Here is a 57671-nt window from a genome sequence, read left to right on the forward strand (position 1 = left end):
TTTGATTACTGGTTTAGGGTTTGCCTTTACTGGAGGAGAGGACAACAAGCGTAAAAGGGTACGTGCTGTTGCTCAAGGCTTATATCGTACAGCACTGCGTCATTGCCAAATTGTGTTTTTTCAAAATCACGATGATGAAGCATTGTTTTACGAATTGAATATTATCTCTTCGCAGACACATACCTGTGTAGTAAGTGGATCAGGTGTGGATGTGGATGAATTTGATGTTGTGCCTTTTGATACGCAAAAGCCGTTACGCTTTTTATTGATTGCTCGATTATTAGGCGATAAAGGTGTGCGAGAGTACAATCAGGCCGCTCAACAAGTTAAAAAACTACACCCTGAAGTGCAGTTTGATTTAGTCGGTGGTCTTGATGCTAATCCAACTAGTATTACTCAAGCTGAGCTGGATAAATGGATCGAATCGGGTACCATTAATTTCTTAGGTCTCTTAAAAGATGTGCGCCCAGCGATTCAGGCATCTTCAGTCTATGTGTTACCGTCTTATCGTGAAGGTACACCACGTACAGTACTAGAAGCAATGGCAATGGGACGAGCTGTTATTACCACTGATGCACCAGGCTGCCGTGAGACCGTTGTAGATGGTGATAATGGCTTCTTAGTACCTGTTAAAGACGCAGATGCTTTAGCGCAGGCGATGTTACGTTTCATTGAAGAGCCGGAATTGATTGGAAAAATGGGTAAACGTTCACGCGCGATAGCGGAAGAAAAATACGATGTACATAAAGTAAATGCACAAATGATGTCTGCAATGGAATTGGAGTAACGATACATGATAAAGCGACTGTTTGATATTACTGCTGCAACTACGGCATTGATAATTTTATCTCCCGTATATGGACTTGTAGCGTACAAAGTCAAAAAAAACCTTGGTTCGCCAGTCTTATTCAGGCAGGTACGCCCTGGTCTGAATAGCGAACCTTTTGAGATGTTCAAGTTTCGAACTATGACTGATGCTGTTGATTCAGAAGGTAAACCTTTGTCAGATGGGGAGAGAATCACTGATTTTGGTAGATTTTTAAGAAAAACCAGTCTAGACGAACTGCCTGAACTCTTGAATATAATTAAGGGAGATATGAGTATAGTTGGGCCTCGTCCACTACTTATGAAATATCTACCATATTATACTGAAGAAGAAAGTAAACGTCATAGTGTACGACCAGGGTTAACAGGTTTAGCTCAAGTTAATGGCAGAAACATGCTTAATTGGGATGATAGGTTGTCACTAGATAGCTACTATGTTGATAATATGTCGCTCTTGTTGGATGCTAAGATCATCTTAAAAACAGTACTAGTTGTTTTTAATCGTAAAGATATCGCAGAGGTTCCTAGCGATATATTTCCTTCTCTTGATATATATAGGAAAAGTTATGATAGCTAAAGATTTCTCTGCTCAAGATATTGATACTCGGGTGGAATGGATAAATAACCCTGCTATTAACAATTCAATGTATTTTGAATTACCTGCTACTGTTGAGAAAACCCTTAAATGGTATGAGTCTAATATAAATAATAATACTAGAAAGGATTTTTCATTTTTTAATGAAGACAGATTGGTAGCAATGGGAGGTTTGGTGTCAATCGACCATACATCCAAACATGCTGAGCTTTACGTTATGGTCAATCCAAAGTCTCATGGTCAAGGGTGGGGGAAGCAGTCCACTCAGTGGTTACTTTTTTATGGTTTCACCTACTTGAATCTGAATAAAGTTTATTTGTTTACTGACGGAGAGAACGTTAGTGGCTATAGTTTGTACGAGTCTATAGGGATGACTAACGAAGGAACAATGCGTCAGCATAAATTCAAAGATGGTAGTCTTAAAGACAGAAGGATTTATTCAATTTTGGCCACAGAATGGAAGTCTTTAGACTATATAGAGGCTTTTAAATATGCAACTTAATCTAATCCATTCTTTAAAGACAAGTAGCAATCACGATATACATGTATTTCGCGATGACTTGTATCCTTTTTTAGGAGGAGGAAATAAAGGAAGGAAAATAGACTCCATTTCCAAAGATATTGTCGCTCAAGGCTCCACAGCCATTGTAACTACCGGCGGCATTAACTCTAATCATTGTCGTGTGACTGCTATCTATGCCGCCCAAAACAATATGAAATGTACATTAGTTCTTCATGGAGAAGAAAGCACCTTTTATAGGCAACAAGGTAACTCACAAATTATGCGGGATACAGGAGCGAATTTGGTTTTTGTAAAAGACCCTAGCGAGATTTCCAGTAAGATGAACTTAGCCATGCAATTTTATGCAGATGCTAATGAAATGCCATACTATTTGTGGGGGGGAGGGCACTCAACTGTTGGTGCAAAGGCGTACATTGATGCTGTGAGTGAATTGGCAGATTACCGTGACAAAACGAATTGGGCACCCAAATATATTTTTCTTGCATCAGGGACAGGTTCTACACAAGCTGGAGTTATGGCTGGACTAGATAAATATAACTTTTATGACACAACAGTAATAGGTATATCTATAGCTCGAGATCGAGAAAGTGCTGAGAAAATTATTAGCGAGTTTTATGAGAAAGTTTGTTTGCAATATGATATTGAACCTCAACAAAAAACGATTGTTATAGATGATTATCTTTGTGGAGGCTACGAACAATACAACGCGGGCATATCTGCACTTTCTCAAAGCTCGTTACAACAATTTGGATTTATTCTAGACACAACCTATACTGCCAAAGCATTTTATGGAATGCAAAATCACCTTACAAGTAATATCAGTAGTTCGCCCATATTATTTTGGCATACTGGTGGTTTATTGAATTACTTAAAATAACAACTATTAGATGAAAAGTAGGACTTTATGAATATTTTATTCTCATGTGCTGGCCGCAGAAACTATTTACTGCAATACTTTAAAAATGCACTAGCAGGAAGTGGAAAAGTTTTTGCAACCGATTCATCACTTTTAGCACCTACGATGGCTGAGGCGGATGAAGCCTTCTTAGTGCCACCTGTTAACGCTGAGCATTATTTAGAAGTCTTATTAGGCATTTGCAAAGACAACGAGGTAGGGATGGTCATATCACTCAATGATCATGAACTACCTATATTAGCTGCTGCTAAAGATAGGTTTGCAGCAATTGGCACTACGGTAGTTGTCTCAGATTTATCTGTCATTGAGCTCTGTTTTGATAAAGGTTTGACAGAACGTTTCTCAAAAGAGGTAGGTATTAAAACATCGTTGACATTTACTTCTCTTGAGTCTGCGACGCAAGCAATCGAAGCCAAAACTCTACAATTTCCATTATTCGTTAAGCCTCGTTGGGGTTCTGGATCTGCTGGAATTGAGAAAGTTGAAAGCTTACAAGAGTTAAACCTTGCTTGGGAATTCAATAATATTAAGCTGGATCGTTGGGGCTTACGTGTTGGTGATCATCAAGAGTCTGGTTTATTGATCCAGCAAGCATTGCCAGGGCATGAATACGGCATAGACATAATTAACGATTTAGAAGGTAATTATCAAGCCACTTTCGTTAAACAAAAGCTAGGTATGCGGGCAGGTGAAACTGATAAAGCAAAAACGTTAAATTTGCCAGTATTTGAAGAAATTGGACGAAAAATATCGGAAGCCTTAGGACATGTGGGCAATTTAGATTGCGACTTTTTCGTTGATGGTGATGATATTTATTTACTTGAAATGAATCCAAGGTTTGGTGGAGGATATCCTTTTTCTGCTGAAGCAGGTGTGGATGTACCTTCAGCGCTAATTGCATGGGCTTTAGGAAAAGAGCCAAATGCTAGCTGGAAAGACATTAAATTTAATGTTACAACAGCTAAATGTGATCGTTTAGTTAAAGTGTCGGAAGTTTAAAGTAGTATATATTTAATGAATTTTTTCTTTTATAAGTAATCTAGATATGGCTTTTACATTGTCACATATGGCTGCAGCACTGCCATTCTATCGAAGTAAAAACAAAAACCATAGCATGCGTTGGTTTCAGTTTGATGCCTTACTTATTGGTACGATGATGCCAGATCTGCATTATTATATAAATATAGGCAGCTCACTTTCTCGTCAATCACATGAATGGACAGGTTTATTTACCTACAATTTACCGTGGGGTTTAGCTGTATTTACATTATGGTATTGGGGTTTGAAACCTGCCGCCTTTGCACTAGTTCGACCGTTTTTAAAAGAACTTACAGTTGGTAATTTTATCCAACCAAATAAAGAAGTCAATGAAGAGCGCAACAAAGTTCAAAGACGCTTCATTGGTTATGCTGATAAGATTTGGTCATTTGCGAACATTAGAAAAAGAGTAATGCACAAGGTAAAGTCTTTCTATTTGCCAGTAGTATTAGGGCTAATAGTTGGTGCGGCCACGCATCTGATTTGGGACGGTATTACTCATGCCGATGGATTTATTGCACAGCGTATAGATTGGTTACAGTATCCTTTATATTTTTATCCTTTTAAAGGAACAAGCATTGCTAGAATACTACAATATTTAAGCTCAATGGCAGGACTAGTGATTTTGGCATGGTTTGCTACATCACGCTTACAGATTTGGAAGCGTAGTAATAACTCATCTGAACAAGCAACAATCTCAGATGCTGCTGCAAGAACTTTCTTTACGAAGAAACAAAGTCTAACAATCATTGGTTTGATGGCTACTTTATCTTTAGTTTGGATTGTACAGACATCTCTAAAATGGTATCCATCATTGAGCGGTAGTCCATATAGATTTGCTGCGAAAGTATCGGTGAGCGTACTTCCAAATATCGCTGTATTATGTATTGGTTACGCTGTCATTTATCATTTAATTTATTTATCTAGATACGCATTTCGGAAGAAATAAAAATTTGCTATAAAAAATTTTATTTCAGGTTTTTGCTATATTAAAAATTGGATAGAACTTCGTAAACAGCACTTCAACGCAAAATGGCTGACTTATCTAGTTTTTATGTGGATAGACTGAGTATTGAAAATTTTTTCAATACTTTATAATTCAGTAGTCATTGTTAGAGCATTTAATATATATTTGCTCTGATTCTAGTTAGCTTAGTTAATTTAATGTTTGATATGGCTAGAAGTTTGTATTATATTCGGATTAAAGAATATATATAAATCCCACTAAATTATTTATATATCAACACTTGGAAATATCATGATTCTTATACACAATGCGCTTATTAATAATATCAAACGCTCTGAAGCGGCTTATAAGGTCTATCAACAGGGCTTGACCTATCATCAGGCTTTGCATATTTTTCATGCGAATGAAAAAATTTATGAAGAACTTAATTTTTTGCTGAACAATAACAATATAGATATGGCTATGAGTAAAAAAATATTTAATTATATTTTTTATCTCGAAGATTGGTTTTTACAGTTTTCGAAGCTCGAGAATGATATTGATGATATTGAAGATCGCTTTTCTTTTGTGTCATTAAAACATAGTATAGTTTATCCATCGAGCTTCTTAGATGATGTTATCCAATAGGGTATATTATTAATTGGTCGTTATTGTTGTTTCGATATTAACAATATTCTTGAAGGATTTTCAATCATTACTATTTTTCGCATACTGCATATAAAACAATGATGACTCGAACTTAGTCATCATTGTTTTGTAATAAATAACAAAGATAGAATAAAACCAAAAATTATTAATAATTAATTTTCAATACTACAATGAGGAAGTCACATGCTAAATTCACCTTTTTCACCTTGGCCAAGTTTTACCCAAGAAGAGGCTGATGCTGTCAGTAAAGTGCTACTGTCTAATAAAGTAAACTACTGGACAGGCCAAGAGTGTCGTCAATTTGAGCAAGAATTCGCTGATTGGTCAGATAGTAAGTATGCTATAGCCTTGGGCAATGGTACTTTAGCATTGGATGTGGCTTTACAAGCGCTAGAAATCGGCGTAGGTGATGAAGTTATTGTTACTCCGCGTACTTTTATCGCTAGTATCTCTAGTGTGGTCAATGCGGGCGCTACGCCTATATTTGCTGATGTTGATGAGTCTACTGGTAACATTACTCCAGAAACGATCGCTGCGGTTATAACAGACAAAACCAAAGGCATCGTGTGCGTGCATCTAGCAGGCTGGCCATGCGACATGGATGGCATGATGGCGCTTGCAGATAAGCATAATCTATACGTCATTGAAGACTGTGCACAAGCGCATGGCGCTCACTATAAAGGCCGTAGTGTTGGTAGTATTGGTCACATTGGCGCATGGAGCTTTTGCCAAGATAAGATTATGACTACTGGTGGCGAAGGCGGGATGGTCACTACTAATGACGAAAATCTATGGCGTAAGATGTGGGCATATAAAGATCATGGCAAAAGCTACGCTGCTGTATATGAAAAAGAGCACCCACCTGGCTATCGTTGGTTACATGAGAGCTTCGGTACTAACTGGCGGATGACTGAGATGCAAGCGGTCATAGGACGTATTCAGCTTGAAAGGATGTCTGACTGGACGGCTAAGCGTACTGCTAATGCGCAAGCAATCTTACAAGCGTGTACCCAATGGGAAGATAAAGGTTATTTGAATGCGCCAAAGTTAGAAGAAACCCCAGAGTTTGCAGATTCTAAGCATGCATACTACAAGTTATATGTTTATGTGAATGCTGATAATCTGCCTGATGGCTGGTCGCGTGACCGTATCATTGAAGAAATCAGTCAGCTAGAAGTGCCTTGTTTTTCTGGATCGGCATCTGAGGTTTATTTAGAAAAAGCATTCGATGGCACAGGATTGCGCCCTGAAACTAGGTTGCCTGTTGCAAAGGAACTTGGAGAGACTAGCTTAATGTTCTTAGTACACCCAACACTTACCGAAGCCGAAATCGAAAAAACGGTTCAGGCAATAAATACGGTATTTGCTAAAATAGACAGCTCAATTCAAGCATAATATTTGCCATTGTATTAATTAGAACTTAAGATTCGCCACCAATAGCTGATATATCCGGCATTGGTGGCAACTCGTCTAAATTAGTCAGTCCAAATGCATCTAAGAATTGCGCTGTAGTATGTAACAATGCTGGACGACCCAACGTTTCTTTATAGCCATCTTCCTTTATCCAGCCTTTATCAAATAGCTGACGCAATATATTGCTAGATAGGGTCACACCGCGTACATATTCGATGTCGCTGCGTGTCACTGGTTGTTTGTAAGCAATGACGCTCAGAGTCTCAAGCAATGCTTGGCTCAGGCGTTCTTGACGTTGCGGAAAAACGCGTTGTATCAACGCACTATAACTATCTGCTATTTGTAGGCGATAACCGCTGGCAGTCTCATGCAATCTCATAACACCAGCGTCTAAGCGTAGCTGTAATAACTCTAAAGCCTGCTTTAACTCTTTATTAGATAAAGATAAATGCTTCTTGATAGCGTTCGCAGTGAGTGGTGCTTCTGAGGCATGCAACAGTACTTCAATATGTTTGCTCAAATCTTCAAGATAATGATGCTGCTCTTCAAGCGAAGATGATGATGTTGCTGATACCTGGTTTTGCTGCTTAACACCCTGATTCATATCGTCAGTATCTACCATTAAAAATCTGCTCTTTTTGAAATTATAGTTCGTACAAATAAATAAGTAAAAAACGATTAAGCCAGCCACTGTAACGTTAACTGCCCGATTTGATTGTCTGTTGCAGAATGATTAACAACAGCCGTACTTGCTACGGTAGTATCTATGTCTGAATCTGCATTTACTACACCAACTAACTGACGCTTCATCAACTCTAACACCGCAACAAAGCTGACTACCACACCTATCTTACCCTGTGCTTTATCTAATAGCTCATAAAAGGAGCGCATGCCATCAGTGCTTAATTGCCTACTAATACTGGCAATACGGTCAGCAAGTGGTACCGCATCGATCTTGATGGTATGCATTTGATAGTCTGGCTGTAGCTGCATTTTAAACAAGCTATCGATTAATAAGGTAGGTGAGTAGTTCGGTAATTCAGCATTCATAATGTCTTGGCTAGGCATACTCACCATCGCTAAAAACACATCGCGTTCAAGACGGACTAGATTGTCCAAGCGCTGGCTGGCTGCTTTTATTTGCGCATACTCTTCCAAACGCTCAATCAGCTCTGCTTTTGGATCACGCTCATCGCTAGGTGTTTCAGACGAAGGTAGCAGCAGCTCCGTTTTGATCGCAATCAATGTCGAGGCCATCAGTAGATAGTCACCCGCTAACTCAAAATGCTCTGTATCCAACTCACTAATATAAGCCAAGTACTGCTCTGTGATAGGCAATATCGGCATTTGCGTCAAGTCGACGTTGTTTTTTTTGACCAAATATAATAAAAAATCTAATGGCCCAGCAAACTGTTCTAGCCAAATAGCAAACGCTTGCGGTGGCACATAGAGATCTTCAGGCAGCTGCTGCACTGGTGTCTGATAAATGCGCAGAGACATGTCGTGGATAACTGAGCCATCATGTTCGTTGTCATCAGATAGTGACTCAGAGGCTCGATTCACGGCTGCAGACAAGACAGCTTTTGGCAAAGCCGATTGTTTGTTTTCTAGCTCAGTCTGCACGTTTAATATCCGCCCTGATTACGACAAGTTATGATAATCAAATGGTTGTTTGAGCCATATGACTATTCATACAAAATAATTGTTTATATTAAGCCACTATTTAAGTTTGGCAAGCGGACGGATACCAATGGCACGGCGAGTTTTGTCTAGTTGTTTACGGCTATGGCGACGAGCTTTGTCTGCGCCCATTTGTAAGATTTCTTCCAACTCTTTTGGATTGGCCATTAGTTCTTCATAACGAGCACGGAATGGCGCAATCTCGTTATTAATTTTGTCAAACAACACTTGCTTAGCATCACCCCAGCCGATACCTGCGGCATACTGCGCACGCATATCAGCAATCTCTTCAGAAGTAGCAAAGGCTTTGTAAATCTCAAAGATAGCAGAGTCATCAGGATCTTTTGGCTCGGAAGGAAGCTGTGAGTTGGTCACAATTTTCATAATAGCTTTATGCATCTGCTTTTCAGGACTAACTTGCGGATTAGGTTCACCAAATAGAGGAATAGTATTGCTATAGCTCTTACTCATTTTGCGACCATCAAGCCCTGTTAGTAGCGGGATATCTTCATCAACGACCGCTGAGGGTAGCGTAAAGAGGGTTTTATAACGATGGTTAAAAGTACCGGCGATATCACGCGCCATCTCAATATGCTGTACTTGGTCGCGACCTACTGGCACATGGGTAGCATTAAACATCAAGATATCTGCTGCCATCAATACTGGATAACCAAACAGGCCCATCGTAACCCCTTGATCTGGATCGACGTCTGCCTTTTCTGTATTGATATCGACTGCAGCCTTATAAGCATGCGCCCGGTTCATTAACCCTTTGGCACATGAGCAATTTAAAATCCAAGCTAACTCAGAAATCTCAGGTACATCTGACTGACGATAGAAAGTTACGCGCTCAGGATCAAGGCCACATGCAATCCAAGTCGCAGCAATTGCTTTGGTTGACTCATGAATGATAGCAGGGTCATAACAGCCGATAATGCCATGATAATCTGCCAAAAAGAAAAATGCTTCATGATCACTATTTTGAATGGATTCAATCGCTGGACGAATCGCACCAACGTAATTACCCAAGTGTGGAATGCCCGTTGGTTTAATGCCCGTTAGAATACGTTTGGTTTCTTTTTTAGGTATATCTATAGGTGCGTCAGTTTGATTGCTCATGAAAAATCCGTTGTTGGTTTAATTTTTGGTTTATTCGATTATCGTTAATGTGATATCAATCACTTGAGTAAACGACTCGATTTAATGGGGCAAAGTATAGCAAATTTTCCCAGTTATTTTCTTAGGAATAAAAGCCTACTTATAGATATCGGTACGACCTTCAGGGCTATTTTTAAAGCGACGGTGAAACCACATCCACTGAGTTGGATCAATACGAACCAATCCTTCTAGCACTTCATTGACGCGTGTAGCATCAGCGACCTCATCATTACTTGGATAGTTATCCAGTTCTGGTGTAATCGTTAGATGATAATGTGGCCTTTTACCGCTTGGTAGATTATCTGGCGTTTGCCGATAGGTATGCAGTGCCATGAGCGCTGGTGGATGCTGCTTGTCGCCTAACTTGGCCATACGCCGCGAAGCCGTGATAGTGGCTGCTGGCACGCCAAAAAATGGTGCCATCACGCCTTGCTTAAGACCGTAGTCTTGATCGGGAGAGTACCAAATCACATGTCCAGCTTTGATAGAGCTGACTAAACTGCGCATATCACGACTGGAGATTTGCTTGCCAAAAATATTGGTACGACCATTATAAATAAACCAATCGAGTAGAGGATTGTTTTGTGTACGATACATACAGTCTAAGGGAAAAAATTGGGCACAAAACAAGCCACCTAAGTCGAGCATCGTATAATGTGCGCCTAATAAAATAACAGGACGATTTTCATTTTGAGCATTAACTAAATGCTGTAAGCCCGAAATAGAGACAGTGCGGGTAAAGACATTAGGGCGAAACCAAGCGCACAAAGTCTCAAACACACCAATACCTTGATTGACGAAGACTTGCTTGGCCATCAGTTCACGCTCGGCTTCTGGCTTCTCTGGAAAAGCCAGCTTTAGATTAATCAGCGTATCACGTCGCCGCGAGCCTGCAATTTTATAAATCAAAATACCGAGCTTACGACCCAACCAAAACTGCCAACGTAGCGGTAGATATATCATCGGTAAAAAAATAACCAATAATAACCAAATCCCCCAGTATTTAGGCAATAAAAATTGCCACTGAAACGGCTTTTTTTCTGCTTGCGCAGTACGTTTATGAGTTTGCGTAATTGTTGGCGTACCAATAGGTATTGCTGGCGATTTAGCAGACTGCTGCATGCTCTGCGGCGGCGTGCTACTCTTTAAGGATGGTTTACTCGGATCGTATTGTTCGGGCGCTTTCATAGTGTCCTTTTGCAGCAAAGGTTTATAGCATCGGGGCTAATGATGAAAAGTTATTATTATGATGGGGTAGCGGTAGCCTGTTTGCAAGTTAGTTTTATCAAAGCGCATTTATAGAAAGGTAAATATTTAACAGCTTTTTCCAATACGCATAAAAAAACCTTATAAGCTGTGACCAGCTTATAAGGTTTTGCAAATCTATTCTTTTACTTGCTGCTGTTACTGTAACTCTGAGATAAAGACAATAACAGCAAGAAAATAAGAGATAGCTTTGATTAACGTTTTGAGAATTGTGGACGTTTACGTGCTTTACGTAGGCCCAATTTCTTACGTTCAACTTGACGTGAATCACGAGTAACAAAGCCAGCTGCTTTTAGCGCAGGCTTGTTAGTATCGTCAAGCTCGATTAGTGCACGAGTGATACCGTGGCGAATAGCGCCCGCTTGACCACTAATACCACCACCTTTAACAGTAATAAAAAAATCATATGCGTTAGAAGAATCAAGTAGCTCTAATGGCTGACGAACAACCATACGTGAAGTTTCACGGCTAAAATATTCATCAAGTGGCTTGCCGTTAACGACAATGCTACCAGTACCTTTCGCTAAAAAGACACGAGCAGTAGACGTCTTGCGGCGACCAGTTCCGTAATTGCGTTCCATAAGTGACTCCTTAGATGTCTAGTTCTTTAGGTTGCTGTGCAGTATGTGGATGTTCAGTACCTGCATATAGCTTTAGCTTCTTAATCATCGCATAGCCAAGAGGACCTTTTGGAAGCATACCCTTAACTGCTTTGTGTAGAACATCTTCAGGCTTATGTGCAATCAGCTTTGTGAAGTTGGTTTCTTTAATACCGCCTGGGTAGCCACTGTGACGATAATACTTTTTATCTTGTGCTTTTTTACCCGTTACCGCGATTTTTTCTGCGTTGATGACAACAATAAAGTCACCAGTATCTACGTGCGGAGTATAAGAAGTCTTATGCTTGCCACGTAAGCGAGTAGCAATTTGAGTGGCTAAGCGACCAAGGGTTTTGCCGTCAGCATCTACGACATACCAGTCATGGGTCACTTCAGCTGGTTTTGCACTAAGTGTTTTCATGATAAAACCTTAAAATTAGAATTCGTTGAGAGTTTAGCTGGGAACGGGGCTCTCAAAAAACAGACTGCACATTATAAGCAGTAGCGCCTACGCTTGCAAGCTGCATTGGGGTTTATTTTCGCCTTATATACATTAAACTGCAGCGTTGGCCAGTTTTTTAGCGGTTTTAAACATTTGTAAAATTTGTTAATCGTTTTTATTAACCAGACAATTATGACGATGATAGACGATAAAGTCCAGCGACAACTTGTCCGACTTTGGTCTGCTTGAGACATTCAAACCTTTTTAAGCCTTGCATTGCAGGTAATAAGCTAAGAGACTCGATCAATTCAGCTAATTGTTTATTTAAATCTTTATCAGCTTCTAAATAAATCAGCGTTTCTGTCGTAATTAATAACTGTTCAATTAAGGCAGTTAAAATGGGTTGCCATAAATCCTTTGCATAGGGTGGGTCAATAAAAACGATATCGAACGGATGCTTGAAATTACTATTCTGAGATAAGACCTGCTCAGCGTTACCGTGAAAAACTTGATAGCTATCAGTATCGATGTTCAACTGCTGCGCGCTTTGCAGTAGCATTTGGTATTGGGCTTGATTGGTTTCAATGAAGGTGCAATGCGCCGCGCCGCGAGATAACGCCTCAAAGCCCAACACCCCGCTACCTGCACAGCTATCTAGTACACGTGCGCCATGCATGTCGGCAAGTAGCCAGTTAAACAGCGTCTCCCGCAAGCGATCTGGGGTCGGTCGCAAGCCATCAGCATCGATAAAATTTATGCTACGACGTTTAAACTGCCCGCCGATAATACGCACATTACCAGCAGAAACTGGTTTTTTATGAGTCGCATTACGCTTAGTGCTACGCGATGCTGATGCTTTTGTCGTTGTTTTTTTCATAATTGTTATTCTTTATTCGGTCGCTGTAGTGGTTGCTGCTTCCGCTTCTGTCTGTTCTTTTAATTTTTCTGCCCGTGCTTGTTCTTGGTCGCGGATGGCATCACGAGCGGCTTTGTCCAATGCCTTTTGACGTTTAATAGCTTTTAACTCATCAGGAGTTGGTGGCAAGATGGGGTCGCTTTTGCGCTGTAATACCCAATAATCGAATAGAGCACGTCCGATGGGAGCCGCTACTGCGCTACCGCCGCCACCATTTTCAACCAATACAGCGAGAGCGATTTGTGGGTCTTCAACAGGGGCAAAACCATTAAACCAAGCATGATCCCAATGGCGCTTGTCTATCGCAGATTTATCGTAGCGTTTACCTTGAGCGATAGATTTAACCTGTGCCGTACCAGTCTTGCCAGCGATACGGTAGCGCGGCGTGTAAATACCGCGAGCAGTACCAGCTTTGACCGTCTCTTCCATCGCATCATGCATACGCGTCCAGTCAGAGGGCTTGCCATTATAATCAATTTTACCATCGGGCTTGGTAATGACGTTGACCTCTGCTGCACCATCACTGTCTTTTAACAAATGCGGCGTTATATGATAGCCCTTGTTAGCCGTCATAGCAGTCGCATTAGCAATCTGTAGCGGTGTGACTAGGAAGTAGCCTTGCCCAATACTGACAGAGATAGTCTCACCTGGTAGCCAGCCTTTATCGTAGGTGTCTTTTTTCCACTTCGGTGAGGGCATAATGCCAGACTTCTCATTGGGCAAATCAATTCCCGTCTCTTCACCAAAACCAAAGCGCACCATCCAATCATGTAAACGCTGGATACCCATCTCATAAGCGAGTTTATAATAATAAGTATCGACTGACATGACGATAGATTTCTTTAAATCTACCGAGCCATGACCGCCACGTTTCCAATCACGAAAACGATGCGAGTCACCAGGTAAGCTAAAATAACCGGGATCATAGATAGTCGTATTCCAATCTCGCAATCCATAGTGTAGCGCACCTAAACCTTCAAATGGTTTAATGGTAGAGGCAGGTGGGTACATACCTTGTAGGGCGCGATTATAGAGGGGCTGATCAAGATCATCTTGTAGCGCCCCATAATCTTTAAAGGAAATGCCAGAAATAAAAGGGTTAGGGTCGTAACTTGGATTACTCACAAATGCGAGTACGTCACCATTTTTTGGATCTATCGCTACAATGGCACCGCGGCGACCGTCAAGCTGCTGCTGGGCGATCGTTTGCAAGCCATAATCTAAGCTCAAGGTAATATCGTTACCAGAAACTGGCGGCTTGGTATCTAATTGACGCAGAATATTACCATGGACATCGGTTTCTACCGATTGGTAGCCCGGTTGGCCAAGCAAGATATCTTCATAAAAGTCTTCAATACCAATTTTGCCGATAAGGTCAGTACCAGCATAACGATCTTTATCGATACGCTTAGTTTCTTTGTCGTTGATACGCCCAACATAGCCGATAACGTGTGCGAATAGCTCATCGTAGGGGTAGGAGCGGGTCAGTTTACTCTGAATGGTAACGCCACGGAAAAACGGTTTACGCTCACTAAACTGTGCCAGTTGCTTATCTGTTAAATCAATCTTGACGGTCACCGGATCATTTTTGCTTTTACTCAACCGCGCCAAAATATCAGTAATATCAGTATCTGTTAGATCAAAAATAGGGGCAAGCAAGTTTAAAGTACGTTCTGGGTCTTCTACTTCATCGGGGCTGAGCATGGCAGTGAACACAGGCTGATTGTCAGCGAGCAAAATACCATTACGATCATAGATATAGCCACGGCTTGGCGGTGCAGATATGAGCTTGATACGATTATTGTCTGCCTGAGTCTTGTATTTGTCATGCGCATACACTTGCAGGTATCCATAACGCAGTAATAACACACACATACCCAAAAAAATTAACAAACCAAAAATGAGAATACGGCGCGTAAAAATGCGGTTAACATTTTCGGCATCTGGGATAAGCGATTTATTCATGTAAAGTTAGTACCAATGAGCGCAGTGGATAAAGAAGGAATTACCCTAATAGAGAGAATAATGTTACCAGTCATTAGGTCAAGTGCTAGTCATATAAAAATGATAAAATCAACAATTTCAATTACATAGTGTAGGTAGTCTGACAATAATTAAGCATAAGTTGGAGTATATATTGACGTTGTCACTATGGGACAAATTATAACAGAATGAAATAAGTTACGCTGAATTTGCCAACTTATTTCTTATGTGCTTCTTACATGCTAGTGACAGCATTGCTCATAGGCCATTGTATGCACTCGATAATTGGTATCAGACACAAATTGGACAGATGATATTGTCATCTCTAGTCACAACTTGACTAGGGCGGATATGTGCTAATAAATGGCAAGTATGCTAAAATCAGGCGATTTATTTTATAGTGTTTAATTGTCATTAAAGCGCTATTTTTATCAGGATCTGTTGCACATTCAAATGTGGTACTGGCAGTCCTAATACTTGAATGTGTAACAGACCCTAAGCGTTTCTTAATAACTCTAACAAAAGACAACAGATTAACGATAATCGTTACGTCAGAGGTAAAAAGAGTCATGGTCGCAACCTCAATATGGCAGACGCTCGCTGAGCATCCAGAATTTTTTGCCATGCTGACCATTCCACCAGTGACCGCATTTGTCACATGGTTGCATGTATGGATGGCATTGAAAATGCTGTTTTACCCCATTAAGTTTTGGGGTATTCGTATACCTAATTTCCCTTTTTTTGGGTTACCTGGAATTGGCTGGCAAGGTATTGTCCCGCGTAAAGCTGGCAAGATATCTGGGGTTATCGTTGATCAGACGCTCTCAAAGCTTGGCTCACTAGACGAGTTTGTTCAAGCGATGGAACCTGAGCAAATGGCTGTTTTTATTACTGATACAGTAGATAAAAATATTGAGCCGCTCATCGACGAGATTATGCTCGAGCATTCAGGGGCGCTATGGGGCAACCTGCCTTATGCTCTAAAGCGCCGTATTTATGCCCAAGCGCATCAAGAGCTACCAGAGATTATGCAATCGTTGGTGACTGATCTGACTTACCATGTCGAAGATTTGGTCGATATGCGTCAGATGATCGTCAATAAGATGGAAAGCGATCGACGTTTAATGGTCAATATGTTCCTAAAAGTTGGCCAACGTGAGATCAACTTTATTTGGCATATCAGCGCTTTGATTGGGTTGATTTTTGGCATTATTCAGATGTTTATTTTCTTAGTTGTACCGCAGCATTGGACGGTACCGTTTTTCGCGGCTGTTTGGGGCTTGTTGACTAACTGGATTGCAATTTGGATGGTATTTAATCCAGTAGAGCCGCATTTTATCCCTTATGTGAAGGTTTTTGAACGTTGTGCTGGTTTTCCGTTTATTAAGCCAAGGCTGCCACATATCGCTCAGTTCCGTTTCCAAGGCGGCTTTATGAAACGTCAAGAAGAAGTGTCTGAGGTTTTCGCTGAGATTGTTGTTACTGATTTAGTGACTCTAGAGAACATTATGAATGAGATGATGTATGGTGATCGTGCTGCGCTAACGCGTGAGTTGATGAAGTCGCATCTTTATCAAGTGTTAGAGTCGCCAGTGGTCAGAACGACCTTGCGTATGGGGCTGGGTCGCCGTGAATATGGTCAATTAAAGAATACGATCATTGATAAGTCGATTACTGCTACCATGGTGCCGCTACGAGATCCTGAACTTAATGAGAGTCGTGCCAGTAAAATATTCGGTCTGTTTCGCGATCGTATCAGAGCCTTGTCACCTTATGAGTTTCAAAACTTATTACGTCCAGCGTTTCGTGAAGATGAGATGACACTAATTGTATTAGGCGGCTTGACTGGATTTTTGGCAGGTTGGTTACACCTTGTTTTGGTGTTCTTTCCAGCGGTGCAATAGCAGATAACTTGATAATAAAAAAGATATCAAGAGAAAATATGCTTTACAATTATAGACTTAGAATAATATAAGACATGAACTAACATGAAAAAAAACAGCATTAAGTTATAAAACAATATTAAGTTATATAGTCAATCCAAGATAATGTCGTTACAAGGAAGCTGAGCGCAAGCCATACATTGTTGTGGTTAGCGAGGTTACCGTTGTAGCGATTTTTAATGGGCAGGCTATAGGTGCTTTTAAACCAATAAAAAGCCCAATCCGCCACAGTAAACTATGACCGTATTAGGGTAAACAGGGTTAGATTGTATGTTAATCACAGAATTGGGTTATTTTGCCTTACTAGCCGCCTTTGTGTTGGCTATTTTACAGGTAGTATTACCAACTATTGGCGTTATGCGCAACCAAGTCGCTTGGCAGCGTCTGGCCCCAAGTTTGGCTTGGGCGCAGTTTGCCGCGATGATAGTATCGTTTTCAGCGTTGATGGCAGGCTTTTATTACAATGATTTTAGCCTTGTCTATGTCGCGCAGCACTCCAACACTTTGTTGCCTTGGTATTACAAATTATCGGCAACTTGGGGCGGGCATGAAGGGTCTCTACTGCTGTGGATGACCATCATGGCGACATGGTGCGCGCTAGTATCTTACTTTAGCCGCGGTTTGCCGTTATCAATGCGAGCACGAGTATTAGTCATCTTGGCAGCGGTACAGATGATGATGCTAGCGATGTTGATTTTTACCTCATCACCATTTAATCGTACCTTACCGAACATACCTGTTGATGGTGCAGATCTAAACCCTGTGCTGCAAGATTTTGGTCTGATTATTCATCCGCCTATGCTGTATATGGGCTATGTGGGCATGGTCGTGCCGTTTGCCTTTTGTATGGCAGCATTGTGGGAAGGGCGCTTGGATGCGGTGTGGACACGTTGGTCACGTCCGTGGGCACTAGCTGCTTGGGGGTTTTTAACCATCGGTATCGCCTTAGGCTCATGGTGGGCTTATTATGAGCTTGGCTGGGGCGGTTGGTGGTTTTGGGATCCAGTAGAGAACGCATCATTGATGCCGTGGCTCGCTGGTACTGCGCTGCTACATTCGTTAGCGGTTACTGAAAAGCGCGGTGTATTCAAAGCATGGACGATCATGCTAGCGATTTTCGCTTTTGCGCTGAGTTTACTAGGAACGTTTTTGGTACGTTCAGGGGTCATTACTTCGGTGCATTCGTTCGCCGCCGATCCGACACGTGGTTTAGTCATTCTAGTCATCCTTGGCATTATCGTGGGTGGTGGTCTATTAATGTTTGCGGTACGTGGTTGGCGATTGACGGTTGAGAGTCAATATCAGCTGATTTCACGTGAGTCATTTTTGGTTATCAATAACGCCATTATTTTAATTGCCACATTAGTCGTGCTGCTTGGTACTCTCTATCCGATCATTGCAGACGCCTTCAATTTAGGTCAGGTATCAGTCGGCCCTCCTTACTTTAATGCTTTGTTTGTACCTCTGACTTGGTTGCTACTAGTCGCAATGGGTATGGGCTCTAATATTCGCTGGAAAAAAGACAAGCGTCCATTGTTGGGCGTCGGTATGGTTATCGCAGTCAGCAGTCTGGTATTAGCAGCGATTATTGCTTATTTTGTCCATCCATCATCTATGCTTAATATCGGCGTAACCTTAGCTGTAAGCTTTTGGGTGCTACTATGGATGATTATCGATTTTAGAGATAAGACTAAGAATGCGCCAAATGTAGTGAATGGTCTACGTCAATTACGTCTTAGCTATTGGGGTCAGCAAACCGCACATATTGGGGTTTTAATCGCAGTAATTGGGATTGCCTTTACCAGTAGTTTAAGTATCGAGCGTGATGTGGCGTTAGGGCCAAATGATACCGTCAACGTCCAAGGTTATGATTTTACCGTGAAAGACTTCCGTGAGGTCAAAGGCAGTAACTTTGATGCTATTCAAGCGGAGGTTGAGATAACTAAAGACGGACGCGCTGTCACGACTTTATATCCTGAAAAACGTACCTATATCATTAGTATGATGCCGATGACTGAAGCGGCCATTGATGCCAGTCTCATGCGCGATTTATATGTAGCGCTTGGTGAGCCGATCGCTGAAGATAGTAATCAATGGGCTGTACGTATCTACGTGAAACCTTTGATTCGCTGGATATGGCTAGGTTCGATTATCATGGCTTTAGGTGCACTGATCAGCATGTTTGATAAACGCTATCGCATTAAAAAAGCCAAATCACCGCATCAAGTTGCTGATGATACTGTAGTTAGTACGGCGACACCTGTTGCAACGCTTGGGGAGAAGTAAGATGAATGAATCAGACAACACCACTAATCCCAATAAGCAGAATGACAATGAACGCCGTCATAAAACTATCAAAAAAAAGCAATTAAAAGTATGGTTTCTAATTCCACTTATCGTGTTCTTAGGACTGATGGTAATGCTTTATATGCGTTTAGGTAAGCCTACCGATATTGTAGCGAATATGGCTCTTGAGCGTCCTGTTCCTACTTTTGAGCTGCCATTATTAGCAGATACTAGCCGTATCATGACTAATGATAATTTACCTGATGAGCCGTTTTTGATGAACATTTGGGGCTCTTGGTGTCCAACTTGTATCATTGAGCATCCGTTTCTTATGCAGCTAGAGGAGCGTGGTGTTAATTTGGTAGGTATTAATTATAAAGATGATATTGGTGATGCATTCAGCTATTTGAACCGAGGTGGCGATCCTTTTTCAATGTCTATTCAAGATCTGTCAGGTCAGTTTGCTTTAGACTTAGGTCTGACAGGCGCACCTGAAACTTTTACAGTCGATGGGGACGGCATCATCCGTCAGCATATCATTGGTGAAGTTAATGAAGCCAATTGGCAAGAACGCATTAAGCCTTGTTTGACAGTACTCAATGAGGCTAACAAAAATGGTAATCGTCCAGATCCAAGTCAGGTTGGGGAGGCATGCAAATGAAGGCTACTCAGATAAGAACCGCTACAGTATTAAGGCTAGTAAGCTTTGTACTGGCATGTCTACTCAGCATGACCGCTTATGCGGCAATCGATGTTTATGACTTTGACTCAGTGCAGCAAGAAGCTCAGTATCGTGGTCTCATCGAGGAGCTGCGTTGTCCTAAATGTCAAAACCAGAACCTTGCAGGGTCTGATGCACCTATTGCGCAGGATTTAAAGCAAAAAGTTTACGATTCTGTTAAAGATGGGCGCAGTGATGCTGAAATACGCAGCTATATGCAAGAGCGTTACGGTGATTTTATTACCTACAAGCCACCTGTGCGTCCGTCAACATGGATACTATGGTTTTTTCCGCCACTATTATTGATTGTTTTGATTACTGGCTGGTTTTGGCAGAGTAAACGTCGACAGCTGGTAGCAAGTGGTGATAGCGGTACGATAGTCGATAGTACTGTCGCTGCTTTAACCCCTGCAGAAAAGGCTGAACTGGATCGTCTATTATCACGTACGAATAGCACTGATTATGACATCACAAGCACAGAGGACAAAAAATGACCGTATTTTCTACTGCTGGCTTATTTATTGCCCTAAGCTTACTTATTGCCTTAATACTTGCTGTCATCGTTATTACACCATGGCTACGCGCTACGCGCATAAAAAATAAGCCCGTAGATAACCAACTATTAGATATTAACGTGGCAGTATTCCGTGAACGTTTAGCGGAGCTTAAAACCGACAAAGACAGCGGCACCATTGATGATAACCATTACCAAAATCAAAAGCTTGAGCTTGAGCGCCAGCTATTAGATGCCCAGCGTGAAGCAGATCAGATGGTGAACCCTGGTATCAAAAGCCGTTTAATAATTACTATCTGGGTACCCGTATTGGCAGCGATGGCGTATTTATTGATTAGCGATCGCACACCAGTATTTGAGCTATGGCAAGCAGAAGATAAAGTTGGCCAAGTAGCTGACGACTTATTGACTGGTAAGATTGATCAGCCACCAGAGTGGGCTATTGAAGATGGCCGTCAGCTGATTACGGCTATGCAGACCAACGTCCATCGTCATGCTGATGACCCTAATCGCTGGATGCGCTTGTCAGAGCTGTTTTTATCGCTTGAAGTGACTGACTCTGCATTAGAAGCTTTATCTAGGGCATATCGTCTATCTCCTGATAATGAAGAGATTGCGACCACTTATGCGCAGATTAGCTTTTTTGCGAACGAAGGCCAGCTAGATGCTACTAGTCGTCGCGTACTACAAGATGTATTAGCCAACAACCCACAGCATGAGGGCGCACAGATGCTGATGGCAATGGGTGAAGCACGTGCTAGTAACTTTGAGCAGGCAGAAGGCTGGATTCAGAGATTACGTGCTAGTATTGCTGCCAAGCCGGGTGATCATACAAAAGCGTTGACCAGCCTAGATGAGCTAAGTGCCAATGTGAAAGCACAGCAGCAACAAGCGGCTGAGGGTGTTAATGTAACGGTGAAGGTCAATTCTAGCTTATTACCATTAGTCAAAGGTGATGACGTGCTATTTGTTGCCATTCGTGATGTTAATGGCGGCCCACCATTTGCAGCCAAGCGTTTGCCTATTAGTGTGATTCAGCAAGGTGAGGCCAGTATTAGCTTAAGTGATCTTGATGCTATGATGCCTGAGCGGACGATACAATCGGCACGTGCGGCAAAAACTCAACTGGCTGTTATTGCTCGTATCAGCCATAGTGGTAATGCAAGTGCAGAGTCAGGGGACTTATCTGGCAACCCAGTCGTGATTAGTGCCGATCAAAAACAAGTTAACGTTGAAATAAATCAGCAGATACCGTAACTTTTGAAAAGCCTCATGACATAAGCGCTGTAGCGTATTACTGCGGCGCGCAATTGCGTTACATGAACAGATAAGTCATATCTACAGGCGACACTAGTACTAAAAATACTTGAGCTTTATAAAGCCACAAGGTAAGGTATATCCGGCATTCACGCAATTAACCAATCCCCAAATCCCATCCATCAAGGAGAGACGTATTATGATGCGTATTATTTTGCTAGGTCCACCTGGCGCCGGTAAAGGCACCCAAGCACAGTTTATCTCTAAAGAATTTGATATCCCGCAAATCTCGACTGGCGATATGCTACGTGCAGCGATTAAAGAAGGTAGCGAGCTTGGTAAACAAGCTGAAGGCATTATGAATGCAGGTGGACTGGTCTCTGATGATCTTATCATCAACCTAGTAAAAGAGCGTATCTCTAAGCCTGATTGTGCTAATGGCTGCATTCTTGATGGTTTTCCGCGTACAATCCCCCAAGCCCAAGCGCTTGCAGACGCAGACGTTGCTATCGATCATGTGATTGAGATCAGTGTACCTGATGATGAGATCGTAAAACGCCTATCTGGTCGTCGCCAGCATCCAGGTTCAGGCCGTGTATATCATGTCGATCATAATCCACCGAAGCAAAATGGTATCGACGATGTGACCGGTGAAGCACTTATCCAACGTGAAGATGACAAAGAATCTACTATTCGTGAGCGCCTTGCAACTTATCATCAGCAGACGTCAACCTTGGTTGGTTTTTATCAAGATAAAGCCAAAGAGGGCGAGAATGCGCCTAAATATGACAAGTTCGATGGCACGCAAGCTATTGATGATGTTAAGCAGCAGATATTGTCAGCGTTAAAAGGTTAATTCGTTTTACGGATATTCTGTATACTGAATTATACTAACGAAGACCCTGCTTATTGGCAGGGTTTTTTAATGTCTTGTAGTAGATATAAATAGTAGCTATAAAAATCCAACTACAATAAATAATGTCATTAGAAAAATGATAGGAATTTATTAAAAGCAATACATAAAAAAGCCATCTACCTAAGTTAGGAGATGGCTTTTTTAAAATATAAACTTTATTTTAAAGTTTAAGCATTACCTTCAGCATCAATTTGCGCTTGCTGTTGGCTCTGTGCATATGCTTGGTCAAAGTTGACTGGAGCAAGCAGTAATTGCGGGAAGCTACCACGAGTCACGATGTCGCTGATGACTTCACGAGCGTAAGGGAACAAAACGTTAGGGCAATAAGCACCTAAAATTTGCCCGATTTGATCTTCAGGAATATTTTTTAGTAAGAAAATACCAGCTTGATGAACTTCAGCAATAAAAGCAGGTTCTTCAGCATTTTTAGCGGTAACGCTCACAGTCAAGATTACTTGATAATGATCGTCATCTAGCTTTTCGGCATTGCTTGATAGGTTAATATCAAGCTCAGGGTTCCACTCTTTGGTGAATACGCCAGCGCCCGGCACTTCAAGTGACATGTCTTTTACGTAGATACGTTCTAGTGCTAATTGTGGTTGTGCTTGTTCTTCAGCCATGATAATTCCTCAAATAAGTAATGCAATGTGTCGTTGATGTCCTGGTAGCAAGGTTAAGTTGCAAGCTACATTATTACAAGCTAGTGCAGGAATGACAATAGCCAGCTATCGATTGGTCAATATCATATTTATATTAACTAGGGCCAGCTAATGTCACTATTATATAAGCTGCTTAATGTAGCAGATTAACCGGCTAATAGCTCGTCAAGCTTGCCTTGCTGGTTCATTTGATTGAGCTCGTCAAAACCACCAACGAAAGTATCACCGACGAAAATTTGTGGCACAGTGCGATAGTTATTGGTTTTTTGCATCAATGCGCGGCGCTCATCGCTACTCATATCATGCATACCAATTTCTTCATACTCAATGCCTTTATTTTTTAGTAATTGTTTAGCGTTTGAGCAGTAAGGGCAGATAGGCGTAGTATAAACTTTAACTGAGGCAGTCATAAGATATCCTTAATTGACTTTATGTCGTGTAGTTTGTCTATTATCCTGATTTAGATAGGTTAATGACTAGTGTGTATTTGATTATGCTCATTATAAAGTGGGGATGAGGGTGATAAATTCAAGCCAGCTCGCTGCAAAAGGTTATATAAGTTCTTAAGTGACTTGTTATCACTTGAGGGTTGTCCATAAAAAAAGACACAACTGAGAGTCATGTCTTTTTATTAATAATGCATTTTATTAAGGCGTGTTGATGTAGAGCTATTTGTGCAAGCTAGGTTTTGCTTTGCCCTTGTTCTTAGGCTTAGCATCTTTTAATCCTACTAATGGCATGCCAGCACCTTGCCAGCCACCAACACCGCCTTCTAGACGATAAACACTGTCTTTACCAATCATCTGAATAGCCGCGCCTGCTTGTACACCCATATCACAAATGATAATTACAGGCTGTTCAATTGCACGAATTTCATCTAAATGATCTTTGAGCTCTGTAAAAGGGATGTTACGACTGCCTTGGATATAGCCGGTGGTAAACTTCTTTTTGGCGCGAATATCGATAAGCTGCGCGTTTTGAGAGTTGACCATCATGCCGAGGGTATTGGGCGACACTTTTTTGCCGCTACGTTTATTTTCAATGGCAAAGAACAGTACGGCAAGTACTGCTAAGATACCAAATAAAAACGGGTGGTTGCCCACAAATTCAAGCGCACGATCCAAACCAAACCTCCAAAAAATTAGTGTTCTACTAAACTGCGAATACAGCCAAGTATTACCGAACAAGGCGCTATTATACCGATTAGGACATCCATAGTAAACGTGCGATAGCTAACCTAAGTTTTAATAGTAAGCAATACCTAGTAAGGCTTGGTATCAGCCTCTATTCGTAACGTGATGAGGTTTTCAACACGGCGCTGCAGTACTTCACCGTCAGCAACGGCTCTCCATAACGCACAGCCTTTACTGTTATGAGTATGACGACAATCACGGAATTGGCAATCACCAGCCAGTGGCGCAAGTTCAACGAAGCCTGAGATGACATCATCAGGGGTCAAATGCCAAATACCATATTCACGAATACCAGGGGTATCAACAATACCGCCTTGGGTAAGATCATCTGGATTAAATGGCAATAGGCGGCTGGTCGTCGTGGTATGCTGACCAAGTTTTGAGTTTTCAGAAATAATATTTACGCTCTGTGCCGATTCTGGTAGCAGGGCGTTAATTAAGCTACTTTTACCGACACCAGACTGACCCGCAAAGATAACCAGTTTTTTATCTATGTAACGCTTTAACTCGCCAAGCCCTTGCTGCTCAGTACTATCGGCGATATTCTCAGGACAGTCGACCGAAGTAAGTACGCTTTCATAACCAAGAGCAGCATACTGTACGAGCAAGTCATTGGTGTCTGCATAACTCTCTTGTACCAACAAATCCGCCTTATTCAATACTAATAAGGGCTTCACGCCAGCATGATGGCAAACGACCAAATAGCGATCGATGAGTGTCGGCGCAGCAGCAGGTAGCGGCGCAAATACAATGGCCAAAATATCGACATTGGCTGCAACAGGCTTAAGCTTATGGTAACGATCTGGACGCGAGACAAGAGAAGTGCGTGGTTGTACGGACTCAATACGACCAAAGCCAGTATTGGGATCGGCACTCCAGCGCACGTGATCACCAGTTGATAGCATTGGCAAGTTAGTGCGCACATGACAACGCCATATATCCCCTAAAGCAAGCGTTTGCCAAAATGGCTCAGGGTCATCGGGTGCGACTTCAGGCTGCACTGGTATGTCGGCTGGCAAGCTGGTCACCTGTACCTCTAATTGCTTGCCATAATGCGCCATGACCACGCCATCCATCAAGCTATCATCTATGCTGTCTTGACTTGCCAGCTGTTGTTTGTCAATGCGACGAATCTGTTGTTTAGTCAGCTTGCGTTGCCGGATTAATGCCATGGGTTTTGAACCTATTAAAAAATATTGCTAAGTGTAGCGTGAAAATTTGCTAACATACAGCCTAAAGCGCCTGTACCAGACAGTGGTTTTGTAATGTTTTGGTTTTTTTAGACATTATGAATGACTAAGCGCAAAAAAATTATTTAAGCATGACCATTTATATGTCATTTATTTAGTTAACATTGCTCCAAAGTTGTTTCAAACTTTATTGACCATAGGACAAAATATGAGTACCGATGACCATCCCAATAAGATTAGAATCAGAAACCAAGGCAAAAAAGGGCTGGTATGGATTGATCTAGAAATGACCGGACTTGATACTTTAAACGATGAGATTATCGAGATTGCTACTGTCGTTACTGATGAAGATTTAAATGTCCTTGCCGAAGGGCCAGTGTTTGCTATCAAAGTATCGGATCAAACCTTAAATAAAATGGATGACTGGAATACCAAGCAACATGGCCAGTCAGGATTGGTTGATCGTGTACGCCGTAGCACAGTGACATTGGCAGAGGCCGAAGCTGAGACTATTAAGTTTTTGAACAAGTGGGTCGATAGTGGCAAATCACCAATGTGTGGCAACTCAATTTGCCAAGATCGCCGTTTTATGGCGCGTCAAATGCCTGAACTGGAAAAGTTCTTCCATTATCGCAATCTTGATGTCTCGTCGATTAAAGAGCTATGCTTCCGCTGGCGCCCTGATATCTTAAAGAACTTTGAAAAAGGTGGCAGTCACTTAGCGTTAGACGATATTCGCGATTCTATTCGTGAGCTAAAGCATTATCGTCAGCATTTCTTTAAATTAATCCCTTAGAATCAAGTGATTTTAGATAGTCAAAAAAAGGGTCTGTTATTTTAACAGACCCTTTTTTTATCGTAAATAAGAGACGTTCACATAGATATCATGACATTAGAAATTTAAATTCAATCAAGTTAAATTTAGCATTATCATTATCTGAGTTTTCATCTGTGGTTACTGCGCCAATCACCGCGCTGACTTTTGGCTGGCGCGTATCTTCATCTAACAACCGCCAATCACCAAGCACGTAGCGTTTTTTATTACTCGTAGCTTGATGAATATCTGGGCGATGGGTATGACCATGTAGTAAAGTATCGCTATCAGCCACTGCTTGTATCACCGCGTCTTCATTGACATCCATGATGTAAGCAGCTTTATTGGCATTATTCTGCTGGCTTTTTTTGCGCATTTTATCTGCGATAGCCAAGCGTTTTTCTAGTGATTTATTGAGCAAATACCACTGGGTTAACCGATTGCGCATGATTTTGCGAAAAAACTGATATTTCTTATCATCAACGCATAACGCATCGCCGTGTTCTAAGCGATAATTCTGCTGTCCAACGGTTAAGGTATATGGCTCATAAATAAGCTCACCACCGAATAAATTGCAAAATGGCTGACCTAACAAAAAATCACGATTCCCATGCATGATTAAAATCTTACAGCCAGCTACCCGTAGTTTTTTTAATTTAACGATAAGCGGGGTGAGCCAATGGGTTTTGCACTCATCTTCTGATAACGATAAGTAAACGTCATCACCTAGCCATACTTCAAACCAATCGCCTAGGATAAATAAGCACTTTAGCGCGGGCAGGGCAAGACAATCATCAAGCAGCGCCAAAAAAGCCTGCACTAAGGCAGGCTCTTCAGGCGATAAATGCAAATCGCTAATCAATACTTGCCGCACCTCATGAGGGCGGGTGGTAATTAGATGGTCAAAACTTTGCATTTATCCTTATCCTCATGAATTACTAAGAAGTATCTTTTGATAAGTGCTTACTGAGTGATTTTCCTCAAATAACAGTTATCTACTAACTACTACTGAGTAACGATGGTCGCTGAATTGATAACCACTGGCTCTTTTGGCACATCAGCATGCATGCCGAAACGACCAGTAGGTACGCCGCGCATCTTTTCAATGACATCCATACCGCTTGTTACTTTACCAAATACCGTGTAACCCCAACCCTGCATGTTTTTGCCAGAGTGGTTTAGAAAGTCGTTGTCTTTTACGTTAACGAAAAACTGGCTGGTTGCTGAATGCGGATCTTGCGTACGCGCCATCGCGATGGTGCCTTTATCGTTCTTTAAACCATTATCTGCTTCGTTTTCAACAGGTGCATTGGTCGCTTTTTCATTCATCTCAGCGTCCATTCCGCCGCCTTGAATCATAAAGCCGTCAATGATGCGATGGAAAATCGTGCCGTCATAATGACCAGATTTTACATAGTTTAAAAAGTTTTCTACCGTTTTAGGTGCTTTTTCTTCATTGAGTTCGATAACGATCGCACCCATACTGGTGTCAAGTTCTACTACTGGTGGCATGTCTACCATGTGATATTCCTTTTTGATTGCAGCGCCTTAATTAGCACTGTCGTGAGTGATTGATAAAAAGTCATGGCTAGTCTAACGGCTTTTTTATCTCGTGTCATGTATCAGGCTGTTAATGCGTTTATGAAACCTGATAGAATAACGCAACTTTAACTTTTTATTATAATTTTTGATAACCTATTTTTTTTAATGGTTTGGTTTGAATTTTCCATGATGCGTGATGGCACGTAGCATGAAATGACAATTTGCGTTAGGAGCAATGCCCGATGAGTGAGCACTCAAGCAACAATGCACAAAAAGACGAACAAAAAAACGATTTTATTCGTAATATCATTCGTGATGATGTCAATGCGCAAAAATACCCACAAATTGTGACACGCTTTCCGCCTGAGCCAAATGGTTACTTGCATCTTGGTCATGTCAAATCCATTTGCCTAAACTTTGGCGTGGCCAAAGAGTTTGGCGGTGTGTGTAACTTGCGTTTTGATGACACCAACCCAACCGCAGAAAAGCAAGATTTCATTGATAACATCGAGAACGATGTCAGATGGCTTGGATTTGAGTGGGCAGGGGACGCGCACCATGCGTCAGGTTACTTCGACCAATTACATGCGTGGGCCGTGCAGTTGATTGAGCAGGGTGATGCCTATGTAGACTTGCAGTCGCCTGAGCAGATTAAAGAAAACCGTGGCTCATTTAATGAGGCTGGCACGCCATCACCACATCGTGATGCCAGTGTTGAAGAAAACTTAACGCTCTTTAATGATATGAAAGAGGGCAAGTTTGCTGAGGGTAAAGCGGTTTTGCGTGCCAAGATTGATATGGCAAGCCCAAATATGAATATGCGCGACCCTGTTATTTACCGCGTCATGCATCAAGCGCATCATCAAACGGGTGATAAATGGTGTATCTATCCCATGTATGATTTTGCCCATCCGCTTTCTGATGCACTCGAAGGTATTACTCATTCATTATGTACGCTGGAGTTTGAAGATCACCGTCCATTTTATGATTGGGCGGTTGAAAAAGTCGGTTTTGATGTACAGCCACATCAGTACGAGTTCAGCCGCTTGAATGTTGACCATACGTTGACCAGTAAGCGTAAACTCAAGCAATTGGTCGATGAAGGTATTGTCAGTGGTTGGGATGATCCGCGTATGCCGACTATCGCTGGCATGCGTCGTCGTGGTTATACGCCAGAGGGCTTACGTGACTTCTGTGAACGTGTTGGCGTGACTAAAGTGGACAGTGTTGTTGATTTTCGTTTATTAGAATTTAGCATTCGTCAATCATTGGAAACCACCACTGCACGTGGTATGGCAGTGCTAAAGCCATTAAAAGTGACCATTACTAACTTTGCGGAAGCAGTTAGGAGTTGGGAAGCGCAAAAAGCTGATAGTGTCAATGCGCGCTTTGACGATGCCACGCAAACTTTATGGCTAACTCAACCGAACCATCCTAACGTCGATATGGGTGAGCGTGAAATTCCGTTTACTGAAACTTTGTATATCGATCAAGGCGATTACGAGATTGAGCCGCCAGCAGGCTATAAGCGCTTATCACCAGAAAAGCCAGAAATTCGTCTGCGCAATACCTATGTATTGGCAGTGACTGAGCATATTACTGATGATAGTGGCAACGTCGTTGAGCTAAAAGCAACGATTGATCCGGCAACGCTAGGCAACAACCCTGAAGGTCGTAAGGTTAAGGGTGTCATTCATTGGGTATCGGCCAGCCAAGGCGTTCCAGCAACGGTACGCATGTATGAGCAGTTATTTAGTGTCGAAGACCCAAGTAGCGTCGCTGATGTACATCAAGTATTGAATCCGGACTCGTTGACTGAACTTAATGCGGTAGTTGAGCCATCATTGGCTAATGCTGAAGCTGGTACGCGTTTCCAGTTTGAGCGTGAAGGTTACTTTATCGCGGATAGCGAAGAACATACTAGTGATAAGCCTATATTTAATCAAATCGTCAGCTTACGTGATAGTTATAAACCGGCTTAGTTACTGTCTGCCAAACTCTTGAAGATGCAATGCTCAGATTAGAGTTACCAGCTAATATTGAGCAATTGCATCGCGCTGATACTTTATCAGTATCGAATTTAGGCGGGCTGCTATTGGCTGCTGAACGCGCAACAAATAATTATTAGCTGGCTTTATCTATCAGAAAACCAGACAGGCAAGCTCAACGATACATCTAAGGGAGTGTAAAGAGATTATGGTTAAAAAATCGATCAATCTAGCACTGCAAGGTGGCGGTTCTCATGGCGCCTTTACCTGGGGCGTACTGGACTACTTCATGGAAGATGGTCGGGTCAGTGTAGAGGGTATTACTGGGACGAGTGCTGGTGCTATGAATGCAGCAGTATTAGCACAAGGCTATATGGATGGTGGCGCAGATGGTGCACGTGAGGCGCTTGAGCAGTTTTGGCGCCAAGTGGCATACATGGGCAGGATGAGCCCTATTAAGCGCAGCCCTTTGAGTATTCTGACAGGTAGATGGGATGTGGATAACTCACCGGCTTACCTAATGCTTGATCTATTTAGTCGAGTTGCTTCGCCTTATGACACCAACCCGCTGAATATTAACCCATTACGTGATTTGGTTGAGTCTACTATTGACTTTGAAAAGGTCAGAGCATGTAATGAGTTAAAGCTGTTTGTTGCGGCAACCAACGTGCATACGGGCAAAATAAAAGTATTCAACCGTGAAGAGCTAACCGCAGACATGATCTTAGCTTCGGCATGTTTACCGTCTTATTTCCAAGCCGTTGAAATTGATGGCGTACCCTATTGGGACGGTGGTTATGTTGGCAACCCACCTCTGTATCCCTTGTTTCGCACCACTAAGTCTAAGGATATTGCCATCGTTCAAATTAACCCAGTTGAACGCAATGAAACCCCGAAAAGTGCCATAGAAATACAGAATCGCATTAATGAGATTTCGTTCAATTCATCTTTGCTAAGAGAGTTGCGAGCTATCGAGTTTGTGACCCGTCAGTTACGTGAGAACAATCTGGATAGAGAACGTTATTCTGAAGTATTCGTGCACCGTATTGAAGCCACTGAGCAAATCAATCCATTGTCAGCGTCTAGTAAAATAAATTCCGAATGGGCATTTTTAACCCACCTGCGCGATATCGGTCGTGAGTCTGCCAAGGCCTTCCTTGATAAGCACTATGCAACTCTAGGTGAAGAATCTACTCTAGATTTGCGTAATGAATTTTTATAAACGAATGATGTATAAGCTATAGCTCTAATATTGTAGATTAAACTCAACAATAGTAGTTCGCAATTGTGCCCGTTTCTAGTACGCTAGAGATGGGCTTTTTTATGAATAAATATAAATTTTAATAGTAGATGTTGAGGGCATTAGAATGGCAAAGTTTTTAAACAGCAGTGGTACGACCTATCATTTAGAAGAATTGATTAAAAATGCTTCTGATAGGTTGATTATTATTAGCCCGTATTTAAAGCTTAATGAGCGTATTAAAGAGCTACTAGAAGACCGTAACCGTCTCAAAATCGATATTAGAATCGTTTATGGCAAGAATGATTTGCATCCTGAAGAGATAAATTGGCTTAAAAATCTGACCTTTATCCGTACCAGCTTTTGTAAAAACTTACATGCTAAGTGCTATCTCAATGAAAACGAATGCATTATTACCAGTTTGAACCTTTATGAGTTTAGCCAAGTAAATAATAATGAAATGGGGGTACTAATTTACCGTAACGAAGACACTAAGCTCTATGCCGATACTTACGAGGAAGCCCAACGCATCATTCGTATCAGTGATGAAGTGCGGATGTCACTTGAAAAGGTGACCGAATCGGATGGTGGGGTTGATAGTACAGCTACTTTTAATAATACAACGGTTGGCACTAATGCAACTGCAAAATCCATTACGGAATCAGCGCAGCTTACTTACTCTAAGCTGACGACTGCGAAACTTGCTAAAGAGCTAGGTTTTAAGACTCAAGAATTAAATGATAAGTTGCTGGCAGTTGGGTATTTACAAGAACAAGAAGGTGAATTGGTATTAACAGACACTGGGCGTGCCGCTGGCGGTACAAGCAAACGCGGTAAGTTTGGCGAGTTTTGCTTGTGGGATTCAGGAATGGTTGTTTAACCATTCCTGAATTGATACTAAATTATCATTAGGACAATAATAATGCTCAATCTAATTATGGGTCAAAAAGCCAAGTTCACTGAGGTTGGTGTTATGCAGCAGTTTACATTGATTGCAGAGCTAACAGCAGGCGCTACCGTTATTGATGTGGCTTGCTTTGGTTTGAGTGGGCAGCAGAAGTTAATAAATGATGATTATATGACCTTTTATAACCAGCCAAGAACGCCCTGTGGTGCTATCAGTTGGCAGTCAACAACGATTCAACAGCGCTTCGATATTGATCTCAGTAAATTACCAGATTCCGTAGATTATTTGGTATTGACGGCAACAATCGATGGTCAAGCGACCATGCGTGAGCTTGGTGCTAGTAGCGTGACGTTAGAGCAAGCAGGGCAGATATTAGCAACTTATCAATTTGACGGTAGTGCATTTGATAGTGAGCGCGCCATGATGTTGTTTCAAGTCTATCGTAAAAATAATATTTGGCGCATTAACGCCATTGGACAAGGTTTTAACGGTGGTTTAGATGCATTGGTGACCCATTTCGGTGGGGATGTCGCAGATGAGCTTACTGATCAATTATCTACTATAAATACTACCTCTGCCGCACCGTTGGTTAATGCGACAAAAACAGAGCAGCCAACGGCTGTTAGTCTGAAAAAGGTCATCTTAGACAAACCTGGTAGTGAACATCGAATTAACCTCACGAAAGGCAGTCATGACTATCTAACAGTAGAAGCCATATGGATAGATAATGGTGATGCTAGTGCCGATAACGATGATTTAGATTTGCGTGTTGGAATATTGGCTCAGAGCAGTAAAGACATGAACTATGTCCATGCTCCCAAGCAAATAGGCAACTTAAATAGCATACCTTATGTGCATCATCAAGGTGATGTACAAGTCGCTAGTGCCAATGAGCCTGGAAAAGAGACGGTATTGGTCAATCCTGCTATTGCTGAATATTATGGTGGTAAAGTTGCCTTGGTCTTTTCAGTATATTCTGCGGTTTCGAATGGTGTGGTGTCCATTGCTTCTTTACAGCCAAAAATGCGTATGCAGTATCAGGACCAAATTGTAGAATGTACTTTTAATATAAAGGCCTCACCCAAAGCCAAAAGTCGTTTTGTTTATACTTATGTGATTGGTATTGCCATTATTGATGAACAAGGTATTACCTTGCGGCACTCAGGCGAGACGAGCAAGCGCATGAGTGAGGCGACCCCTAAACTCACATGGAAAGCCGATACCGTTCAATTGAAAATGGATGGTGCCGCTATGTTTAAATCTTAACAACCATTAAGCTCTCTACTTAGTGATAAATGGAATAATCGAATTACAATCCGTCACAAGACATTCGTAACCAGTTTGTTAATATAAAATAGGATTCTTACTGACGTTAGCCGAGTTAATAGCTGAGCGCGTCAATGATAATAACAGAGCGCAAGCATACTTTTTAGTGTTAGCGCTCATCAATATAAACAAGGAATTAGGTATGGCACATTTACGTCTAGGTGATACTGCACCAAACTTTGACGCGAGCACCACAGAAGGCGATATAAATTTCCACGAGTGGGCAGGGGATAGCTGGGTTGTTTTCTTCTCACATCCTGCAGACTATACTCCAGTATGTACGACTGAGCTTGGACGCACCGCAGCATTAGGTGGTGAGTTCCAAAAACGTAATGTCAAACCTATCGCATTGTCGGTTGATGGTTTAGAAGATCATAAAGGTTGGGTGAGTGATATCGAAGAAACCCAAGGCACTGCTGTCAACTTCCCTATCATTGCTGATCCTGATCGCAAAGTCGCGAATCTTTACGATATGATTCATCCAAATGCTGATAATACGGCAACGGTCAGAAGTGTGTTTATTATTGATCCTAACAAAAAAGTACGCCTGACGCTTACTTATCCTGCCAGCTGTGGACGTAACTTTGATGAGATTGTTCGTGTTATTGATGCGATGCAACTGTCTGATGAGTATAACGTTGCAACACCTGTTGACTGGCAAGAAGGCGACGACGTTATCATTCCGCCAAGCGTGAAAAACGAAGATATCGCTGCTAATTATCCTAAAGGTCATACCGAAATTAAGCCTTATTTGCGTACGACACCTGCGCCTAATAAATAAATAGCATGTTTATAGATAAGTAAGATTAATTAAAGCCTCATAACTTAAAGTTATGGGGCTTTTTATTATTATTTTGACAAGCACTAATAAGGCTTTGCTATGATGACTGGAGTAGGCTATAACTATTGTACAGATTATCGATAAAAATGATCTGTATATATGAATGTAACAACCACAATAAAGCGTATCAGCGCTGAGCCGCTACTTGATTATCCTTACAGGGAGTTTGCCATGAAAAAATTATATGTAACCCGTACTGCCCCTAACCCGCGTAAAGCCCTTATTTTGTTAGCATCAAAAGGTATTGATGTTGATGATATGGACGATATCGATGTAATAGATATCGACTTTGCCGCTAATGAACAGATGTCAGATGCTTTTACCCAAATGAACCCGATGCAAACAGTACCGGTATTAACGTTGGATGATGGTACGGTACTCAATGACTCACAAGCAGTGTGTGAGTATCTAGATCGGGTATATGGTGAGCGCTCAGTGATGGGTAACGATGTGGTACAACGTGCGCAAGTCTGTTCTATGCGCCGTATTGCTGAATTTGAAGTACTGTACAACTTAATGTTGGCATTTCAGCACAGTCATCCCTTAAAGGCTCAGCGTGTTGAGCAAGTACCAGAATTTGTAGCGCCTTCTATCGCGCGTGCGGTTAAAGCATTACCTTATTTTGAAAAAGCGTTGGAAGGCCATGACTATTTAGTAGGCGATCAACTTAGCTTTGCTGATATCGTATTATACTTGGGGTTAGATTTTGGCAAAATACTCAAGGTCAATCCTAATGAGCAAGGAGAAAACCTAGCGCGTTTTTATCAGATGATGAATGAGCGTTTTAGTATCAAAAAAATTGCTAAGGCGAAATCTACACAAGCTGGCGAGTAGATAAAGGTTTTTTACAGGTATTGAAATCATCCGATATTTAGTGATGGACAGTTGAGAAATCAGCTGTCCATCATTTTTTTGAAAATATGAATTATTAACAAACTACTGTCTAGCAGACATCAAAGGTTTTATGCAATAAAACTAAACATTTTATTACATAAGACAATATGGTCAAGTCTATAGTAGTTATACTAATTTTATATTCGCCATACCGACTTGAATACTAGAAATATCCAAGATTTAAGACAGAAAAACTTAATTAAAGGAATGTTTATTGCAAGACTACTTCAATAAAGCAGAGCTAGTATTTTGAATGGTCGTAAACAAGCTGTCTATAAATTAGATTGAGCAATCGAAACGCTATATTAATATGGCAATCTCGTTAAAAAAATACATTGAAGAAAGAAATTTTAGGTGAGTGCCCTAAGAGAGATGTAACATGGTAAGTGCAAATTTAAAACCAATTCTAAAAACATTATTATTGCCAAGCCTACTAATAGCTAGTTCGGCTTTAGTGGCATGTAATAATGCTTCAACTAGTAATGAGCCTAATGCAGAGGGTACGACTATCAATACTACTGCCCAATCGTCATCTGCCCCTGAAATTTTGAGCACCGAAGACAAGTTAATTGCTAATCTTGCCCGCTATCGTTGGACATTGGTAACTGCAACCGATGAAAGTAACCAACCAGTAACGTCGTTAATGGACATAAATGAGCAAGTTGTTCTGAGCTTCAGCAAGTATCAAGGTCAGAACAGTATTAGCTATAGTGTTGGTTGTAATACAATAAATGCTGCTTATCAACTGCAAGATAACATGTTGATGACCGAAGATGGTATGAGTACCAAAATGCTATGTGATGATTTAAATATAGCTGAAAATGAACTAAATGAGCTTATGCAGGGAGAGAGTCAGATAAGCTTGGCAGATGGCACACCGCCGACCCTTACTCAGGTTGCTAGCAATAATACAACTTTGGTTTGGAGAGGTAAAATGACAGCGCAGGCAAAATATAATAGCAAAGGTGAAACTATATTTTGGGCAGTGAGTGCAAAAACTACACCTTGTGCTGATGATAGTACACAAGCTTGTTTACAAATAAAACCCATCACTTACGATGATCAAGGTATAAAGACTGACGAGGGTGAATGGACGGATTTTATGGGTAGTATTGATGGTTATGAGCATGATGGCAAACATAATGAAATATTACGTTTACAGCGTCATAAGCTTAAGGCTGACGACGCTTCAAATGCAGAATACGCTTATGTACTAGATATGGTTATCGAAAGTTCAGTTGTTAACTAAATAGCAGTGTGCTAAAAGAGAAACACTTCAATAAAAAAACACGCGCCATTTGGACACGTGTTTTTTATGGTCATGTATTTTAACGTAAATTGCCTAAATCTTCTTCCGTTAGGCGCCAACGGCCTTTTTTCTTAGAACCGCCGCGTCCACGCATCGAGCTGTTGAGTAGTAGTTTATTCATAGAGTGACTTGAATGCGCATGACAGATAGCGCAGGCAAGCCCATCAGCAGCATCTTGTTGTGGTACCACATCTAAAGACAATATGCGGCAGACCATCTCTTGCACTTGCTCTTTGGCAGCAGCACCATAACCACATACGGCTTGTTTGATCTGACGTGCCGTATATTCTGACACTTCTAAGTCTAATGCCACCATTGCTGCAATGGCTGCACCTCGTGCTTGCCCAAGTTTAAGCGCAGAATCAGGGTTTTCTGCCATAAATACTTGCTCAATAGCAGTATAAATAGGCTCATCAGCATACTTTAGGTGATGCTGAGTAATACGAGTCAAGCCGTTGAAAATACGTTTAAGGCGTTCAGGCATCTCTTTGGTGTCAGTACGAATGGTGCCTGCATCAATATAGGTTAACTTATCGCCTGTTTGTTGAACGATGCCATAACCCGTCATACGTGAGCCAGGATCAATTCCTATAATAATTGCCATAGTATTCCGTCTTACTTTCATTTTATTTTATGGCTTAAAAATCAGCCTTAAGTTTGATAGTATAGCAATCAATCCCCATATACATCATATGTTAGCCATTTTAATTTCATGGCGCTCAATTTTTTAGTTTTTATTTGATAGGACGACGCCTTATGGGTCAGATAGTTGGTATTGCCATCGTTTGGTTTATTATCGAGATGCTCTTGTGGTATTTGCTTGCTCAATTTATGAGTGGCTGGGTAGTATTTATGTGGTTCATTATTGCCGCTGTCATTGGTATCTCTCTGATTCGTAAGGGTATGGTTGCCCTTAATCCAATGGCGCAGCAAATGAAAGCTGGGGGCATGATGAATCCCGCGATGCGTCCGCAAGAATCTACTATGCTAAAGAGTGTCGCTATGGCAGCGGCCGGTATTTTGCTATTGATTCCAGGAGTTATTAGCGATCTATTGGCATTGCTTGTGGTGTTGCCACCAGTACAAAAGAAGCTTAAAGATATGGCTAATAACTATGTCATGAATAATCAGCAAAAAATGATGGAGATGATGGCCAAACAAATGGGCGGAGGTCAAAATCCGTTTGGTAGTATGGGTGGTCAAAACCCGTTTGGCGGTGCAGGAGGCATGAATGGGCAAAACCCATTCGGGCAACAACAGCAAAATCCGTTCGGTGACACCTTTAAACAACATACCACGGTTGATGGTACTGCAAAAACCATTCCGAAAGATGTGAAGAAAATTACTAAATCTGCCAACGATGAATAATAGATGGTTTGATAGTCGAACATAAAAAAGCCCCTTTCGTCGATGACAAAAGGGGCTTTTAATGGTCGTAACCGAATATAACAACCAGAGTGCCGCCGTAAAATGGTGACCCATGAACCGTGAAGTTCAGGGCGGATGCGTCATTACCTCGGCAGGTTTCCTGATACACCGCAAGCGGTGCAGGCATACACAATGAAGCAATAGATAGCACATCCAGGTAAAGCATTATCGGCTCAGGGAATAAACATCTACTAGCCAACACTCTAGAATAATTTTATCTTAACCAATGGAATAACTGATTGCAAGTCTGATTTACAGATTAATACTTTGCATCAATAATTGTTTTACTTATTAAGGATGCCATATTGGAAAAAATGGCTTAGAAATTGTGTAAATTAGTTAAAAAATGTCGAGTTTTCAGCTATTTTGAGATATGTGTTAATATAGAGTGCTTTCAACACCCTAATACAACATTATAGGCGTTCATTCACTTGAGGAGCGGTAATATATGACCAGTACGCAACAACAATCAGAATCTATTGATGGCAGTCAGGCGCAGCTTAATAGTAAGCAAGGCAGCGTGCAAAATAAAAAAACACCGCACGTTTTGATGATATTGGATGGCTTTGGGCATCGTGAAGATGAGAAAGATAATGCTATTGCTGCCGCAAACATGCCAAACCTTGATAAGATTTATCAGCAGTATCCGCATGGGTTGATATCGGCTTCGGGAGAAGATGTTGGGTTGCCAGACGGTCAATTCGGCAATTCAGAAGTAGGGCATATGAACCTAGGTGCTGGTCGTGTCCTTTACCAAGATTCAACTCGGATCTCAAATGAGCTTGCCAACCGCGAATTTTATAAAAATGAAGCGTTAGTTGACGCTGTAAAAGCTGCAAACGAGCTTGGCGGTAATGTACACATTATGGGATTGTTATCTGATGGTGGCGTGCATTCAAATCAAGACCATATCGAAGCGATGTGCCACTCTGCACTGGTTCATGGGGCCAAAAATGTCTTTGTCCATTGTTTTTTAGATGGTCGTGACACACCGCCTAAATCTGCTGACAAATATATCAATCGTCTACGCGATCATATTAATAAACTGAATGCTCACTATGAGGGTGGCCGAGTACAAATTGCTAGTATCATCGGGCGCTATTATGCGATGGATCGTGATAATCGTTGGGATCGTGTCCAAAAAGCCTATGAGCTAATCACTGAGGGTAAGGCTGATCGTCTAGCAACGCGTGCAGATGGTGCAGTGCAGGCAGCTTATAAAGCACGTGAGACCGATGAGTTTATCAGCCCGACGACTGTGATTGGACGTGATGAGGTGCCATATACGGTCGAAGATAATGATGCGCTAATCTTTATGAATTTCCGTGCTGACCGCGCTCGCGAACTTGCGCAAGCATTTGTACTACCAGATCATGAGTTCTCGGGTTTTGCTCGTCATAAGCAACCAAGACTTGCTGCTTTTGTGATGTTGACTAAATATTCAGATATCTTGGCAGATAATGCAAAAACCAGTATTGCTTATTATCCGACGTCATTGACCAATACATTAGGCGAGTATTTACAGGATCAAGGCAAAACTCAGCTACGTATCGCCGAGACTGAAAAATATGCACATGTTACTTTCTTTTTTAGTGGTGGCCGTGAAGCAGAATACGAAGGTGAAGAACGTATTTTAGTGCCATCGCCAGATGTAGCCACTTATGACTTGCAGCCTGAAATGAGCGCTCCTGAGGTGACTGATAAGCTGGTAGCTGCTATTGAGTCAGGTAAATATGATGTGCTCGTAGTAAATTATGCTAATGGTGACATGGTCGGCCATACTGGTATTTTTGATGCTGCCGTACAAGCCGTAGAAGCACTCGATGTATGCGTTGGTCGTATTGAATCAGCGGTACGTGCAGCTGGTGGTGATATGCTAATCACTGCAGATCATGGTAACTGCGAGCAGATGCAAGACTACGAAAGCGGACAGGTACATACTCAACATACTACAGAACATGTGCCTCTAATTTATGTTGGTGAGCAAAACGTACGAGTACGTAATGGCGGTAAACTTAGTGATGTAGCACCTACCATCTTGGCATTGATGGATATTGAGCTACCAGCTGAGATGACAGGTAAAAGTTTGTTGATTCCCACATTATAGTTTCAAACAGTCACTATAGGTTCAATGATTAGGTTCGATAATTTTTATTAGCTGGCAAAAAGGGAGAGATAGCGCATATCTGTCCCTTTTTATTTGCAATAATATCCTATTTTTCAATAGGGTCTTAATGCTATCTTATAGTCCTCTAGCTCGTTTATATCAGTTAACTATTTTGTAATCAAACGACAATAATAAAGTTGTATATGCTTTTTATTTTATGTGAGTCCTCTTATGCTTTTATCAGCCTCAAAACTATCGGTCGAACCAGTTAAATTAGGATGGACACAACGTGCTATCTTCAAGCCTGTGCTTAAGATGGGCTTGCTTGGGCTACTAGGGATAGGCAGTATCAATCTACACGCACAAGCAGCTAATGTGGAGCCTACTGGTAAAGGTGCGACCAATGGTAATAGCCCTACAGCAGGCTTGCAACTTATTAGCTTAAATGTTGATGATGACCTGATAGATAGTGAAGCATCAGAATCAGGAATGCTGAGCGTCGCAGATGAAACAGATAGCTGGACAGATGATGATATAGATGCGTTAGGAGATAACGCCGTAGCGGATTTAGCGGATGATAACTTGACTGATATACCAGCCGAAGTCGCGCAAGTATCGTTAAATGCAATCTCTCCTGAAACCTTAAAAACTTTTGTCGCAGTAGTAGACTTAGTGCGCCGTCAATATGTTGATCCTGTCAATGATGAAGAGTTATTTGACAATGCGATGAGTGGTATGCTGACCAAGCTTGATAGTCATGCTGAGTTTTTGGATGCTGAAGCGTACGAGAATCTACGCGCATTTACCGAAGGCGATGTGGGAAATGTCGGTTTAAAGGCGGAGTATCAACCGGCCGAAGGGTATTGGGTTGTAACTGATATTGTAGATGAGTCGCCTGCCGATAAAAAAGGAATTACCGTTGGTGATTATATCCATCAAATCGGCCAGTTTAAAATTGATGGTGATAGACAGTCTAATGATGTTGAACAGCTGCTTAATGGCATTGCAGGTACGCAAGTCGATGTCACAGTGTCTAAAGCTGGCCGGCGCAAGCGTGTCATCACATTACAACGTAATAATACTCATCTGCAAACCATCGAGACGCGGCTTGTTGATGGAATTGCTGTTATTAAATTACCGGCTTTTCAAAACAATACACGTGAACGAATCCTGCAAAGCTTAACCAACCTTGATGCGCCTGTTACTGGAATACTGCTTGATTTACGTGATAACCCAGGTGGTGTATTAATCTCAGCGGTCAAAGTAGCCAGTTTGTTTATGAGTGATACTGATGTAGTACAGGTAAAGAGTAGACAAAGTAAGTTGCGTACCTTGTCCACGCAAGAGGCTGCACTACTCAAGCCTTTACCAGTAGTCATCTTGCAAAATCGCTATTCTGCTTCGGCAGCAGAAGTGTTGGCAAGCAGTTTACAGACACAGCAACGTGCAACCATCGTCGGTGAAGTGAGCTATGGCAAAGGTTCAGTACAATCGGTTATACCACTCAATAATGAGCAAGCAGTCAAGCTAACGGTAGCTCACTACTTGACAGCAACAGGAAAGAAGATTGATAAGATAGGCGTGCAGCCTGATGTGGCTTTATCTGGTAATGAGCGTACGTGGGAGCAGCAAGCACTTGATGTGTTGCGACAGCAAGTACGCTCTTCAGGGCTTCGCTTTGTAAAAAAAGATAATGTTGATATTGTCGCCGATAACGATAAAGAAAGTATCTAAAAAATATGAGGTATAACCTTAGTTAATTTTAATCAGTTAAGCTATTCTAAGTTATCGTCCTGATCTTCATCGATTTCAAGCTTTTTCATGCGATAGCGTAGAGAGCGGAAGGTAGTACCCAATAATTCAGCTGCCTGAGTCTTGTTCCAATCTGTCTGCTTAAGCGCTTTGATAATCAAGCGCTTTTCTTGATCTTGAAGATAGGCCTCTAGCCCTTTTTGGGGTAATTCAGCCTCAGACACACTAACTATTGAGGGCTGAGTATTTATATCATCAACAAATTGCTCTGGTTTACGGCGGTCTTGATTATATACAGATGAAGTGCCGATATTATTAGATTTAGGAGTAGACATGCGGATAGCAGAGGAATAATTTTGGCTGTGAGTGCGATACGGATGTAAGTTATTAATTACCAGTCTGCTATTAACATTCCTCCCACTCTGTTTAGGAGAGTCTTTTGTCTGTAGAGGCATAGGTTTATCATTTACAGCGGATACAGCAGTCATATCTTCGTTACTGGTCATATCTTTAGGATTGGCTTCATCATCATAATTATCAGTGAGCTTAGGTAATCCCAAATGATCATCGTCTATGATTGTGGTATCTGCTAACGTGACTGCGCGCTCCAGTATATTGCGAAGCTCACGAACATTACCAGCAAATTCATGATGTTGGAGTCGATCACAGGCATTCTCAGTCAGCTGTGCTGGAGTATCTAGTTGCCACTCTTCAGATATCAATGCTAAAAAATGCTTAGCGAGTAAAGGTATGTCATCGCGTCGCGTTTTAAGCGTGGGTAATTTAAGTTCGATAACGTTAATTCGATAATACAAATCTTGCCGAAAATCGCTATCTTTTACCAATTGATTCAAGTCTTTATGAGTGGCTGATAAAATACGAATGTCAACGGGAATCTCTTTGGTATCACCAATAGCACGTACCGTTTTTTCTTGAATAGCGCGTAATAGCTTAACTTGCATAGCGAGCGGTAAATCCGCAACTTCATCCAAAAATAGCGTACCACCGCTGGCTTGTTGAAACAAACCCTGCTTGTCTGCAACTGCACCGGTAAAACTGCCTTTCTTATGCCCAAAAAACTCTGATTCCATCAGCTCAGATGGAATTGCGCCACAGTTGACTGGTACAAAGCTACCATCACGGCGCGGACTTAAGTCATGAATGAGTCTGGCAACGACTTCTTTACCTGTACCAGAGTCACCGGATAAGAACACTGGCGCCTGTGAACGCGCTAGTTTGACAATGGTGGTTTTCAAGGTTTGCATCACGGTAGAATTACCGATTAGACGACTATCTAATAGCTGCTGCTCCGGCGTAATCTCATTGGTTGCTTGTGTGCTTTCGTCTTGATGGATGACTTTAAGTGCATTTTCGACCAGCTGTCGTAAACGAGGTAACTCAAGCGGCTTATTTACAAAGTCAAAAGCACCCATTTTAAGCGCTTCAATAGCCAGATCCATGCTGCCGTGTGCCGTAATCACAGCAACCGGCGTATTGGAGCTGCTACTAATCTGCTTCACCAGTTCTAGTCCTGAGCCATCGGGTAGCTGTAGATCAGTTAGACAAAAATCATAGTGGTTATTTTCCAGATAAGATTTTGCTTGTGACAGGCTGTAGGCGACATCACTTCTGATGCCCATTTTTGTTAGCGTAATTTGCATAAGTCGGCATAAATCTACTTCATCATCGACGACTAGCGCGATTGCTGTCATACATAACCTCATGTTTGTTCAATTGGTACAAGTTACTAAATAAACGCTCATATAGAGGGTTATCATCAATAAATAGAGAACCTTTAACCTTTTTTATCTTTATTAACTGTACAGGTTAACTATCTTGATCGATTATGGAAATCAATATTTTATCAGTGTGGGCGTTATTGAAAACTATTAATAATAGTCTCAAACATCCCAAGCATCTTCTGGGCAGGAGCCCAATGGTATAATCAATCGAAAACAGGTCTTTTCATGTTCGGCGACATACAGTAGCCGTGCATGATTGGCTTCGCTAAATGCTTGTGATAAATATAATCCCAGTCCGGTACCTGCTTTATCAGTAGTAAAAAATGGATCAAATAGGTGCTCTACATCAGTTTCAGCAACCTTATCACCTTCGTTTAAAACATCGATTATAACATCGTTCTGCACACAATATATCTCGACCTCAGCATAAGCGTGTGGATGCACAAGACCACAATAGCGCAAACCGTTGTTGATTAAATTAATGAGTATTTGCTCTAATTGATGGTTATCAAACTGTACCACGGGATGTGAATCATCACGTAAAAAAATATCATTACCGCGAAAATAGTTTTCTAAAAATTGTGGCATCCATGTCGCAAGTTCTATTGTCTGCTTATTGGAACGTTGCTGACGTGATAACTTTAATACGTCTTCAATAATACGATTAACACGCTTAGTCTGTGCAAATATCATCTTGTACAGCTCATTATTGCCATGTGTGTCGATGGCAGCTTGGTTCTTTATCAGTGAGAGTGAGGATGTATTTTCGCCTACGTCACGGTTATCGTCTATATCTTCTAGCAATAGCTGACTGGCCTGTGAGATAGCAGCAAGTGGATTACGAATCTCGTGAGCGATACTGGCCGTTAGCTGTCCTAAAGAAGCCAGTTTTAGCTGTTGAGCGTTGGCTTGTTCGCGACGCAAATCTTCAAACAATACCAGCTGGCTACTATCCTCTAAGGGAATGATTTGTACGCGCAGCTTGTTTGTAACAGAAGCGCTAGCTGCCTCAGGTAACTCATAAATAAAGTTTCTTGATTGATTGGCGGGAACAGAGAGGCAGCTATTGAGTAGGGCTCTATGTTGATGAGCCAAAGCCTGCTGAAAAGCATACAATGGATTATGATGATTCTTAAAATTACGCTGTTGTTGTCTGAGAGTAGACTTTGTATTATCGTTATTAGGGGGTGCTTTTCTAAATGGCGATGCTGGTATCTCAGAAATACCTAGAAGCTGGTAAGTTGCATGATTGGCTAAAACAATATGCTGCTGATCGATAACCATCACGCCATTAAGCATTTGGCTAATAACTTCTTGATTGATTGTATTAAGACGTTCTACTTCTTCTGCTTGCCGTGCTATAAATCGTTCGACATGTACTAAGCGCTGCGAGATTGACCAGCTCAAAAAACCAACGGCTAAAAAACTGGCTGACATTAATAAGGCGTCACCTAGGTTGGCTAGACTCATACTATTGGCAATCGCATGGAAAAATTGCTGATAAATGACGAATAAAATTGCTAGTAAAGTGATAATCAGGGCTTGTGAGCTGCGTAACAACATAAAGCTCGCTGCTACGACGACCATATATAGCATAGTCAATTGTAAGTCTGGCGCACCATTGGTATATAACAGCAAACTTAAAACGATTATATCAATACCCAAACCAAATACTAACTGGCGTTGCAGCTGCTTGGTTGCCACCAAAAATAAACTCAGTAAAATCAGACTAAGAATGACATAAAACCCAAGGGCAGTTTGCTGCAATAAGCTTGGTAATAGCAGATTGGTATCTGCTTTGATATTGGCGTACACCATTAACAATAGAAACGCACTGACTACTAAACGATAACTATTATAAATTAGCCCAAGCTTGCGTAACTGTGATGCAGGTAGGGTATTGTCCTGCTTTAGAGATCGGACAACAGCGTTAATAGTTCTAGAAGCAGGTTTCATAAATGGACCGAAGGGAAGGAATAGATATAAATATATTAGTTAAAGAAGCAGACTAACCCTGAAATTAAGGTTGAATCAACCCATGACGAATGGCTAGATGAGTCAATTTAACATCACTATCAACACCGACTTTTTCATAGATACGGTAGCGATAAGTATTAATGGTTTTTACGCTTACGAATAATTGATCGGCAATTTGCTGTGGGCTTTGACAGTTGACTACCATCATGGCGACTTGTTTTTCACGATCGCTAAGCAAATCGAAAGGTGAGGAGGCATTATCTGATAATAATACTTCGGCCAACTGCTCTGCAACGTCATGGCTAAAATAACGCCCACCTTGGTATATTTTTTTGATACCACGTATCATCTCATCGAGTGGCGTACCCTTAGTAATGTAACCATTAACTCCAGCTTTGAGGAGCATTGATGGATACGGCTGCGCTGACATACTACTCACTGCCAATATTTTGATACCCATGTCCAATTGTACCAAACGCTTAGTCGCTTCAAGACCACCGATATTTGGCATGTTTACATCTAGTAGAACCACATCTGGACTGAGCTGCTTAGCCATTTTTAATGCCATATCGCCGCTATCAGCTTCACCTACTACTTCAATATCTGCACTGTCAGACAGCATACGACTGATGCCCATTCGTACTAAATCGTGATCATCTACTACTAATACTCGAATCATAGTTATACTCTTTACTATTTAATAGATTGAGGCGAATTAGGGATAGCCTAACATTGGTTAAGATTGGCTATGCTATAAATATATTACTTAACAGTGACTTATCCAATACAATACAAGTACTTTATTTTATATCGATGTTGCTATTTATAATAATCTTGCTTTATAGTTACTTATCTATAGAATTACTTTGCAGTAATAATAAAACAAATATTTCTCTAATGTTAATCAATATTACATGAACCCAAAGCAACTGTAGTAATCTTCGTACATGTACAAAAAAATCTCATGAAGTCAGGCCGATACATTAAACTTAAATGCAAACCATGATACACTAAAAGTACAAAAACTCTATACGAGTGTCTACAAACACAATCAGAAACGCTACGTTTATCAATTGCATATGATAATCTGCAATTGACGCGATACCAACAGCAGGGGGAATAATGAAACATTTACCATTAACCAAACAGCAATTAGTCGCTGCCATGATTTCGTTAAGCTTAGGCAGTGCTGCACAAGCTGCGCTTAGTATTAATGGTAGCCCTGAGTCTAGCGCACGCGTCAGTTGGGGTGGGGCGGATAGCTTATCAGAAGCACGCAACATTATGTATAGCTCTAAAAGCTCTACTGCTCCTATCAAAAAAGTGGATAACGGCTACGGCACTACTAATATTACTAATGCCAACAATTATGGCAGTAGCAGTAACAGCTATAACAATACTTATAACACCACTTACCGTGGCGGTTTTGGTAGTAGCGATATGCTACCAATCAGCACAGACTCGCGTAGTGTCGCAGTCATAGATGTCGAGACTGGAAAGTCTATATACGAAAAAGATGCAGATATCGCACGTCCTATGGCAAGTATTACTAAAGTAATGACAGCTATGGTTGTCTTAGATGCTGGTCTTGATATGCGTGAAGAAATTACGCTTGATCCAGAAGACTTTGTAGGTCCTAAGCGTGCAAGCTCACGTTTGAAATCAGGCGATCGCATGAATCGCGCTGAGATGCTACTCATGGCTTTGATGAAATCTGAAAATCCTGCTGCTAAAAGCCTAGCACGTAACTATCCAGGTGGCTATGATGCATTTATGCGGGCGATGAACCGTAAAGCTCAAGAGCTGGGTATGACCACAGCATACTTTGGAGATCCAACAGGTCTTGATAAGCGTAATGTTGCATCATCAAATGACTTAGTAAAAATGGTACGTGCTGCGGGTAACTATGATGTTATTCGTCGTTTTTCTACTACCAAAAGCTACGACTTTTACGTTGCCAACTATTCAAGTGGTAACCGCACCTATAAAGCCAGCAATACGAGTAGCCTTGTGCGCTCAGGAGATTATCCAATTGGTATCTCTAAAACAGGTTTTATTAACGAAGCTGGTCGTTGTGTAGTTATGGAGACTCGTGTCAACAACCGCCCTGCTATTATCGTAATTTTAGGTGCTAACAGCTCGGCAACTCGTTGGGGTGATGCTAAAAATATTCTAACCAGCTTAGCCACACGCCGTACAGTATAAGATGTTTATCTAAACTACTGTAAACCATAGTTTGTAGACAAAAGAGGCTGTTATTTAATATAACAGTCTTTTTTTGGCTTAATTAAGCTTAAGGATGATTTATGACTGAACAATCAACTGTAACTTCAGAGCGAGCAGCGCCTATGCTGTATCTGCTTACTAATGATGATGAATTTGATTTGCTTTATGCTAAGTTAGAGGTAGCTCTAGCGACAGGCGTAATAGGGTTGCTACAAATCAGACGCAAGCAAGTATTGGCTCAGACTCATGGTCAAAAAAAGTTATATGACGAGGCGCTAAAGATAGTAGCACTAGCAAATCTATACGAAGTACCAGTAGTTATAAATGATGATATCGCTTTAGCAGTCAAGCTTGGAGTAGGGGTGCATCTTGGACAACAAGATGGTGCTATTAGTGAGGCTAAACAGCAATTGGAGTCTAATCAGATTATTGGCCGCACTTGTCATGGAGATGTAGCGTTAGTAGAAGAAGCAAGGTCTGCAGGCGCAACTTATGCGGCAATGGGTGCTATATTTGCATCATCTACTAAACCTAATGCCGACACTATCTCTCGTCAACAGCTTATAGATGGCTGCCAACAGACTATTCATAACGACATTGAACTTTGTGTCATTGGTGGCTTGAGAGTCGAAAATGTTGTTCAACTAAAAGGGTTGCCCATCGCTTATATGGCGGTAGTTGGTGACATTTTAGACTTGCCAGTAGATTCAATTGCGCAGCGCTGTCAAGAGTGGCAGCAGGTGCTTACCAATTGGTAAATACCTGCCCGTAAGATTAATAATTTATAGTGTATGGAGAAAAGTTTTACACAGCATGATCCATACATAAGGTAGCGTAAGGCAAGGCTTCTAAGCGCTTTTCTTCTATTGGTTCACCGCACACCTCACATTCACCATAAGTACCGTTTTCGATACGACTCAGGGCATTCTCGACATAAACAAGACTTTGCCGTGCTTCAGCCATCAAATTTTTACGCATATCATTTTGACGATATGATATTGCCTGATCATCCCAGTGTTCGTTCAAGTCGTCTTGTGGATGCTGGATATGATCTTCTATTTTATCGATACGAGTTTCATACTCTTCTTTTAATTTTAGTAAATTTTGTTTGGCAACATCAAAGTCAATGCTCATTATAATCTCCTAATGGGTTATTGTTATTTTCTACCGAGTTATCATTTATCAAGTGATCGAAAGTCAGATAGTGCTTTATAGTAAAATGAACCGTTACTAAGTGCCACCACGAAATGTTAATGGGCTTCTAAAAAATGTCTCTAAATTATGATGGTATCCTGAATAGCAGGCGCCAAATATTATGCATCTGAGATTTTTATTAAAAATTTACTGTAATACTTGTTTCTTGCCTAGAATGAGCAAGCTCTATTGTATAAACTACGGCTCATATGATATTGGCGGTTAATTTAACTTCATAAAACGATAGACAAAATAATCCATATAGCCTAGGAGCGGTAATGAATTTTTTACGTATGAGTGAGCTGACGTTAACGGACAAAGTAGTATTGATTCGTGAAGACCTAAATGTTCCTATCAAAGATGGTAAAGTGACAAGCGATGCACGTCTGCAGGCCAGCATGCCAACTATCAAAATGGCGTTAGATAAAGGGGCGGCAGTAATTGTATGCTCACATCTAGGACGTCCAACAGAAGGTGAGCCTGAGTCCAAGTATTCTCTCGCTCCAGTTGCTGATTACTTGACAGACAAGCTGGCTGGGCAGATAAAAAAGCCTGTAATGCTTAATAATAATTATCTTGGTGAAGGCGTCTCTATTAAAGCTGGTGAAGTGGTTTTATTGGAAAATGTCCGTTTTAATAAAGGTGAAAAAAAGAATGATGCTGGGCTGGCAGAAGCTTATGCAAGCTTGTGTGACGTGTTTGTGATGGACGCATTTGGTACTGCTCACCGTGCACAAGCCTCCACTGAAGGGGTGACTAAAGCAATGCGCCAAGCAGGTAAGACTGTGTGCGCTGGACCATTGCTCGCAGCTGAACTCGATGCATTGAGTCTAGCACTTGAGACTCCAGCACAACCGATGTTAGCGATTGTTGGTGGCTCAAAAGTATCTACTAAACTTGAAGTTCTTCATAGCTTAGCAGAAGTTTGTACCCAAATCATCGTTGGTGGAGGTATTGCCAATACTTTCTTAGCCGCACAAGGTCATAGTGTAGGTGCATCGCTACATGAAGCTGATTTGGTCGATACTGCTCGTCAAATCATGACCAAGACTGATATTCTGCTGCCTGAATTTGTAGTCGTCGCTGATAAAAACGATATTGATTTTGATGACTTTGTAGGCTCATTGCAACAAGCGAAAGCTACTGTTAAAGCGGTAGATAATATTGGTGCCGATGATATGATATTGGACATTGCGCCGCAAAGTGCTAAACAATTAGCCAAGGCTATTATTGATGCTAAAACTATCCTTTGGAACGGTCCAGTTGGAGTGTTTGAAGTGGATGCTTTTGGTGCTGGTACTGAAATTTTGGCAACAGCAGTACAAGTTAGTAACGGGTTTTCGATAGCTGGCGGTGGTGATACTCTAGCTGCAATTGATAAATACCAAGTTGCTGATGGCGTAAGCTACATGTCTACAGGCGGCGGTGCATTTTTAGAATTTGTCGAAGGTAAAGTTTTGCCTGCGGTAGCTGCATTACAGATTGAAGTGAAAGAATAGTCAGTCAGACAAAATAACAGTTCTGAAAAGTAACAGGATTATTACAGGTTAATAACTAATTATTAATATAAGTAACAATAATAGTAACACTACGCGTACAAATGAAATCTAATATTTAAGGTAGGCTGTAGGGATATTGTCAGCTTGAGGTATACCAATGAGTATGCAGCGCTGACGATTGAGGATTATTATTAAGCAGTTATTATTTGTTAATATACTGAAAATTGTTATTGCATGTCTTATTTGCTATCTATAAAATAGCGCAATCATGTATTCTGACATGCACCATTTACAAGAGGTTTATTATGTTAAAACGTCATTTGTTACTTGCTAGCGTACTTGCTGGTACTTTTGCAGTCACTGCATGTAGCCAACAAACTGAAGACCAAACCGAAGCTGCTGTTGAGTCTGCTGGCGATGATGCCGCTGCTAACACTGAAGAAGCTGCTGCTAACACTGAAGCTGCTGCTCAAGAAGCTGAAGTTGCTGCTCAAGAAGCTGGTACTGAAGTTGCTGAGAGTGCTGAAACTGCTGGTGCTGCCGCTACAAATGCGCTAGAAAATACTGGTGATGCTATCGCTGAAGGTACTAACAAAGCTGTTGAAGGTACTGCTTCAGCTGTTGCTGATGGTGCTAACGCTGTTGCTGATGGCGCGAACGATATTGCTGTTGATGCAGAGCAACAATACTAAGTAAATTAGCAGCTAGTTTATTTATGGATTATTCATTGATAGGTAAGCCATTAAACTAGTAATTGCTTTATAAGCCTCCAGAATATTAAAAAGCCTTGATAATAATCAGGGCTTTTTTGCGTTTGCTATTTTAATTGTATCTTGCACAGTAGCTTAGCGTAGACGTTAACTGCTTATAGAACCTGCCAGACAGATAAATACTAATGCAACCGCTACGAGATGTAGGTAAATTTTGCTATAATCACCCCGCTATGATTTTGATTGCTATACATAGTTGTCATTATCTATACGCAAAGTCTATGTTTAATGCTAAATAACCATTAAGTCGACATTCACTTTTCGAAGCTAAATCTATTTTGTGACTTGCATATGCTTTTAGTAGCATGATGTTTTTGACAGTATTCAATAATAGTATCATTTTTTAAAAACCAACCAGAGAGCGTTTTATGGCCTTAATTTCGTTACGTCAACTTTTAGATCATGCTGCTGAGCACAACTATGGTGTTCCCGCATTTAACGTAAATAACTTAGAGCAGATGCGAGCGATTATGATGGCGGCGGATGCTTGTGATTCACCTGTCATTGTACAAGCCAGTGCCGGTGCACGCAGTTATGCAGGGTCAGCTTTTCTACGTCATTTAATTATTGCTGCTATTGAAGAATGGCCACATATCCCAGTTGTCATGCACCAAGATCATGGTATGTCACTAGCTATTTGCCAACGCTCAATCCAGCTTGGATTTTCATCAGTAATGATGGACGGCTCTTTAGGTGAAGATGGTAAAATGCCAATGGACTATGACTATAATGCTAGCGTTACGCGCGAAGTAGTCAAACTTGCACATGCTTGTGGTGTGTCTGTAGAAGGGGAAATTGGTTGCCTGGGCAGTCTCGAGACAGGTATGGCTGGTGAAGAAGACGGTTCTGGTGCAGAGGGAATTCTCGATCATGAGCAGCTGCTGACCAGTGCTGACGAAGCTGAGCAGTTCGTAAAAGACACCAATGTTGATGCCCTAGCGATTGCTATTGGTACTAGTCATGGTGCCTATAAATTCACACGTCCACCGACAGGCGATATCTTATCTATTGAGCGAGTAAAAGAGATTCACGCGCGTATTCCTAATACTCATCTTGTCATGCATGGTTCTTCATCAGTACCCCAAGAGTGGCTAAAAGTCATTAATGAGCATGGTGGTGATATTGGCGAAACTTATGGTGTACCAGTTGAGCAAATCGTTGAAGCGATTAAGCATGGTGTACGCAAAGTAAACATCGATACTGATCTGCGTTTGGCATCAACAGGAGCTATCCGTCAGTTTTTAGCAGAGAATCCTAGCGAGTTTGATCCGCGTAAATATTTCAAAGCTTCTATGGTGGCGATGTCAGATATCTGTACCAATCGCTTTGAAGCCTTTGGTTCTGCGGGTCAAGCGCATAAGATTCGTCCGATTAGCCTTGAAGGCATGGTTGATTTTTATCAGTAAGCGAACCTAATAAATAGTTTGGCTTGGGCTTCGTTTGAGGGGCATTGGGAATACTGTTTAGAATAATGCCTTTTGAGCGAAAGTCGCTTATTCGATTGTTAATGACAGGTGATGGATTATGATTGGACTGATTACTGGACAGGTACAATATTTAATGGCACCAACAGCTTGTATCATGACCACCTCCGGTGTAGGTTATGATATTGAGCTACCATTGCCATCATTTTGTCAGCTGCAGGTAGAGCAGCAAGCAAGTATTTGGACGCATTTTCATGTGCGTGAAGATGCTCAGCTGCTGTACGGGTTTATAGATCGTAAAGAGCGTGATGTCTTTCGGCAACTCATTAAAATTAATGGTGTTGGTGCTAAAATGGCGCTAGCGATGCTATCTGCTATGTCAGCGGCTGAGTTAAAAATGCATGTCGAGCAGGACTCGGAGGCAGCACTTACTCGTATACCGGGTATTGGCAAAAAAACAGCACAACGCTTATTAATTGAGCTTAAAGATAAGCTGAAAAATATCGAAGTCGATAATAGTAATTTAGAGTTTGCTATTCAGCCAGTTGCTGTATCTCACGAAGGCAGTATCATTGCCGAAGTGGAAGGCGCATTGATAAGCTTGGGGTATAAAGAAAAAGAAGCTCAGCAAGCGATTAAAGCTGCTAAAAGTAATGGTGATGTTTTTGCTGACACGCAAGGCTTATTAAAGGCGACCCTGCAGCAATTATCTGGTTTCTAAGCTAATTTGTTCAGATTTAATATTATTATAGTTAATCTATAAACACTTTTAAGTAAGCGACACTAGTTGTCGCTTACTTTTGTTTTAATGCTTAGTTTAAGACGTTTTGCATGACTTATCCGCTAGGTTTGGTTATGCTGTTTATTGGGGCGTGTTGAACATTCGACCGTGGCACTGACAGAGACTATTTTTTAGTCGATTCTAGATTAAAAATATCTAGTTTAGTCATTCTAAGCGGATCTTTTTAATGACGAATTGACAAAAAAGAGTCCTGTCCTTACAGGCTGATGCCAAAATTGCTCCATACTGTGTTGCAAATCTAGCTAAGGCACCTGCATTATCTTCGATTTGCGCCTTGTCTGAAACAATTTTAGCTATCAGCAGTGCCGACTTGCGAATGTTCAACACGCCCTGATTTTACATTGTTTATTTCCTTAATATAATGATAAAACCTATGATGCAAGACCGCTTAATTAATCCGCTACAAGGAGCAGATGATGCTCCGGATAGCAATATTCGCCCTGCATTGCTGTCTGAATATATTGGTCAGCCGGTCGTGCGTGAGCAGATGGAAGTCTTTATTGGTGCAGCGCGAGGTCGTGATGAGGCGCTGGATCACACTTTAATTTTTGGTCCACCCGGTTTGGGTAAGACTACGCTTGCCAATATTATTGCTCGCGAAATGGGCGGTAATCTGCGTTCAACATCAGGGCCTGTGCTTGAGCGTCCAGGTGATTTGGCGGCCATGCTGACCAATTTAGAAGCGGGTGATGTGTTATTTATCGATGAAATTCACCGTTTGAGTTCGGTCATCGAAGAGATACTTTATCCAGCAATGGAAGATTTTCAGCTCGATATTATGATTGGCGAAGGGCCTGCAGCACGCTCTATCAAGCTTGATCTGCCACCGTTTACTTTGGTTGCGGCAACCACACGAGCAGGATTATTGACCTCGCCACTGCGGGATCGTTTTGGTATCGTCCAGCGTCTTGAGTTCTATAATATTGCTGATTTGACGACCATTGTTACGAGAGCAGCGCGTCTAATGCGAGTGCCAATGAGTGGAGATGGCGCTATCGAGATTGCTCGCCGGGCTCGAGGTACACCAAGGATTGCTAACCGTTTGCTACGCCGAGTCCGTGACTATGCTGAAGTTAGAGGGGATGGCAGTATAGATGGGATGATTGCTGCCAGTGCACTTGATATGCTGGCAGTCGATAGACGCGGCCTAGATCATCTTGATAGACGTTATATTGAAATCTTGCATGAACGTTTTGATGGTGGTCCAGCTGGCGTTGAAGCGATAGCGGCAGCGATGGCCGAAGATCGTGGCACACTTGAAGATGTGATTGAGCCATATTTGATTCAGCAAGGCTATGTATTACGCACAGCGCGTGGTCGCGTATTAACGCAAATGGCGATTGATCAGATGTAATGATTAATTAGATGTAATATAGTTAATTTGGCTTGCTCAATTAAAAATGTGCCTACTTTATCAATTTAAAGTAGGCGCATTTTTTTGTCCTAGTTTATTTATGCTTCTACTACTTCTTGTGTTTCTACTATTAAAGGTTGAGGCCATATTTTACCGGGATTTAGGATGTTATTGGGATCAAGAGCGGATTTTATGGCTTGCATTAGCGGTATGGCGTTGCCGTGTTCTTGATCCATATATTTCTGCTTACCTTGCCCGATTCCATGCTCACCAGTGCAGGTGCCATCCATCTCGATAGCACGCGTGGCTAGACGTCCGATAATATCTTCAGCCTTTGCAACTTCTACTGGATCATCGGCATTAACCAATAATAAGACATGGAAATTGCCATCACCGACATGACCGACCATAGGGCCAATCATCCCAGCGTCTTCAATATCTTTTGCGGTGGCGCTGACGCATTCAGCTAAGCGTGAAATAGGGACACAGGCATCAGTAGACAGAGCTTTGGCTTCTGGGCGTAAAGCTGAGCTGGCATGATAAGCATTATGACGCGCTTGCCACAGACGTTTGCGCTCAGCTTCATTGGTATCCCAAACAAAGTCCGTACCACCGAACTCTTCGATAATATCGTTAAAGGTTTGTGCTTGTTCACGTACACCCGCTTCAGTACCATGAAACTCTACAAATAGCGTTGGCGTCTCAAGTAAATCAAGGTTTGCGTACTGATTACAGGCTTTTATCTGCAAGGCATCAAGTAATTCAATCCGCGCGATAGGCAGGCACATCTGGATGGTGAGCATCACGGCCTGACAGGCGTCTTCAATTGTTGGAAAATGACAGAGTCCGCTACCGATGCTTTCACTAAGCCCAAACAATTTGAGCGTGACTTCAGTGACGATACCAAGCGTACCTTCAGAGCCTATCATCAAGCGTGTCAAGTCATAACCTGCGGCAGACTTTTTAGCACGCGTGCCTGTTCGAACAATCTCTCCAGTCGCTGTAACGACTTCGAGCGCGAGCACTACATCTTTCATCGTGCCATAGCGTACTGCGTTAGTGCCTGAGGCGCGGGTCGCAACCATACCACCAATACTAGCATTAGCACCTGGGTCTATAGGGAAAAATAAGCCTGTATCACGTAAATAATGATTCAGCTGCTCACGCGTGACCCCAGGCTGTACGGTAACGGTCAAATCTTCATTATTGACTTGCAAAATAGCGTCCAGCGCATGCATATCGATGGTGAGTCCACCATAAGGGGCGTTTAGTTGACCCTCAAGTGAAGAGCCAATACCAAAAGCGATCACTGGCATTTTATGTTGATTGCAAATCGCTACCGCTTTAGCAACGTCATGTTTATCATGAGCCGTCAACACGGCATCTGGTGGCTGGTTAGCAAGCCATGTCATCGTATGTCCATGTTGTTCACGAACAGTCAGATTGACACTGAGCTGCTCACCAAACTGAGCTTGCAGCTCAGCAATAGCCGCGCTGTGATCCGGTTTAATCGGTATAGTATTAACTTGAGAGTGGGGCATAGATAATCCCTATCAATAGAGCAGATTGAATTAAATAAGGTTTTGAATAAGAGATATTAAAATCAGCTAAGCAAGCCAGCTAAGCAAATAAGCTGAGACGAATGCTCAATAGCTGAGTAACCGCATACTCATGCTATAAGCATACGTCTAATGAGCTATGGTTGTATACGAGAATATTTTTTTAATAGCTTTAAGCTAGGATGCGCCAAACAACTGCTAGCATTGCTAAAACATAAAAGACAGGTGATAACCAGCCAACTACTTGCGTTGCGATGGCAATAAATAGGCCAAATCCTGCTAATGCTAACCAATCACGGCGACGGTCATTGAGCATATCTGCACGTATCTGCTGAATCTCACGCAACTGACTATCTTGACGTGAGCCTTGTGAAGCTAGGCTTTGCAGACCTTGATCTAGTAGTTTTGGAATATCAGTACTGGATAATAAAATCTCTGGTAGCTGTGCGCGGAGCTGTTGGAAGTTGCGCATAGGGTCAAGCTGTTCTTTGATCCAGCTGCTCAGGATAGGCTTAGCCAGTGACCAAATATCCAAATCCGGATACAAATCACGACCAAGGCCTTCAACGTGTACCAATGTTTTTAGAAGGAGCATGAGCTGAGGAGGGATACTCATATGATGGCGACGGGCAATATCTAAAATTTGCATCAAGACGCCAGCAAAATCGATCTCATTGATAGACTTTTGCAGCATCGGGCCAACGGTGCGCTTCATGTCACGCATCAAGGTATGTTTATCAGTATTCGGTGGGATCCATCCAGCACGGCTGACGATATCAACCATAGCAGTGAAGTTGTTGTTCATCACTGCTAACAGCATGCGCGCTACAATCAGTTGGTCATCTTTTGATAAGGTGCCCATGATGGCGCAATCAAGACCAATATAGCGGGGCTCATGGCCGAGATTGACCGCTTGCGTATGACTGTCTAGCGTCTTAACAGGCGGGGTCTCTACGAATACATTACCCGGATGCATATCGGCATGAAAGAAGTTATCACGAAAGACTTGGGTGAAAAATATCGTGAGGCCTTTTTCTGCTAATGCTGCTCGATCATAGCCTAGCTGATCAAATATATGAATTTGTGAGATCGGTACGCCTTGAATGCGCTCCATGACCATGACGTTTTTGGCCGCGTCATAGACCTCAGGCACATACATCAATGCAGAACCCAAAAAGTTGTTACGCATTTGGGTGGTATTATCTGCCTCTAAAGTTAAATCCAGCTCGTTGAGCATGACTTGCCGATAGTCTTCAACGATATCGATGATATGTATCGCACGTGCCGCTTCAATTCGTGCCGATGCCCAATTAGCAAGTTCACGCAGC

The 57671-nt window shown here is 41.7% G+C and carries 53 protein-coding genes and 1 other RNA gene (2 of these 54 only partly in view); 32 read left to right on the top strand and 22 right to left on the bottom strand.

Features of this window, described 5'->3' with window-relative positions:
* From AK823_RS03710 to AK823_RS03745, 8 genes are all read left to right on the top strand, one after another.
* Window positions 1-787 carry the 3' portion of a glycosyltransferase family 4 protein gene (locus tag AK823_RS03710; RefSeq protein ID WP_068326303.1) on the top strand. Its footprint begins 341 nt before the window's first position, so the window shows 787 of its 1128 coding nt (coding positions 342-1128); the start codon falls outside the window, past its left edge; it ends in the stop codon at window positions 785-787.
* Window positions 788-793: 6 nt separating this feature from the next.
* Entirely contained in the window at window positions 794-1402 is a 609-nt protein-coding gene (locus tag AK823_RS03715) for a sugar transferase (RefSeq protein ID WP_068326306.1), read from the top strand.
* The gene (locus tag AK823_RS03720; RefSeq protein WP_068326309.1) at window positions 1392-1922 is read left to right on the top strand and encodes a GNAT family protein; all 531 of its coding nucleotides are present in this window, start codon (window positions 1392-1394) and stop codon (window positions 1920-1922) included. The genes AK823_RS03715 and AK823_RS03720 overlap by 11 nt, the downstream gene beginning before the upstream one ends.
* Window positions 1912-2820: a pyridoxal-phosphate dependent enzyme gene (locus AK823_RS03725; protein ID WP_068326313.1), complete on the top strand. Its 909-nt coding sequence runs from the start codon at window positions 1912-1914 to the stop codon at window positions 2818-2820. Before AK823_RS03720 ends, AK823_RS03725 begins: the two co-directional genes overlap by 11 nt.
* A 27-nt stretch (window positions 2821-2847) precedes the next feature.
* Window positions 2848-3858, top strand: a complete 1011-nt coding sequence (locus AK823_RS03730) for an ATP-grasp domain-containing protein (protein ID WP_068326315.1) — start codon at window positions 2848-2850, stop codon at window positions 3856-3858.
* Window positions 3859-3904: 46 nt separating this feature from the next.
* Complete coding sequence (locus tag AK823_RS03735; protein ID WP_068326318.1) at window positions 3905-4846, top strand: DUF4184 family protein; 942 nt, start codon at window positions 3905-3907, stop codon at window positions 4844-4846.
* A 309-nt stretch (window positions 4847-5155) separates the two neighbouring features.
* Window positions 5156-5491 carry a hypothetical protein gene (locus AK823_RS03740; protein ID WP_068326321.1) on the top strand — a complete coding sequence of 112 codons (336 nt, stop codon included), beginning with the start codon at window positions 5156-5158 and terminating at the stop codon, window positions 5489-5491.
* A gap of 204 nt (window positions 5492-5695) precedes the next feature.
* Entirely contained in the window at window positions 5696-6907 is a 1212-nt protein-coding gene (locus tag AK823_RS03745) for a DegT/DnrJ/EryC1/StrS aminotransferase family protein (protein WP_068326324.1), read from the top strand.
* 25 nt (window positions 6908-6932) lie between these two features.
* Here AK823_RS03745 and scpB read toward each other — a convergent pair whose 3' ends face one another.
* The 8 genes from scpB to mrdA form a co-directional block, all read right to left on the bottom strand.
* Window positions 6933-7547 (bottom strand): SMC-Scp complex subunit ScpB, encoded by a 615-nt coding sequence (gene scpB / locus AK823_RS03750; protein ID WP_228138905.1) that lies wholly within the window; start codon window positions 7545-7547, stop codon window positions 6933-6935.
* Between the two features lie 56 nt (window positions 7548-7603).
* A complete protein-coding gene (locus AK823_RS03755; RefSeq protein ID WP_068330125.1) occupies window positions 7604-8425 on the bottom strand; it encodes a segregation/condensation protein A in 822 nt (273 codons plus the stop codon).
* A gap of 219 nt (window positions 8426-8644) precedes the next feature.
* Entirely contained in the window at window positions 8645-9724 is a 1080-nt protein-coding gene (locus AK823_RS03760) for a tryptophan--tRNA ligase (RefSeq protein WP_068034812.1), read from the bottom strand.
* A 135-nt stretch (window positions 9725-9859) separates the two neighbouring features.
* Window positions 9860-10951: a lysophospholipid acyltransferase family protein gene (locus AK823_RS03765; protein ID WP_068326327.1), complete on the bottom strand. Its 1092-nt coding sequence runs from the start codon at window positions 10949-10951 to the stop codon at window positions 9860-9862.
* Window positions 10952-11223: 272 nt separating this feature from the next.
* Window positions 11224-11610, bottom strand: a complete 387-nt coding sequence (rpsI, locus tag AK823_RS03770) for a 30S ribosomal protein S9 (RefSeq protein ID WP_068034814.1) — start codon at window positions 11608-11610, stop codon at window positions 11224-11226.
* 10 nt (window positions 11611-11620) lie between these two features.
* Complete coding sequence (gene rplM / locus AK823_RS03775) at window positions 11621-12049, bottom strand: 50S ribosomal protein L13 (protein ID WP_068034815.1); 429 nt, start codon at window positions 12047-12049, stop codon at window positions 11621-11623.
* A gap of 211 nt (window positions 12050-12260) precedes the next feature.
* On the bottom strand, window positions 12261-12947 hold the full coding sequence (rsmD, locus tag AK823_RS03780; protein ID WP_068034816.1) for a 16S rRNA (guanine(966)-N(2))-methyltransferase RsmD: 687 nt from the start codon (window positions 12945-12947) through the stop codon (window positions 12261-12263).
* 12 nt (window positions 12948-12959) lie between these two features.
* Window positions 12960-14951: a penicillin-binding protein 2 gene (gene mrdA, locus AK823_RS03785; RefSeq protein ID WP_068326330.1), complete on the bottom strand. Its 1992-nt coding sequence runs from the start codon at window positions 14949-14951 to the stop codon at window positions 12960-12962.
* A gap of 587 nt (window positions 14952-15538) precedes the next feature.
* Between mrdA and AK823_RS03790 the strand changes: the two genes are divergently transcribed.
* The 6 genes from AK823_RS03790 to adk all read left to right on the top strand — a co-directional run bounded on the left by AK823_RS03790 (window position 15539) and on the right by adk (window position 22546).
* A complete protein-coding gene (locus tag AK823_RS03790) occupies window positions 15539-16873 on the top strand; it encodes a hypothetical protein (RefSeq protein WP_068326333.1) in 1335 nt (444 codons plus the stop codon).
* Window positions 16874-17182: 309 nt separating this feature from the next.
* On the top strand, window positions 17183-19198 hold the full coding sequence (locus AK823_RS03795; RefSeq protein WP_068326336.1) for a heme lyase CcmF/NrfE family subunit: 2016 nt from the start codon (window positions 17183-17185) through the stop codon (window positions 19196-19198).
* A 1-nt stretch (window position 19199) separates the two neighbouring features.
* Window positions 19200-19859 (top strand): DsbE family thiol:disulfide interchange protein, encoded by a 660-nt coding sequence (locus tag AK823_RS03800; protein ID WP_082785627.1) that lies wholly within the window; start codon window positions 19200-19202, stop codon window positions 19857-19859.
* On the top strand, window positions 19856-20413 hold the full coding sequence (locus AK823_RS03805) for a cytochrome c-type biogenesis protein (protein WP_068326339.1): 558 nt from the start codon (window positions 19856-19858) through the stop codon (window positions 20411-20413). The genes AK823_RS03800 and AK823_RS03805 overlap by 4 nt, the downstream gene beginning before the upstream one ends.
* Entirely contained in the window at window positions 20410-21690 is a 1281-nt protein-coding gene (ccmI, locus tag AK823_RS03810) for a c-type cytochrome biogenesis protein CcmI (RefSeq protein ID WP_068326342.1), read from the top strand. Before AK823_RS03805 ends, ccmI begins: the two co-directional genes overlap by 4 nt.
* Before the next feature lie 199 nt (window positions 21691-21889).
* Window positions 21890-22546, top strand: a complete 657-nt coding sequence (gene adk / locus AK823_RS03815; RefSeq protein ID WP_068326345.1) for an adenylate kinase — start codon at window positions 21890-21892, stop codon at window positions 22544-22546.
* A 227-nt stretch (window positions 22547-22773) separates the two neighbouring features.
* On the opposite strand, the gene secB is transcribed toward adk, so the two are convergent.
* From secB to rsgA, 4 genes are all read right to left on the bottom strand, one after another.
* Window positions 22774-23226 carry a protein-export chaperone SecB gene (secB, locus tag AK823_RS03820; RefSeq protein WP_068034823.1) on the bottom strand — a complete coding sequence of 151 codons (453 nt, stop codon included), beginning with the start codon at window positions 23224-23226 and terminating at the stop codon, window positions 22774-22776.
* Between the two features lie 185 nt (window positions 23227-23411).
* Window positions 23412-23675 carry a glutaredoxin 3 gene (grxC, locus tag AK823_RS03825; RefSeq protein WP_068034824.1) on the bottom strand — a complete coding sequence of 88 codons (264 nt, stop codon included), beginning with the start codon at window positions 23673-23675 and terminating at the stop codon, window positions 23412-23414.
* Window positions 23676-23933: 258 nt separating this feature from the next.
* Window positions 23934-24389: a rhodanese-like domain-containing protein gene (locus tag AK823_RS03830; RefSeq protein ID WP_068034825.1), complete on the bottom strand. Its 456-nt coding sequence runs from the start codon at window positions 24387-24389 to the stop codon at window positions 23934-23936.
* 137 nt (window positions 24390-24526) lie between these two features.
* A complete protein-coding gene (rsgA, locus tag AK823_RS03835) occupies window positions 24527-25630 on the bottom strand; it encodes a ribosome small subunit-dependent GTPase A (RefSeq protein WP_068034826.1) in 1104 nt (367 codons plus the stop codon).
* A 226-nt stretch (window positions 25631-25856) separates the two neighbouring features.
* Here rsgA and orn point away from each other — a divergent pair, with 226 nt between their 5' ends.
* Window positions 25857-26444, top strand: coding sequence for an oligoribonuclease (orn, locus tag AK823_RS03840; protein WP_068034827.1), 588 nt, complete (start codon window positions 25857-25859; stop codon window positions 26442-26444).
* Window positions 26445-26532: 88 nt separating this feature from the next.
* Here orn and AK823_RS03845 read toward each other — a convergent pair whose 3' ends face one another.
* Complete coding sequence (locus tag AK823_RS03845; RefSeq protein ID WP_068326347.1) at window positions 26533-27378, bottom strand: UDP-2,3-diacylglucosamine diphosphatase; 846 nt, start codon at window positions 27376-27378, stop codon at window positions 26533-26535.
* A gap of 89 nt (window positions 27379-27467) precedes the next feature.
* Complete coding sequence (locus AK823_RS03850; protein ID WP_068326350.1) at window positions 27468-27983, bottom strand: peptidylprolyl isomerase; 516 nt, start codon at window positions 27981-27983, stop codon at window positions 27468-27470.
* A gap of 263 nt (window positions 27984-28246) precedes the next feature.
* Between AK823_RS03850 and AK823_RS03855 the strand changes: the two genes are divergently transcribed.
* The 7 genes from AK823_RS03855 (at window position 28247) to AK823_RS03885 (ending at window position 36449) form a co-directional block, all read left to right on the top strand.
* On the top strand, window positions 28247-29986 hold the full coding sequence (locus AK823_RS03855; protein WP_068326353.1) for a glutamine--tRNA ligase/YqeY domain fusion protein: 1740 nt from the start codon (window positions 28247-28249) through the stop codon (window positions 29984-29986).
* A 214-nt stretch (window positions 29987-30200) separates the two neighbouring features.
* Complete coding sequence (locus AK823_RS03860; protein ID WP_068326356.1) at window positions 30201-31214, top strand: patatin-like phospholipase family protein; 1014 nt, start codon at window positions 30201-30203, stop codon at window positions 31212-31214.
* A 145-nt stretch (window positions 31215-31359) separates the two neighbouring features.
* On the top strand, window positions 31360-32112 hold the full coding sequence (locus AK823_RS03865; protein ID WP_068326359.1) for a phospholipase D family protein: 753 nt from the start codon (window positions 31360-31362) through the stop codon (window positions 32110-32112).
* 42 nt (window positions 32113-32154) lie between these two features.
* The gene (locus AK823_RS03870) at window positions 32155-33405 is read left to right on the top strand and encodes a TerD family protein (protein ID WP_082785628.1); all 1251 of its coding nucleotides are present in this window, start codon (window positions 32155-32157) and stop codon (window positions 33403-33405) included.
* A 202-nt stretch (window positions 33406-33607) separates the two neighbouring features.
* Window positions 33608-34246: a peroxiredoxin gene (locus AK823_RS03875; protein WP_068326362.1), complete on the top strand. Its 639-nt coding sequence runs from the start codon at window positions 33608-33610 to the stop codon at window positions 34244-34246.
* Window positions 34247-34477: 231 nt separating this feature from the next.
* Window positions 34478-35140: a glutathione S-transferase family protein gene (locus AK823_RS03880; protein WP_068330129.1), complete on the top strand. Its 663-nt coding sequence runs from the start codon at window positions 34478-34480 to the stop codon at window positions 35138-35140.
* Window positions 35141-35579: 439 nt separating this feature from the next.
* Complete coding sequence (locus tag AK823_RS03885; protein WP_068326365.1) at window positions 35580-36449, top strand: DUF4377 domain-containing protein; 870 nt, start codon at window positions 35580-35582, stop codon at window positions 36447-36449.
* Window positions 36450-36528: 79 nt separating this feature from the next.
* Here the strand turns inward: AK823_RS03885 and ruvC are convergent, their stop codons facing one another.
* A complete protein-coding gene (gene ruvC, locus AK823_RS03890; RefSeq protein WP_068034835.1) occupies window positions 36529-37113 on the bottom strand; it encodes a crossover junction endodeoxyribonuclease RuvC in 585 nt (194 codons plus the stop codon).
* Between the two features lie 152 nt (window positions 37114-37265).
* Between ruvC and AK823_RS03895 the strand changes: the two genes are divergently transcribed.
* Window positions 37266-37877 carry an FxsA family protein gene (locus AK823_RS03895; protein ID WP_068326368.1) on the top strand — a complete coding sequence of 204 codons (612 nt, stop codon included), beginning with the start codon at window positions 37266-37268 and terminating at the stop codon, window positions 37875-37877.
* Between the two features lie 77 nt (window positions 37878-37954).
* Here AK823_RS03895 and ssrS read toward each other — a convergent pair.
* Window positions 37955-38150: non-coding RNA, 6S RNA (gene ssrS, locus AK823_RS03900), on the bottom strand.
* A 235-nt stretch (window positions 38151-38385) separates the two neighbouring features.
* On the opposite strand from ssrS, the gene gpmI reads away from it, so the two are divergent.
* Window positions 38386-40044, top strand: a complete 1659-nt coding sequence (gene gpmI, locus AK823_RS03905; protein ID WP_068326370.1) for a 2,3-bisphosphoglycerate-independent phosphoglycerate mutase — start codon at window positions 38386-38388, stop codon at window positions 40042-40044.
* A gap of 231 nt (window positions 40045-40275) precedes the next feature.
* A complete protein-coding gene (locus tag AK823_RS03910; RefSeq protein WP_082785629.1) occupies window positions 40276-41778 on the top strand; it encodes a S41 family peptidase in 1503 nt (500 codons plus the stop codon).
* 41 nt (window positions 41779-41819) lie between these two features.
* On the opposite strand, the gene AK823_RS03915 is transcribed toward AK823_RS03910, so the two are convergent.
* The 3 genes from AK823_RS03915 to AK823_RS03925 all read right to left on the bottom strand — a co-directional run bounded on the left by AK823_RS03915 (window position 41820) and on the right by AK823_RS03925 (window position 46194).
* Window positions 41820-43508: a sigma-54 dependent transcriptional regulator gene (locus tag AK823_RS03915; protein WP_068326373.1), complete on the bottom strand. Its 1689-nt coding sequence runs from the start codon at window positions 43506-43508 to the stop codon at window positions 41820-41822.
* A gap of 189 nt (window positions 43509-43697) precedes the next feature.
* Window positions 43698-45494: an ATP-binding protein gene (locus AK823_RS03920; protein WP_068326375.1), complete on the bottom strand. Its 1797-nt coding sequence runs from the start codon at window positions 45492-45494 to the stop codon at window positions 43698-43700.
* 64 nt (window positions 45495-45558) lie between these two features.
* Window positions 45559-46194 carry a response regulator gene (locus tag AK823_RS03925; protein ID WP_068034841.1) on the bottom strand — a complete coding sequence of 212 codons (636 nt, stop codon included), beginning with the start codon at window positions 46192-46194 and terminating at the stop codon, window positions 45559-45561.
* Between the two features lie 443 nt (window positions 46195-46637).
* Between AK823_RS03925 and AK823_RS03930 the strand changes: the two genes are divergently transcribed.
* Together AK823_RS03930 and AK823_RS03935 are read left to right on the top strand one after the other, a co-directional pair.
* Entirely contained in the window at window positions 46638-47720 is a 1083-nt protein-coding gene (locus AK823_RS03930; RefSeq protein ID WP_068326379.1) for a serine hydrolase, read from the top strand.
* A gap of 101 nt (window positions 47721-47821) precedes the next feature.
* Entirely contained in the window at window positions 47822-48499 is a 678-nt protein-coding gene (locus AK823_RS03935; RefSeq protein WP_068326383.1) for a thiamine phosphate synthase, read from the top strand.
* A 46-nt stretch (window positions 48500-48545) separates the two neighbouring features.
* On the opposite strand, the gene AK823_RS03940 is transcribed toward AK823_RS03935, so the two are convergent.
* Window positions 48546-48875 carry a TraR/DksA C4-type zinc finger protein gene (locus AK823_RS03940; protein ID WP_068326386.1) on the bottom strand — a complete coding sequence of 110 codons (330 nt, stop codon included), beginning with the start codon at window positions 48873-48875 and terminating at the stop codon, window positions 48546-48548.
* Between the two features lie 338 nt (window positions 48876-49213).
* Here AK823_RS03940 and AK823_RS03945 point away from each other — a divergent pair, with 338 nt between their 5' ends.
* The 5 genes from AK823_RS03945 to ruvB all read left to right on the top strand — a co-directional run bounded on the left by AK823_RS03945 (window position 49214) and on the right by ruvB (window position 54784).
* Window positions 49214-50434 (top strand): phosphoglycerate kinase, encoded by a 1221-nt coding sequence (locus AK823_RS03945; RefSeq protein WP_068326389.1) that lies wholly within the window; start codon window positions 49214-49216, stop codon window positions 50432-50434.
* A gap of 305 nt (window positions 50435-50739) precedes the next feature.
* Window positions 50740-51126: a hypothetical protein gene (locus AK823_RS03950; RefSeq protein WP_068326392.1), complete on the top strand. Its 387-nt coding sequence runs from the start codon at window positions 50740-50742 to the stop codon at window positions 51124-51126.
* A gap of 446 nt (window positions 51127-51572) precedes the next feature.
* Window positions 51573-52610 carry a class II fructose-bisphosphate aldolase gene (fba, locus tag AK823_RS03955; protein WP_068326395.1) on the top strand — a complete coding sequence of 346 codons (1038 nt, stop codon included), beginning with the start codon at window positions 51573-51575 and terminating at the stop codon, window positions 52608-52610.
* Between the two features lie 118 nt (window positions 52611-52728).
* Window positions 52729-53349 (top strand): Holliday junction branch migration protein RuvA, encoded by a 621-nt coding sequence (gene ruvA / locus AK823_RS03960; RefSeq protein WP_068034848.1) that lies wholly within the window; start codon window positions 52729-52731, stop codon window positions 53347-53349.
* 457 nt (window positions 53350-53806) lie between these two features.
* Window positions 53807-54784 carry a Holliday junction branch migration DNA helicase RuvB gene (gene ruvB / locus AK823_RS03970; RefSeq protein ID WP_068039014.1) on the top strand — a complete coding sequence of 326 codons (978 nt, stop codon included), beginning with the start codon at window positions 53807-53809 and terminating at the stop codon, window positions 54782-54784.
* Window positions 54785-54882: 98 nt separating this feature from the next.
* Here ruvB and AK823_RS03975 read toward each other — a convergent pair whose 3' ends face one another.
* Window positions 54883-56325: an FAD-linked oxidase C-terminal domain-containing protein gene (locus tag AK823_RS03975; RefSeq protein ID WP_068326398.1), complete on the bottom strand. Its 1443-nt coding sequence runs from the start codon at window positions 56323-56325 to the stop codon at window positions 54883-54885.
* Window positions 56326-56515: 190 nt separating this feature from the next.
* Window positions 56516-57671, bottom strand: the 3' portion of a protein-coding gene (locus AK823_RS03980) for an AarF/UbiB family protein (RefSeq protein ID WP_068326400.1). 506 nt of this gene lie beyond the right edge of the window; the window shows 1156 of its 1662 coding nt (coding positions 507-1662); its start codon lies beyond the right edge, outside the window; it ends in the stop codon at window positions 56516-56518.

This window comes from Psychrobacter sp. P2G3, assembly GCF_001593285.1.
GTDB lineage: Bacteria > Pseudomonadota > Gammaproteobacteria > Pseudomonadales > Moraxellaceae > Psychrobacter.

What these genes read in the sequence shown, in the direction of transcription:
- AK823_RS03715 (WP_068326306.1), top strand. Translation starts at nt 794, where the DNA reads ATGATAAAGCGACTGTTTGATATTACTGCTGCAACTACGGCATTGATA.
- AK823_RS03720 (WP_068326309.1), top strand. Translation starts at nt 1,392, where the DNA reads ATGATAGCTAAAGATTTCTCTGCTCAAGATATTGATACTCGGGTGGAA.
- AK823_RS03725 (WP_068326313.1), top strand. Translation starts at nt 1,912, where the DNA reads ATGCAACTTAATCTAATCCATTCTTTAAAGACAAGTAGCAATCACGAT.
- AK823_RS03730 (WP_068326315.1), top strand. Translation starts at nt 2,848, where the DNA reads ATGAATATTTTATTCTCATGTGCTGGCCGCAGAAACTATTTACTGCAA.
- AK823_RS03735 (WP_068326318.1), top strand. Translation starts at nt 3,905, where the DNA reads ATGGCTTTTACATTGTCACATATGGCTGCAGCACTGCCATTCTATCGA.
- AK823_RS03740 (WP_068326321.1), top strand. Translation starts at nt 5,156, where the DNA reads ATGATTCTTATACACAATGCGCTTATTAATAATATCAAACGCTCTGAA.
- AK823_RS03745 (WP_068326324.1), top strand. Translation starts at nt 5,696, where the DNA reads ATGCTAAATTCACCTTTTTCACCTTGGCCAAGTTTTACCCAAGAAGAG.
- scpB (WP_228138905.1), bottom strand. Translation starts at nt 7,547, where the DNA reads ATGGTAGATACTGACGATATGAATCAGGGTGTTAAGCAGCAAAACCAG.
- AK823_RS03755 (WP_068330125.1), bottom strand. Translation starts at nt 8,425, where the DNA reads ATGTCTCTGCGCATTTATCAGACACCAGTGCAGCAGCTGCCTGAAGAT.
- AK823_RS03760 (WP_068034812.1), bottom strand. Translation starts at nt 9,724, where the DNA reads ATGAGCAATCAAACTGACGCACCTATAGATATACCTAAAAAAGAAACC.
- AK823_RS03765 (WP_068326327.1), bottom strand. Translation starts at nt 10,951, where the DNA reads ATGAAAGCGCCCGAACAATACGATCCGAGTAAACCATCCTTAAAGAGT.
- rpsI (WP_068034814.1), bottom strand. Translation starts at nt 11,610, where the DNA reads ATGGAACGCAATTACGGAACTGGTCGCCGCAAGACGTCTACTGCTCGT.
- rplM (WP_068034815.1), bottom strand. Translation starts at nt 12,049, where the DNA reads ATGAAAACACTTAGTGCAAAACCAGCTGAAGTGACCCATGACTGGTAT.
- rsmD (WP_068034816.1), bottom strand. Translation starts at nt 12,947, where the DNA reads ATGAAAAAAACAACGACAAAAGCATCAGCATCGCGTAGCACTAAGCGT.
- mrdA (WP_068326330.1), bottom strand. Translation starts at nt 14,951, where the DNA reads ATGAATAAATCGCTTATCCCAGATGCCGAAAATGTTAACCGCATTTTT.
- AK823_RS03790 (WP_068326333.1), top strand. Translation starts at nt 15,539, where the DNA reads ATGGTCGCAACCTCAATATGGCAGACGCTCGCTGAGCATCCAGAATTT.
- AK823_RS03795 (WP_068326336.1), top strand. Translation starts at nt 17,183, where the DNA reads ATGTTAATCACAGAATTGGGTTATTTTGCCTTACTAGCCGCCTTTGTG.
- AK823_RS03800 (WP_082785627.1), top strand. Translation starts at nt 19,200, where the DNA reads ATGAATGAATCAGACAACACCACTAATCCCAATAAGCAGAATGACAAT.
- AK823_RS03805 (WP_068326339.1), top strand. Translation starts at nt 19,856, where the DNA reads ATGAAGGCTACTCAGATAAGAACCGCTACAGTATTAAGGCTAGTAAGC.
- ccmI (WP_068326342.1), top strand. Translation starts at nt 20,410, where the DNA reads ATGACCGTATTTTCTACTGCTGGCTTATTTATTGCCCTAAGCTTACTT.
- adk (WP_068326345.1), top strand. Translation starts at nt 21,890, where the DNA reads ATGATGCGTATTATTTTGCTAGGTCCACCTGGCGCCGGTAAAGGCACC.
- secB (WP_068034823.1), bottom strand. Translation starts at nt 23,226, where the DNA reads ATGGCTGAAGAACAAGCACAACCACAATTAGCACTAGAACGTATCTAC.
- grxC (WP_068034824.1), bottom strand. Translation starts at nt 23,675, where the DNA reads ATGACTGCCTCAGTTAAAGTTTATACTACGCCTATCTGCCCTTACTGC.
- rsgA (WP_068034826.1), bottom strand. Translation starts at nt 25,630, where the DNA reads ATGGCATTAATCCGGCAACGCAAGCTGACTAAACAACAGATTCGTCGC.
- orn (WP_068034827.1), top strand. Translation starts at nt 25,857, where the DNA reads ATGAGTACCGATGACCATCCCAATAAGATTAGAATCAGAAACCAAGGC.
- AK823_RS03845 (WP_068326347.1), bottom strand. Translation starts at nt 27,378, where the DNA reads ATGCAAAGTTTTGACCATCTAATTACCACCCGCCCTCATGAGGTGCGG.
- AK823_RS03850 (WP_068326350.1), bottom strand. Translation starts at nt 27,983, where the DNA reads ATGGTAGACATGCCACCAGTAGTAGAACTTGACACCAGTATGGGTGCG.
- AK823_RS03855 (WP_068326353.1), top strand. Translation starts at nt 28,247, where the DNA reads ATGAGTGAGCACTCAAGCAACAATGCACAAAAAGACGAACAAAAAAAC.
- AK823_RS03860 (WP_068326356.1), top strand. Translation starts at nt 30,201, where the DNA reads ATGGTTAAAAAATCGATCAATCTAGCACTGCAAGGTGGCGGTTCTCAT.
- AK823_RS03865 (WP_068326359.1), top strand. Translation starts at nt 31,360, where the DNA reads ATGGCAAAGTTTTTAAACAGCAGTGGTACGACCTATCATTTAGAAGAA.
- AK823_RS03870 (WP_082785628.1), top strand. Translation starts at nt 32,155, where the DNA reads ATGCTCAATCTAATTATGGGTCAAAAAGCCAAGTTCACTGAGGTTGGT.
- AK823_RS03875 (WP_068326362.1), top strand. Translation starts at nt 33,608, where the DNA reads ATGGCACATTTACGTCTAGGTGATACTGCACCAAACTTTGACGCGAGC.
- AK823_RS03880 (WP_068330129.1), top strand. Translation starts at nt 34,478, where the DNA reads ATGAAAAAATTATATGTAACCCGTACTGCCCCTAACCCGCGTAAAGCC.
- AK823_RS03885 (WP_068326365.1), top strand. Translation starts at nt 35,580, where the DNA reads ATGGTAAGTGCAAATTTAAAACCAATTCTAAAAACATTATTATTGCCA.
- ruvC (WP_068034835.1), bottom strand. Translation starts at nt 37,113, where the DNA reads ATGGCAATTATTATAGGAATTGATCCTGGCTCACGTATGACGGGTTAT.
- AK823_RS03895 (WP_068326368.1), top strand. Translation starts at nt 37,266, where the DNA reads ATGGGTCAGATAGTTGGTATTGCCATCGTTTGGTTTATTATCGAGATG.
- gpmI (WP_068326370.1), top strand. Translation starts at nt 38,386, where the DNA reads ATGACCAGTACGCAACAACAATCAGAATCTATTGATGGCAGTCAGGCG.
- AK823_RS03910 (WP_082785629.1), top strand. Translation starts at nt 40,276, where the DNA reads ATGCTTTTATCAGCCTCAAAACTATCGGTCGAACCAGTTAAATTAGGA.
- AK823_RS03915 (WP_068326373.1), bottom strand. Translation starts at nt 43,508, where the DNA reads ATGACAGCAATCGCGCTAGTCGTCGATGATGAAGTAGATTTATGCCGA.
- AK823_RS03920 (WP_068326375.1), bottom strand. Translation starts at nt 45,494, where the DNA reads ATGAAACCTGCTTCTAGAACTATTAACGCTGTTGTCCGATCTCTAAAG.
- AK823_RS03925 (WP_068034841.1), bottom strand. Translation starts at nt 46,194, where the DNA reads ATGATTCGAGTATTAGTAGTAGATGATCACGATTTAGTACGAATGGGC.
- AK823_RS03930 (WP_068326379.1), top strand. Translation starts at nt 46,638, where the DNA reads ATGAAACATTTACCATTAACCAAACAGCAATTAGTCGCTGCCATGATT.
- AK823_RS03935 (WP_068326383.1), top strand. Translation starts at nt 47,822, where the DNA reads ATGACTGAACAATCAACTGTAACTTCAGAGCGAGCAGCGCCTATGCTG.
- AK823_RS03940 (WP_068326386.1), bottom strand. Translation starts at nt 48,875, where the DNA reads ATGAGCATTGACTTTGATGTTGCCAAACAAAATTTACTAAAATTAAAA.
- AK823_RS03945 (WP_068326389.1), top strand. Translation starts at nt 49,214, where the DNA reads ATGAATTTTTTACGTATGAGTGAGCTGACGTTAACGGACAAAGTAGTA.
- AK823_RS03950 (WP_068326392.1), top strand. Translation starts at nt 50,740, where the DNA reads ATGTTAAAACGTCATTTGTTACTTGCTAGCGTACTTGCTGGTACTTTT.
- fba (WP_068326395.1), top strand. Translation starts at nt 51,573, where the DNA reads ATGGCCTTAATTTCGTTACGTCAACTTTTAGATCATGCTGCTGAGCAC.
- ruvA (WP_068034848.1), top strand. Translation starts at nt 52,729, where the DNA reads ATGATTGGACTGATTACTGGACAGGTACAATATTTAATGGCACCAACA.
- ruvB (WP_068039014.1), top strand. Translation starts at nt 53,807, where the DNA reads ATGCAAGACCGCTTAATTAATCCGCTACAAGGAGCAGATGATGCTCCG.
- AK823_RS03975 (WP_068326398.1), bottom strand. Translation starts at nt 56,325, where the DNA reads ATGCCCCACTCTCAAGTTAATACTATACCGATTAAACCGGATCACAGC.